Genomic DNA, 57,671 nt, shown 5'->3' on the forward strand with positions numbered 1-57,671 from the left:
CAGGAGGAGGGGCTGACAGCCGTCCAGGAAGCCGTCGGCCACTACCGGGCCCTGGCCGAGGCGAACCCGGACGCCTACCTGCCCGACCTCGCCATGGCCCTCAACAACCTCTCCGTTGATCTTGGTGATGCCGGCCGGCGGGAGGAGGGGCTGACGGCCGTCCAGGAAGCCACCGGCCACTACCGGGCCCTGGCCGAAGCCAACTCCGACGCCCATCTGCCCAATCTCGCTCGCGCCCTCAGCAACCTCTCCGTCCAGCTCGGTGATGCCGGCCGGCGGGAGGAAGGGCTGACAGCCGTCCAGGAAGCCGTCAAAATCCGCCGCACGCTGGCCGAGGCGAACCCGGATGCCTACCTGCCCGACCTCGCCATGGACCTCAACAACCTCTCCGTTGATCTTGGTGATGCCGGTCGGCGGGAGGAGGGGCTGACGGCCGTCCAGGAAGCCGTCAGGATCCGCCGCACGCTGGCCGAGGCGAACCCGGATGCCTACCTGCCCAACCTCGCCTCTTCCCTCAACAACCTGTCCATCCAGCTCTCTGATGCCGGTCGGCGGGAGGAGGGGCTGACAGCCGTCCAGGAAGCCGTCACCATCTGCCGCACGCTGGCCGAGGCGAACCCCAACCTCTTCGGACCAGCCCTGCAAGAGTCCTTGGACACGGCCGCCTGGCTTGAAAGACTTGGACCCTAGCCGAGTGAGACAGAGACCGCCGCACGCTCCGGCCGGGAAGATGACACGTTCGGAATGACGCTCCCTGCCAGTCGGTGGATATGCCTGGAATACCGGACGTCGCGAGGCGTACGCCAATGACCAGGGCAGTCCGTTGACACTGGTCGCGGTGACCGCGAAGTCGAACCGGGCGAAGGCCGACAAGGACCCGACGGATTGGCTTCCGCCGCTGGCCGAGGTCCATTGCCGGTACGCGGCCGAGTGGGTCTCGACCTACTGAGGTTTTCGTTGTGTTGTCGGTGGTGACAGGTAGTGATCCCTGCGGTATGCCGGTGGTATGCGGTACGCGCAGGGTGGGGGCCTGACCGCTGAGCGGCGGGCGTTTCGTGAACAGGTGCGGCTGGAAGCCGGTGCCCGGTTCGAGGCCGGCGAGAGGACTTCGGCGATCGCCCGGGACCTGCGGGTCAGCGAGCGGTCGGTGGAGCGCTGGCGGCGGGCCTGGCGAGAGGGCGGCGAGGAGGCCCTGCGCTCGTCGGGTCCGGCAAGTGTCCCGAAGCTGTCGGATGACCAGTTTGCCGAGCTGGAAGAGGAGCTGGGCAAGGGGCCGGCCGCTCACGGGTTCGAGGACCAGCGGTGGACGTTGGCCCGCGTTCAGACAGTGATAGGCCGTCGGTTCCGGCTGCGGCTGTCGGTCGCGACCGTCTGGCGGCTGCTGAAGCGGCACGGCTGGTCCTGGCAGGCCCCGGCCCGCAGGGCTCTCGAGCGGGACGAGCACGCGGTCGAGCTGTGGAAGCAGGTGGGGGTACCCCCGCTTGCGGGGGAGTGTGGCCCCGGGTAAAAGCACCGCGGCGGCGCTCGGGGCCTGGGTCGTCTTCGAGGACGAGGCCGGGTTCGCGATGACGCCGCCGCGCGCCCGCACCTGGGGCCGACGCGGACACACGCCCGTCGTCCGCGTCCGGGGCCGCTCCCGCCGCCGGATCTCGGTGGCCGCGCTGTGCTGCTACAAATCCGGGCAGAAGAGCAGGATGATCTACCGCCCCCGCTTCCACCTTCTGCTCAAAGGTGCCCGCAAGAGCTTCGCCTGGACCGACTACCGCGACCTCGCCGTCCGGGCACACATCCAGCTCGGCGGCCCGATCGTCCTGGTCTGGGACAATCTGAACACGCACCTGGCTGTCGGCATGAAGCGATACGCGGCCGAACACGACTGGCTCACCGTGTTCCAACTTCCCTCGTACGCGCCGGACCTCAACCCGGTCGAAGGCCTCTGGTCACTTCTGCGACGTGGCCCGATGGCGAACACCGCCTTCACCGACCCCGACCACCTCACCGGCGCCCTTCGCAGAGGCCTTCGACACATCCAACTTCGGTCCGCCCTTATCGACGGATGCCTCGCTGGCACTGGGCTGTCGCTCGGTCCACCGACCCCGCCCTGAAAACCTCAGTAACTGCGCTGGAGCCTGGCCGCCGACTGGGCCGAGGCAGGGGCACTGGCCGGCATCGCCCAGCGGTGCCCGACCACGACCGTGGTGTATGAGCTGGCGGCCTAGTAGTGCTTTGTTAGGTGGTGTCGTAGGGCTGCCATGGGGTGGGTTGTCGGCAGGTGGGGCAGGTGCCGGTCCAGGTGGCGACGAGGTGTTGGAGGAGGTCCAGGGCCTGGCCGAAGGTCAGGCCCTGGCCAGGGCTTTTGGGAGGGCGCGCTGTTCGGTGAGGAACAGGTGGGCGGCGCTGACGAGGGTGACTGAGACCTGTGGTTGCCATGACGGGCTGACCTCCCGGTGTCGTGCTGACGTTTTGCTGACCCGGATGGTCGATCACGTCCCTGAGCTGGGCAGAAACGTGGAATGCGTGATACTTGAAGAAGTACGGCGGTCTGTAGAGGGCCAGGAAGACCTGAGGCGAACAACGCGTCACCCCTCGAGTCCGGTCCGTCACCCCACCGCGTCGACTGACCGCACTCGGAGGCGCATCATTCATCCGGGAAAAGGCATTACATGAGCACAAATCATGCCAGTGAAGAGAAACGGAGAGGAGGCGTCCTGTTTGAGGTCAAGGGCCGCTCGCGGCACCGACAGTCCCGCGAGTGCGGCGGGCGATGGCGTCGATCAGGTGCACGGTCAGGGCGAAGCTTGTGCAGGATCCCGTCGGCCAGGACCTCGACCTCGCCGGTGGCCTGCTGTCACGGCGAGCCGCTGCTCCGTCCGGGGGTTCGGGACCTCGGATCGGGGCGGCCGGGGCCCCGGCTTCCCTAGCATGGCGTCCATGACCACCCAGGCTCCTGCCGTCGCCACCCTCCGCCTGCTGGGCGGGTTCCAGGTTTCGCAGGCTCTCTACGTCGCCGCCCGCGCCGGTGTCGCCGACCGACTTCTCGACGGGCCGGTCGCGTTGGGAGTCCTGGCGGACTCCGTCGGGCTCCGCCCGGATCCGCTCCGTCGGATCCTGCGGGTGCTCGGCTCGGAGGACGTCTTCGCCTTCGACCAGCAGCAGGATGTGGTCGCACTCGGCCCGCTCGGTCACACCCTCGTCACCGGCGGGGCGGACTCGGTGCGCAGCATCGCCCTCGCCTGGATGGAGACCCACTACGCGCCCTTCGCGGAACTCTGGGGAACGGCGACGACGGGAGTACCGGCTGCGGAACTGGCCTTCGGTCGGCCCTTCTTCGACTGGCTCGGCCAGGACTCCGCGCGTACCGCCACGTTCACCGCCGCGATGGCGGACTTCACCCTGGCGGTCCGGCGACATGCCTTCTCCCGGGTCGAGTTGGACGGGGTGGGCACGGTGGTGGACGTCGGCGGTGCCGACGGTACGGTGCTGGCCGGTCTGGCCGAGCGGTACCCGGCGGTGCGCGGGGTCGTCTTCGACCTGCCGCATGTGGTCCGTGGCGCCGAGGCGGTCGTGCGGGCACGGGGGGTCGGGGACCGGATCTCGGTGGTCGGCGGGGACTTCTTCGTCGAGGTGCCGTCCGGTGACTGCTACCTGGCCTGCTTCGTGCTGCACGACTGGTCGGACGAGCAGGCCGCGCGGATCCTCGCCCGGATCCGTGAGGCCGCGGCAGTCGCGGACGCGCGCCTGGTCCTGGTCGAGACGGTGCTCGACGTCGGCCCCGCTCCACAGGTGGCGCAGCTGCTCGACCTGACGATGCTCGGCCTGGTCGCCGGCCGGGAACGCACGACCGGGGACTGGCGCCGTCTGCTGGCAGGATCCGGGTTCCGGCTGGAACGGGTACGGGTCACGGAGGGTCCGATGTGCGTGATCGAGGCACGTCGGCTGCCCTGAGGCCTGCCCTCGTCATCGAGGGAAACCCCGTGGCGGGCCGGGCGGTCCACCCTGCACTGTGTGCCCCTCCGGGGACTCTCGGGATCGGCACGGTACGCCCTCCGCAAACTGGCCCGGAACGCGATTCGCATACGCCGTGGGCACGTTCACGGCAGGATCCCGGTCAAGTCAGTGGTGCACTGTCAGGTGGTGCTCGGAGACGAGCCCGGCGTGCTCGGAGCCGCGTCGACGGTGCGGATCGGTGGCCTGGTTCTGCCGGGCCTCGGGCACGGAGTGTCAGAAGTTCCGGGCCAGCGCGGTGCAGGCGGCGGTCGTGATCAGCCAGAGGAGGACGGGGACGGTCACGAGGACGGCGGAAGGCATCGGCAGGGACACGAAGCAGAGGGAGCCGATGAACGCGAGGACGAGGGTGATGACGGCGACGGTGCCGAACCGGGCGGCGCGCGGGCCCGGGCGTGACCAGGCCAGGCCGTGGGTGGTGACCGCCGAGCCCAGGCCGATCAGGAGGGGGACTCCGAACGAGACGAGGTAGGACACGTCCTGGTTGTCGGTGCGGTGACCCTGGTGGGTGAGCGCGGCCACCCGCCCCCGGTAGACGGTGAGGTCGACCTCCGCGCCGACCCTTACCCGGTCGTAGAAGGCCTCGGGAACCTCGTAGCCCCGTTCGGGGGCCGCCGCGCGCGCCACGGTCACCGTGTGGCCGGCCGACGGGTTCGCCGCGCCGGGGCCGGCGCCGGGGTGGACGTTCTTGGCCGTCACCCTGCCCGTCTCGTGCCGTACGCAGCTCGCACCGGGGCGCTGCTCCGCCGCACTGCACGCCGGGGCGTTGCGGTAGGCGTACACGCGGATGTCGGCCCGGGCGAACCAGAGGAAGCCGGCAACGGCGGCGGCCAGTCCCGCCAGGACGAGCAGAGCCTGGACCAGGGAGCGGTCCGGACCCCTTGTCCTCCTGGTTCGAGCGTTCATGGCCGCCTCCCGGGATCGCCGTGGACGGACGCCTCCCCGACGCCCCACGAAGGATGCTGCCAGGGATGCGGACGACAGGGCAGTGGGGAACACGTCCGGGGTGAAGTCGTGGGAGGCGCCTGCCCGTTCGGGGATCGCCGGCGGTACCGGAAGAGCGGCGGCTATCCCGGAAGGCGGAAGAAGGAGCGGTAGAGCGGCAGTTGCTCGGTGAGCATGTGGATGCCGGGGTGGGTGGTGAGGCCGAGGGCGGCGGCGCCGCGGAGCAAGGGGGTCTCGGCGGGCGTCATGATGATGTCGGCGACCAGTGTGCCGGGCGCGAGTGCTGCCGGGTCGAAGGGGAGCGGGTCGGCCGGGTGCAGGCCCAGTGGGGTGGCGTTGACCGCGAGGTCGATGTCGGTGGGCGGGCGCGGGGCCGCGGCCACGCGGCCGGGCCAGCGGGTGCCGAGCCGCTCCAACAGGGCGTCCACCCGGGCCCGGTCGGGATCGGTGACGGTGAGTGCGGCGGCCCCTTCGGTGAGCAGGGCGGCGGCGATGGCGAGCCCCGCACCTCCGGCGCCGGCCAGCGCCACCCGCAGCCCGGCCGGGGGGTGCCCCGCGGCGGCCAGGCCCCGGACGAACCCCGCGCCGTCGAAGTTGTCGCCGTACCAGCGGCCGTCCGGCTCGCGGCGCAGCGCGTTGGTGCTGCCCAGCAGGGCGGCGGCGTCGCTGAGTTCGTCGGCGTGCCCGCACATCGCCAGCTTGTGGGGGACGGTGACCAGCAGGCCGTCCAGGTTGGCGACGGCCTTCAGTCCTCGCACGACCTCGTCCAGCCGGTCCGCCGGGGCGTGGACGGGGACGAGGACGGCGTCCACGCCGTTAGCTGCGAAGAGTCGGTTGAGCAGCGCGGGCGCCTTGGCCTGGGCGATCGGGTCGCCGAGCACCGCGAACAGCCGGGTGTGCCCGGAGATCGGCACGGAGATCGGCACGGAGGGAGGAAGGGGCACCTCAGGCCTCCCGAGTGGCGCGCGGCATGGCGTCCAGGGCGCGGGCGACCAATGACTCGGGGACGTCGCGGACGAGTTCGGCGCCGCGCGGGCCGTCCAGGACGAAGGAGAGCCCGTCGACGGCCTTCTTGTCCAGCCGCATGAGGGCGATCAGCGCCCCGGTGCCGACCTCCGGCGGCAGCGCGGTCGGCAGCCCGTAGTGGGCCACCACCTCGTGGTGCTCGGCGACCCGCTCGGGGCCGATCCGGCCGAGGGCGCCCGCCAGTCGGCCGGCGAAGACCGTGCCGATGCCGACCGCCTCGCCGTGGCGCAGCCGGAAGTCGGTGGCGCGTTCCAGCGCGTGGCCCAGGGTGTGGCCGTAGTTGAGGATGTGCCGCAGTCCGGTGTCGCGCTCGTCGGCGGCCACCACGGCGGCCTTGCGGGCGACGCTCGCGGCGATCTGCTCGGGCAGCGGCAGGTGGCGGAGGTCCCCGGCGCCGATGAAGTGGCAGCGGGCGATCTCGCCGTAGCCGTTGACGCGTTCGCGCGGCGGGAGGGTGCTGAGGTAGTCGGTGTCGCAGAGAACGGCGGACGGCTGCCAGTACGCGCCCACCAGGTTCTTGCCCTCCGGGAGGTTCACCGCCGTCTTGCCGCCGACGCTCGCGTCGACCTGGGCCAGCAGCGAGGTGGGCAGGTGCACCACCGGCACACCCCGGTGGTACAGGGCGGCGGCGAGCCCGACCGCGTCGGTGGTGGTGCCGCCACCGCAGGAGACCACCGCGTCCGCCCGGCCCAGGCCGAACGCGGTGAAGCGGCTGCACAGTTCGGCCACCCAGGCGAGGGACTTGCCCTCCTCGCCGTCCTTCGCCTCCACCACCAGGGTGTCGAGGCCGGTGTCGGGCAGCCACTCGGCGGGCCGGGCGCTGACCACCGCGACCCGGCGGGCGCCGATCCCCGCGAGTACGCCGGCCAGCCGGTGGCGGGCGCCGGGGCCGATCAGCACCGGGTAGCCGCGCTCACCGAGTTCCACGTCGATGCGGCGCAGCCCGCCGTCCGTGCGGACGGGGGTCGCCGTGCGGACGGCGGGTTCTGTGGTGGTCAACTCGGCTCCCAGGGATGGTCGGTGTGGTGGCGATCGGTGGAGCGGTTTCAGGACGCGGGCTGCAGCCGCGCCAGCGCGAGGGCGCCGTGCAGGGAGGACAACCCGCCGAGCACGGCCGGCCGGATCGCGGGGGCCGGGCCGCCGGGGCGGGCCAGCACGGCGGCGTGCGCCTGCACCCGCGCCGTGAAGCCGGGCAGTCCCTCGGCGAACCCGCCGCCCAGCACGGTCAGTTCGGGGTGGAAGAGCTCGCCGAGCGAGACGGCCGCCGCCGCCAGCGCGGCACAGGTCTCCTCGACGGCCTCCACCGCCCACGGTGCGCCCTCGGCCAGCCCGGTCCGCAGCTCCGCGTACTCGACCGGCGCGCCGCGCAGCAGTTCCGCGCGCCGCAGGGTCGCCGGACCGGAGGCGGTGGCCTGCAGGCAGCCGCACCGCCCGCAGTCGCAGACCGGGCCCCGGCGGTCGACGATCAGGTGCCCCGCTTCGCAGGAGCCGCGCCCCGGGCCCGGCAGCGGCGCGCCATCGTGTACGACACCGCCGCCGACTCCCGTCCCGACACCCAGGTAGACCACGTGCCGGGACCCGGCGTGCTCCGCCTCGGCGAGCGCGGCGAGATCACCGTCGTCCGCCCAGGCCAGTGCGGCGTCGGGGAAGAGCCGCCGCAGCGCCGGGAGGAGGTCGAAGCCGCGCCAGCCGGGGCGGCCCGGCCAGGCGAGCACCCGGCCGTCCGGGCCGACGGTCGCGGGCACGGCCACCCCGACGGCCGCGAAGTCGCCCTCCCAGCGCTCGCGCAGGTCGGCGACGGTGCCGGCCAGCGCCGTCCAGTCGGCGTAGGCGCCGGCCACCCGGGCGCCGGGCCAGCGCAGCACGGCCTCCTCGGTGCGGACCGGCCCGCCGGGCGGGCCGTCCTCGGCGCGCAGCGCCACCTTGGTGCCGCCGATGTCGATGCCGAGCACACCCCGGGAGGCTGCCGGCGACTGGGCCGTGGGGGCCTCGGCCGTCGGGGCCTGGGCTGTCAAGCCCTGGACCGTCGGGCCCTGCGCCGTCGCGGCCTGCGGCGTCGCCGTGGTGTCTCCCGGGGCGGTGCCCGTCGCGAGGCCCATCAGGACGCCGGGACCTTCGCCAGCAGCGCCTGCGCGGCCAAGCGGTAGCCGAGCGCGCCGAGCCCGACGATCACGCCCGAGGCCAGCGGCGCCAGTACCGACTCGTGCCGGAAGGACTCCCGCGCCCAGACGTTGGACAGGTGCACCTCGACGAAGGGCCGCGGATAGGCGGCGAGCGCGTCGCGCAGTCCCCAGCCGGCGATCATCAGCGCGCCCGGGTTCACGATCGCCCCGACGGAGCCGTCCCAGGCGTCCTGCACGGCCTCGATCAGCTGACCCTCCGACTCGCGCTGGACGGAGACCACCTTCCAGCCCCGGCCGGCCACCTCGGCGGCGACCGCGGCCTCGATGTCGGCCAGGGTGTCGGTGCCGTAGACCTCCGGTTCGCGACGGCCGAGAATTCCGAGATTGGGGCCGTTCAGCAATAGCAGTTCGCTCATATTCCGGTTATAGCAGCGAGTTTCCCCGGCGAACCCCTCGGACGGCTGCCGAACTGCAGGACAAGGGCTTTCTAGGGGGGTGGGTAGGGGAGGTGACGGGCCGCATTTCCTGGGTTAGCGTGCCGTTCCAGTTCCACGGTCCCCCTACAGGAAAGGCTGCGCGGAATCATGACTGCCCAAGGACGTCCGGCCCCGGAGTTCCCGGTCTGGCCGCAGTACGACGATGCCGAGCGCGAAGGACTGCTCCGGGCACTGGAGCAGGGCCAGTGGTGGCGGATGGGCGGCAAGGAGGTCGACACCTTCGAGCAGGAGTTCGCCGACTACCACGGCGCCGCGAAGGCGCTCGCCGTCACCAACGGCACCCACGCGCTGGAGATCGCCCTCCAGCTGCTCGGGGTCGGCCCGGGCACCGAGGTCATCGTGCCCGCGTTCACCTTCATCTCCTCCTCCCAGGCCGCCCAGCGGCTCGGCGCCACCGCGGTGCCGGTCGACGTCGACCTCGACACCTACAACCTGAGCCCCGAGGCGGCCGCCGCCGCGATCACCCCGCGGACCCGCGCGATCATGCCCGTCCACATCGCCGGCCAGATCGCCGACCTGGACGCCCTCGACAAGCTCGCCGCCGACTCGGGCGTGTCGATCGTGCAGGACGCCGCGCACGCCCACGGCGCCCGCTGGTGCGGCCGCCGGGTCGGCGAGCTGGGCTCGATCGCCGCGTTCAGCTTCCAGAACGGCAAGCTGATGACCGCCGGCGAGGGCGGCGCCGTCACCTTCCCGGAGAGCGCGCAGTACGACGAGGCGTTCCTGCGGCACAGCTGCGGCCGCCCGCCGACGGACCGGAAGTACTACCACCAGACCTCCGGTTCCAACTTCCGGCTCAACGAGTTCTCCGCGAGCGTCCTGCGCGCCCAGCTCGCCCGCCTGGACAGCCAGATCGACGTCCGCGAGGAGCGTGCCAAGCAGCTCAAGAGCCTGCTGACGGAGATCCCCGGCGTGGTGCCGCAGGGCCACGACGAGCGGGCCGACCGTGTCCCGCACTACATGGCGATGTTCCGGGTGCCCGGCCTCGGCGAGGACCGGCGCAACGCCCTGGTCGACGACCTGATCGCGCGCGGCCTGCCCGCGTTCGTGGTGTTCCGCGCCATCTACCGCTCGGACGGCTTCTGGGAGTCGGCCGCGCCCGACACCACCGTCGACGCCCTGGCCGAGGCCTGCCCCAACAGCGAGGCGCTCACCGCCGACGGCATCTGGCTGCACCACCGCACCCTCCTCGCGAGCGGGCAGGCGATCGAGGACACCGCGCAGATCATCGCCGACGCCCTGGCCGCGGTGTGAACGCGCGGGTGAGCACCGCCGGACCGGGGCCGGCCGCCCCGGTGCGGGTGGCTGTCGTCGGCCTCGGCTGGGCGGGCCGCACCATCTGGCTGCCCCGGCTGACAGCCCACCCGGCCTACCGGGTCACCGCCGTCGTCGAGCCCGGCCCCGGCGGCGCGGAGCACGTGCCGTCCGGCGCCGTCCTCCTCGCCGACGCCGACCTGCTCGGCCCCGACGTCGACCTCGCGGTCGTCGCGGTGCCCAACCACCTGCACACCCCGGTGGCCGAGCGTCTGCTCGCCCGCGGCATCCCGGTGTTCCTGGAGAAGCCGGTCTGCCTCAGCGCCGCCGAGGCGGACCGGCTGGCCGCAGCCGAACGTGCCGGCGGGACCGTTCTGCTGGCGGGCAGTGCCGCCCGCTACCGGCAGGACGTCGCCACTCTGACCGACCTGGCGGCGGACCTCGGCCCGATCCGCCACGTCGACCTCGCCTGGGTCCGTGCCAGCGGTGTCCCCGACGCCGGCGGGTGGTTCACCAGCCGGCGGCTCTCCGGTGGCGGCGCCCTGGTCGATCTGGGCTGGCACCTGCTCGACACGGCCCAGGCCGTGCTCGGCGGCGACGTCCGGTTCCCGTCGGTGCTCGGTTCGCTCTCCGCCGACTTCGTCAACGACGGCAGGCGCGGCGCCGGCTGGCGCGGCACCGACGGGCCGGACGGTGCCGGCGACGTCGAGGACACCGCCCGCGGCTTCCTGCTCACCGACACCGGCGTCTCGGTGGCGGTGCGGGCGAGCTGGGCCTCCCACGAGCCCGTCGACACCACCCGGATCACGGTGGAGGGCGCCACCGGTTCCGCGACCCTGGAGTGCACCTTCGGCTTCAGCCCGAACCGCCGGGTCCCGCGCCTCACCCGGACCCGCGACGGCGTCACCACCGAGGTCCCGCTGCCCGGGGAGGACGTCGGCACCGAGTACGTGCGCCAGCTCGACGAGCTGCCCGCCCTGCTCGCCGACCCGGCCTCGCGCGGCGCGGCCGTGAACCGCGCCCACCACACCATCTCGGTCATCGAGCGGCTCTACGAGGCGGCCCGCGCCCCGCGGCCGCGGCTCGCCGACGAGGCCGCGGCCCTCGCCCTCTGACCGTCGTAGCCGTTCGACTGCCGTCGGTGCCCGACCGCCGTCCCCGCCGTCCCGGCCACTCCTTGTCGAGCCGCGGCTCGAACCGAGCAGCCCCGTGCCCCGGCCCCGGAGGCCGTGCCGATCCCGTCGGCCCCGGGGCGCCAGGCCCGGCCACCCGTCCGGGCAGCCCCTCGTCCCATGGAGATCCCATGCCGATCGACCAGCCCACCGCCACCGCCCCGACCACCGGGCCCGACGGGCACGCACTCGCCTACCGCCTCCCGCTGCGCGCCGTGGTCTTCGACCTCGACGGCGTCATCGTCGACAGCTTCGACGTGATGCGCCGGGCGTTCCTCGCCGCCTACGAGGAGGTGGTCGGCGACGGCAACCCGCCGTTCGAGGAGTACAGCCGCCACCTGGGCCGCTACTTCCCGGACATCATGCGGATCATGGGGCTGCCGCTCGCCCTGGAGGAGCCCTTCGTCCGGGAGAGCTACCGGCTCGCCCCGGAGGTCACCGTGCACGCGGGGGCGCGGGAACTGCTCGTCGAGCTCAACCGGCGCGGCATCCGGCTGGCCGTGGCCACCGGCAAGAGCGGCCCCCGGGCCCGCTCGCTGCTCGACCAGCTCGGCCTGCTGCACCACTTCGACCACGTGCTCGGCTCCGACGAGGTCGCCCGGGCCAAGCCCGCGCCCGACATCGTGCTGCGCGCCCTGGAACTGCTGGACGTGCCGGCCGAACGGACCGTCATGGTCGGTGACGCCGTCACCGACCTGGCGAGCGCCCGGGGCGCCGGGGTCGGCGCGATCGCGGCGCTGTGGGGCGAGACCGACGAGGCGGCGCTGCTCGCCGAACGGCCCGACGCGGTGCTGCGTCGGCCCGCCGACCTGCTCACCCTGCTGCCCGAACCCGCCCCGGCCCACTGACCGGCCTGACCGGCTGCGGGTCCGGACCGTCCAGCCGCCCCACCGGCCGGTCCGCCCGCTCCGCCCCGCCCCGCCCCGCCGTGCCCACGCCCGGCGGGGCGGCGCGGTTCCCGGCCGCGGTGCGGCCGCCGCCCCCGCTCCCCGCTCCCGTGAATAGGGCCCGTATAGGGGGTCGGATAGGGGCGGCCGGGAGCCCCCGCCGTACGAGACTGTGACCGGCGGGAATTCGCGTACGGCGGCCCCGGAAAGGCCGCCCCGAAAAGACTTCCCGGAAAACGCGGCCCGGAAATGCGGCGGCCCCGTACGGGGGAAAGCAGACCGGAAGCGGAATTCCCTGACCGCCGCCGACCCCGGGTGCCGGGCGGAAACCGAATGCCCCGCTCCAGGCCCGAGCCGCCCCGAGCCCGAGCTGCCCCGACGCCGACCCGACCCCGACGCCGACCCGAACCGACCCAAGGAAGTGACGGCATGTTGCGCACCGAGCTGATCCGGCCGCTGCCCGAACTGCTGGCCGAGCACGCCCGCGACAGCTCGGACCGGACCGCGTTCCGCGACGCCGTCCGCGGCGTGACCTACGCCGAGCTCCACACCCGCACCGGCCGGCTCGCCGGCCACCTCGCCGACCTGCGGCTCCAGCCCGGCGACCGGGCCGCGATCCTGCTCGGCAACAGCGTCGAGGTGGTGGAGTCGTACTTCGGCATCCTGCGCGCCGGCGCCATCGGCGTCCCGCTCAATCCGCACGCCACCGAGGCCGAACTCACCCATCTGCTCGACGACAGCGGCGCCCGCGTCGTCATCACCGACGCCGCCCGGGCAGCCGGCCTGGACGCCCTCGCCCGCGCCCGGGCCGACCTGAGGGTGATCGTCACCGGGGAGGGCCCCGTCCCGGCCGGCACCCTCTCCTTCGAGACCCTGGCCACCACCGACCCCGCCACCCCCGCGCGCGACGACCTCGGCCTCGACGACCCCGCCTGGATGCTCTACACCTCCGGCACCACCGGCCGGCCCAAGGGCGTGCTGTCCACCCAGCGCAACTGCCTCTGGTCGGTGGCCGCCTGCTACGTGCCGGTGCCCGGCCTGAGCGCCGAGGACCGGGTGGTCTGGCCGCTGCCGCTGTTCCACAGCCTCTCCCACATCGCCTGCGTGCTGAGCGTCACCGCCGTCGGCGCCACCGCCCGCATCCTCGACGGCTTCGCCGCGCGGGACGTCCTGGACGCCGTCCGCGAGGAGTCCGCGACCTTCCTGGCCGGTGTGCCCACCATGTACCAGCAACTGGTGCGCGCCGCCCGGGAGGACGGCTTCACCGCGCCGGCGCTGCGGATGTGCCTGGTCGGCGGCGCGATGACCACCGCGACGCTGCGGCGCTCCTTCGAGGAGGCGTTCGGCGCGCCGCTCATCGACGCCTACGGCTCCACCGAGACCTGCGGCTCGATCACCGTCAACTGGCCCACCGGCGCCCGCGTCGAGGGCTCCTGCGGCCTGCCCGTCCCGGGCCTGGGCGTGCGCCTGGTCGACGCCGGGACCGGCCTGGACGTCGCGGACGGGGAGGAGGGCGAGGTCTGGGTGCGCGGCCCGAGCGTGATGCTCGGCTACCACAACCAGCCCGAGGCCACCGAGCAGGCGCTGCGCGGCGGCTGGTACCACACCGGCGACCTCGCCCGGCGCGACGGCTCCGGCTACTTCACCATCACCGGCCGGATCAAGGAACTCATCATCCGCGGCGGCGAGAACATCCACCCGGCCGAGGTCGAGGAGGTGCTGCGCGGCGTGCCCGGGGTCGCGGACGTCGCCGTCGTCGGCAAGCCCCACGAGGTGCTCGGCGAGGTGCCGGTGGCCTTCCTGGTGCCCGGCCCCGGCGGCCTCGACCCGGAGGCCCTGCTGGCCGCCTGCCGGGAGCGGCTCTCCTACTTCAAGGTCCCCGAGGAGCTGTACGAGACGGAGCGCATCCCGCGCACCGCCTCCGGCAAGATCACCCGGCATGTGCTGCTCGACGCGCCCGCCCGGCTGCGGGCGGCCGGCGGCAGCCACTACGAGCACCTGTTCCGGGTCGACTGGCTACCGCTCTCCTCCGTCCCCGGCGCCCGCCCCGCCGCCGGCACCTGGGCGGTGCTCGGCGCGGACGGCTTCGGCCTCGCCGACGCCCTCGGCGCCGCCGGCCACCCCGACCCGGCCGCGCTGGCCGCGTCCGGCCCGCTGCCCGATGCCGCCGTGCTCGGTGTCGGCGCCGGCACCGGCCTGCGTACCCCCGGACCGCTCGCCGCCGACGTCGAGGACGCCGTGCGCGCCCTGGACGGACAGCTCACCGCCTGGCTCGCCGAGGAACGGCTCGCGGACACCGTGCTGGCCGTCGTCACCCGGGGCGCCGCCGGACCGGGCGGTGCCACCGACCTCGTCCAGGCCGCGCTGCGCGGTGTGGTCCGGGCCGCCCGGGTGGCCAACCCCGGCCGGTTCCTGCTGGTCGACCTCGACGCGGAGGAGAACGCCGCCGACGCCCTCACCACCGCCGTCGCCTCCGGCGAACCCGAACTCGTCGTCCGCTCCGGCGTGGCGCTGCGCCCGCGTGCCGCCCGGGTGTCCGCCGCGCTCGCCCACGGCGAGCCCGGCGCCCGCTTCGACCCGCGCCGCGCCGTCCTGGTCACCGGCGCCGACGGGCCGGCGGCCGCCGCCGTCGCCCACCACCTGGTGGCCGGCCGGGGCGTGCGCCGGATCCTGCTCACCAGCCCCCACGGCCCCGCCGACCGGGCGGCCGCGGAACTCGCCGCACGGCTCACCGCCGCCGGCGCCGAGACCACCCTCAGCGCCCTCGACCTCGCCGACCGCGACGCCCTCGCGGACTGGCTGGCCGGGCCGGGCGCGCGCTTCAACGCCGTCGTCCACACCCCCGGCGCGGCCTTCCCCGGTCTCGGCGCCGCGCTCGCCGCCGCCGTCAACCTGCACGAACTGACCGCCGGCACCGAGCTGTCCGCCTTCGTCGTGCACACCCCCACGGTCGGACCGCTCGGCACCCCGGGCGCCCCCGGGGAGGCCGCCGCCGCGGCGTTCCTCGACGCCCTCGCCCATCACCGCAGCCGCCACGGCCTGCCCGGCCTCGCCCTCATCACCGGCCCCGCCGACGGGGACGGACGCCCCGTGCCGCCCGGTCTCGGCCGGCTCACCGCGCAGGAGAGCGCCGCCGCGTTCGACGCCGCCCACCTGGCCGACCACACCTCCCTGCTGCTGCTCCGGCTCGACCCCGAAGGGCTGGACGCCCTCGCCCCGCAGGACGTCCCGGCCCTGCTGCGCGACCTCATCGACACCCCGGCCGGCCCGAGCGCCCCGGACACCGCGACCGCCGCCGCACTGCGCCGCCGCCTGGCCGGTCGCCCGGCCGCCGACCGGCAGCGCGAGCTGCTCGACCTCGTCCTCGCGGAGACCGCCGGGCTGGCCGGTGACGGTCCCGACCCGATCCGCCCCGACGGCCCGTTCAAGGACCTCGGCTTCACCTCGGCCACCGCCGTCGAGCTGCGCGGCCGCCTCACCGCCGCCACCGGCCTGCGGTTGCCCGCCACCCTCGCCTTCGACCACCCCAACCCGACGGCCGTCGCGGCCTTCCTGCTGAACGCGCTGACCGGCCGTCCGGCCACCGCGGCCCGGCCCGCGCCCGTGCCGCGCGCCGTGCCGCCCGCCGAGGACCCCGTCGTGATCGTCGGCGCCGCCTGCCGGCTGCCCGGCGGCGTCGCCTCCCCGGCCGACCTGTGGCGGCTGGTCGCCGAGGGCACCGACGCGATCACCCCCTTCCCCGCCGACCGCGGCTGGGACCTCGACGCCCTCTACGACCCGGACCCGGCCGTCCCCGGGACCTCCTACGCCCGTCACGGCGGATTCCTGCACGACGCGGGCGGGTTCGACGCCGCGTTCTTCGGGATCTCGCCGCGTGAGGCGCTGGCGACGGATCCGCAGCAGCGGCTGCTGCTGGAGACCTCCTGGGAACTGCTGGAGCGCGCGGGCATCGACCCGACCTCGCTCAAGGGGCAGCCGGTCGGTGTCTACGCGGGGCTGATGTACCACGACTACGCCACCGACCTCGCCGAGGTCCCGGACGGCCTGGAGGGCTACCTCGGCACCGGCAACGCCGGTTCGGTCGCCTCCGGCCGGATCTCCTACACCCTCGGTCTCGAAGGTCCGTCGGTGACGGTGGACACCGCCTGCTCCTCCTCCCTGGTCGCCCTGCACCTGGCCGCGCAGGCGCTGCGCGACGGCGAGGCCACGCTCGCCCTGGCCGGCGGCGCCGCGATCATGGCCCGGCCGACGTCCTTCGTCGAGTTCTCCCGCCAGCGCGCGCTCTCCGCCGACGGCCGGGCCCGGGCCTACGCGGACGCCGCCGACGGCACGGCCTGGTCCGAGGGCGTGGGCCTGGTGCTGCTGGAGCGGCTGTCGGACGCGCGGCGGCTGGGGCACGAGGTGCTGGCGGTGGTGCGGGGTTCGGCGGTGAACCAGGACGGTGCTTCCAACGGTCTGACGGCTCCGAACGGTCCCTCGCAGGAGCGGGTGATCCGGGCGGCTCTCGCCAGTGCCCGGCTGACGGCGGCGGACGTCGACGTGGTGGAGGGTCACGGGACGGGGACGTCGTTGGGCGACCCGATCGAGGCGCAGGCGGTGCTGGCCACCTACGGGCAGGATCGTCCGGCCGAACAGCCGCTGTGGCTGGGTTCGTTGAAGTCCAACATCGGCCACACCCAGGCCGCCGCCGGTGTCGCCGGTGTGATCAAGATGGTCGAGGCGCTGCGGCACGGTGTGCTGCCCAAGAGCCTGCACATCGACGTGCCCAGCACCAAGGTGGACTGGGAGTCCGGCGCGGTCGCCCTGCTCACCGAGCAGCGGGCCTGGCCGGAGGTCGACCGGCCGCGCCGCGCCGCCGTCTCCTCCTTCGGTGTCAGCGGCACCAACGCCCACGTCATCCTGGAGCAGGCCCCCGCCCAGGAGCCGGCGAACCGGCCGGTGCCCGTCGGACTCGACGGCGAACTCGACGCCGGTTCCGGCACCCCGGTGCCCTGGCTGCTCTCCGCCCGTTCCCCCGAGGCCCTGCGCGAACAGGCCGACCAGCTCGCCGAGTTCGCCGGGGCCAGGCCCGTCGCCGAGGCACCGGCCGTCGCGCGTGCGCTCGCCGGCTCCCGGGCCGCGCTGGAACGGCGGGCCGTCGTGGTCGCCGCCGACCGGACGCGGGCGCTGAGCGGGCTGCGGGCGCTGGCCGGCGGCGAGGCCGCGGCCGGGCTGGTGTCGGGTCGGGCGGAGGTGAGTGGTCGTTCGGTGTTCGTCTTCCCGGGTCAGGGCTCGCAGTGGGTGGGGATGGGTCGGCGGTTGCTGGCCGAGTCGGTGGTGTTCGCGCGGGCCCTGGAGGAGGCCGCGGAGGCGCTGGAGCCCTATACCGACTGGTCGTTGTCGGATGTGGTGAATCAGGTGCCGGGTGCCGCTTCGCTGGAGCGGGTGGATGTGGTGCAGCCGGTGTCGTTCGCGGTGAACGTGGCGCTGGCCCGCCTCTGGGCGTCGCTGGGTGTGGTTCCGGACGCGGTGGTCGGCCATTCGCAGGGGGAGATCGCGGCGGCGCACGTGGCCGGGATCCTTTCCCTGGAGGACGCGGCGGCGGTGGTGGCGTTGCGGTCGCAGGCCATCGCGCGGGGTCTGGCGGGACGCGGTGGCATGGTGTCGATCGGGCTGCCGCTCGCAGAGGTGAGCGGCGCACTGCCCGACGGTGTGGAGATCGCGGCCGTCAACGGGCCGTCCTCAGTGGTTGTCGCCGGTGACCCGGCCGGTCTGGACACCGTGGTGGCCGCCTTCGAGGAGCGCGGCGCCCGGGTGCGCCGGATCCCCGTCGACTACGCCTCGCACACCGCGCACGTGGAGTCCATCGAGGCGGAACTCGCCCAGCTGCTGGGCTCGGTGGAGCCCCGGACCGCCACGATCCCCTTCCTCTCCACCCTGGAGAACCGCTGGTTGGAGGGTCCGGAGCTGGACGCGGGGTACTGGTACCGCAACCTGCGGCAGAGCGTGCGTTTCGCCGAGGCCGTCGGGACCCTGGCGGGCGAGGGCTTCCGGGCGTTCGTCGAGGTGAGCGCGCATCCCGTGCTGGCGCACGCCGTCGTCGAGGTCCTGGAGGAGGCCGTCGAGGCGCCGACGGTCGTCACCGGGACCCTGCGGCGCGAGGACGGCGGCTGGGACCGGGTCCTGCTCGCCGCCGCCGAACTCCACGTCCGCGGCATCCCCGTCGACTGGTCCACGGCCCACACCGGGGCCGGCGCCGTCCGCCCCTCCGAACTGCCCACCTACCCCTTCCAGCACCAGCGCTACTGGCTCCGGCCCGGCCGCGCCGCCGGTGACCTCTCCGCCGTCGGACTGGACAAGGCCGGCCACCCGCTGCTGGAGGCCGAACTGCTGCTCGGCGCCGAGGAGGGCGCCGTCTTCACCGGCCGGATCACCGAACGCACCCTGCCCTGGCTGGCCGACCACCGGGTCGGCGGCGCGCTGCTGCTGCCCGGCACCGCGCTGCTCGACGCCCTCGCCCACGTCGGCCGCCGGCTCGGCGCGCCCACCGTCGAGGAACTGACCGTCTCCGCCCCGCTCGTCGTCCCGGACGGCGGCGGCCTCGACCTCCAGGTCCACGTCGGCGACGCCGAGGACGGCCGCCGCACCGTCCGGCTGCTCACCCGCACCGGCACCGGCCTGCCCTGGCAGGTCAACGCCACCGGAACGCTCGCCCCGGAGGGCCCGGAGCCCGCCACCGCCGACGAACTGACGGTCTGGCCGCCCGCCGGAGCCCGTCCGCTCGACCTCGACGGCCTCTACGACCGGCTCACCGTCGCCTACGGCCCCGCGTTCCGCGCCGTCGAGGCCGCCTGGCTCGCCGACGGCCGGCTCTACGCCCAGCTCCGCCTGCCGGACACCACCTCGGACACCGCCGACTACGGCCTGCACCCCGCCCTGCTGGACGCCGCCCTCCACCCGCTCGGCGAGGCCGGGTTCTTCCCGGGCGCCGACGTGCCCAGGCTCGCCTTCTCCTGGGCCGGCGTCCGCCTGCACGCCGTCGGTGCCGAGGCGCTGCGCGTGGTCGTCACCCCCGCGGGCCCCGACACCCTCACCGTCCGGGCCGCCGACGACACCGGCGCCCCCGTGGTGGACGTCGAGGCCCTCACCGTCCGGCCGGTGGACCCGCGCGCCCTGACCGCCGGTCCGGCGGACGACGCGGCCCTGTTCGAGGTCGACTGGGTCCCGGCACCCGAGGCCGCACCCGGGGCCGCCCTGTCGCCCGCCGACTGGGCCCTCCACGGCGAGCTGCCCGAGGACGGCGCCCTGCCGCCGCTCGTGGTCCTGCCCGTCGGCGTCGGCGCCCCCTCCGACACCGTGCCCGAGCGCGCCCACGCCGTCGGCCACGACGTCCTGCGGGCGCTCCAGACCTGGCTGGCCGACGACCGGACGGCCGACTCCCGGCTCGTCGTCGTCATCCGGCGCGGCGAACTCGTCCAGGAACCCGTCCGGGGCCTGGTGCGCACCGCCCAGTCGGAGAACCCCGGCCGCTTCGTGCTCGTCGAGGCCGACGACCCGGCCGCCGACCCCGCCGGGGCCGCCCGGGCGGTGGCCGCCGTACCGGGCGACGAACCGCAGCTGGCGCTGCGCGACGGGCGACGGCTGGTCGCCCGCCTGCGCCGCCCGGCCGCCCGGCCCGCCCCCGCGGACGGCACGCCGTCCCCCCTGGCCGGCGGCACCGTCCTGGTCACCGGCGCCAATGGCGGCCTCGGCCGCCTGGTGGCCCACCACCTGGCGGCGGTCCACCACGTCGCGGAGCTCGTGCTCCTCTCCCGCTCCGCCGTGCCCGCCGACCTGCTCGAAGAACTCGCCGCGCACGGCACCCTGGTCCGCGCCGAGGCCGTCGACACCGCCGACCGCACCGCGCTGGCCGCCGTCGTCGACACCCTCGCCGACCGGCTGACCGGTGTCGTCCACGTCGCCGGGATCGTCGACGACGGCGTGATCGAGGCCCTGGACGCCGCCAAGTGGCACAGTGTGCTGCGCCCGAAGGTCGACGCCGCCTGGCACCTGCACGAACTCACCGCCGGCCTCGACCTGGCCGCCTTCGCGCTCTACTCCTCCGCCTCCGGCGTGCTCGGCGGCTCCGGCCAGGGCAACTACGCGGCCGGAAACGCCTTCCTCGACGGCCTGGCCGCCCACCGGCGCTCGCTCGGACTGCCCGCCGTGTCGCTCGCCTGGGGCCTGTGGGCCGAGGCCGCCGGCATGGGCGGCCGGCTGAGCGACACCGACCTCGCCCGGATGGCCCGGGTCGGCACCCGCCCCCTCGCCGCCGCGCAGGGCCTCGCCCTGCTGGACGCCGCACTCACCGGCGGGCCCGCGGCCGTGGTGCCGATCAGGCTCGACGTCACCGGCGTCCGGACCGAGGACCTCCCGCCGCTGCTGCGCGACCTGGCACCCGCCGCCCGCGCACCCCGCGCCCTGCGACGGGCCGCCGCCCGCACCGCCGCGGACGGCGCCGGGACCCTCGCCCGACGGCTCGCCGGACTCTCCGCCGCCGACCGCGACGAGCTGCTGACCGCCCTGGTCCGCGACACCGCCGCCGCCGTCCTCGGCCACGGCTCCGCCGCGGCGCTGGACGTCGACAAGGCGTTCAAGGAACTCGGCATCGACTCGCTCACCGCCGTCGAACTCCGCAACGCCCTCGGCGCCGTCACCGGCCTGCGCCTGCCCGCCACCCTGGTGTTCAACTACCCGACACCCAAGGCCCTCGCCGCCCACCTCGCGACCGAACTCGTCGGCGAGGAACCGGCCCCCGCCGCCCCCGCCGCCCCTGCGGCACAGGCCGCCGGGACCGAGGACGAGCCGATCGCGATCGTCGCCGTCGGCTGCCGCTTCCCCGGCGGCCTCGACTCCGGCGAGGACCTCTGGCGCTTCGTCGCCGGTGGCGGCGACGCCGTCACCGGCCTGCCCACCGACCGGGGCTGGGACCTCGACGGCAGCTACGACCCCGACCCCGACGCCCCCGGCCGCACCTATGTGCGCGGCGGCGGATTCCTGCCCGGCATCGCCGACTTCGACGCCGCCTTCTTCGGCATCAACCCGCGCGAGGCCCTGGCGATGGACCCGCAGCAGCGGCTGCTGCTCGAAGTCGCCTGGGAGACCCTGGAGCGTGCCGGACTCGACCCCACCGCCCTGCGCGCCACCCCGACCGGCGTCTTCATCGGCACCCACGGCCAGGACTACGGCACCCAGGGCACCGGCGGCGCCGCCGACGAGGGCTACCTGGTCACCGGCAACGCGGGCAGCGTGCTCTCCGGCCGCCTCTCCTACGCCCTCGGCCTGGAGGGGCCCGCGATCACCGTCGACACCGCCTGCTCCTCCTCCCTCGTCGCCCTGCACCTGGCCGCGCAGGCGCTGCGCGCCGGGGAGTGCACGCTCGCCCTGGCCGGCGGCGCCTCGGTGATGTCCACGCTCGAAGGCCTGGTCGGCTTCTCCCGGCAGCGCGGCCTCGCCGCCGACGGCCGGAGCAAGGCCTTCGCCGACGCCGCCGACGGGTTCGGGATGTCCGAGGGCGTGGGCCTGCTGCTGCTGGAGCGGCTGTCGGACGCGCGGCGGCTGGGGCACGAGGTGCTGGCGGTGGTGCGGGGTTCGGCAGTGAACCAGGACGGTGCTTCCAACGGCCTCACCGCCCCGAACGGTCCCTCGCAGGAGCGGGTGATCCGGGCCGCGCTCGCCAACGCCCGACTGACGGCGGCGGACGTCGACGCCGTCGAGGCGCACGGCACCGGCACCCCGCTCGGCGACCCGATCGAGGCACACGCCCTGCTCGCCACCTACGGCAAGGACCGCCCGGCCGAACAGCCGCTCTGGCTCGGGTCGGTGAAGTCCAACATCGGCCACACCCAGGCCGCCGCCGGCGCCGCCGGTGTGATCAAGATGATCGAGGCGCTGCGCCACGGAGTGCTGCCGCAGACCCTCCACGTGGACGCGCCCAGCTCGCACATCGACTGGTCCTCGGGCGGCATCGCCCTGCTCACCGAGCAGCGGCCCTGGCCGGAGGTCGACCGCCCGCGCCGGGTCGGGGTCTCGGCGTTCGGCGTGAGCGGGACGAACGCCCACGTGATCCTCGAGCAGGCCGAGCCGGTGGATCCGCCGGCCGCGACCCTCGTCGCCGACGGGGACGGTCCGGTGGCCTGGGTGGTCTCCGGCACCTCGGAGGCTGCTCTGCGGGAGCAGGCCGCGCGGCTCGCGACGTACGCGCAGCGGCAGCCGGAGCCGGACCTCGCGGCCACCGCCCGCGCCCTCGTCACCGCGCGCACCCGGTTCCCCGAGCGGGCCGTCGCTGTCGGAGCCGACCGGGCCGCGCTCGTCGACACCCTGAGAGCCCTGGCCGAGGGCGAGGGCGCGCCCGGGCTGGTGTCCGGTCGGGCGGAGGTGGGTGGTCGGTCGGTGTTCGTGTTCCCGGGTCAGGGTTCGCAGTGGGCGGGGATGGGGCGGCGGTTGCTGGCCGAGTCGGTGGTGTTCGCCGAGGCTCTCGGTGAGGTCGACAAAGCCTTGGAGCCTTATGTCGACTGGTCGTTGCTGGATGTGGTGAACCAGGTGCCGGGGTCCGCTTCGTTGGAGCGGGTGGACGTGGTGCAGCCGGTGTCGTTCGCGGTGAACGTGGCGCTGGCGAGGTTGTGGGCGTCGTTGGGTGTGGTACCGGATGCGGTGGTGGGCCATTCGCAGGGGGAGATCGCGGCGGCTCATGTCGCGGGGATCCTCTCGCTGGAGGACGCGGCGGTGGTGGTGGCGTTGCGGTCGCAGGTCATCGCGCGGGGTCTGGCCGGACGCGGCGGCATGGTGTCGGTGGCTCGGCCGTTCGCAGAGGTGAGCCGTGCACTGCCCGAGGGCGTGGAGGTCGCGGCCGTGAACGGTCCGTCCTCGGTCGTCGTCGCCGGTGACCCGGCCGGCCTGGACACCCTGGTGACTGCGTACGAGGAGCAGGGCGTGAGGGTACGGCGCATCGCCGTCGACTACGCCTCGCACACCTCTCATGTCGAGTCGATAGAGGCCGAACTCGCCCATCTGCTGAGGCCGGTGAAGCCGCAGCCCGCTACAGTGCCCTTCCTCTCCACGGTCGAGAACCGTTGGCTGGAGGGTCCGGAGCTGGACGCGGGCTACTGGTACCGCAACCTGCGGCAGACCGTGCGCTTCGCCGAGGCCGTCGGGACGCTGGCGGGCGAGGGCTTCCGGGCCTTCGTGGAGATCAGCGCGCACCCCGTGCTCGCGAACGCCGTCATTGAGGCGCTGGAGGAGGCCGTCGAGGCGCCGACGGTCGTCACCGGGACCCTGCGGCGCGAGGACGGCGGCTGGGACCGGGTCCTGCTCGCCGCAGCCGAACTCCACGTCCGCGGCATCCCCGTCGACTGGTCCTCCGCCTACGCCGAGGCCGGCGCCGTCCGCCCCTCCGAACTGCCCACCTACGCCTTCCAGCATCAGCGCTTCTGGCTGGAGCCCGTCGCCTCCACCGGTGACGCGACCGCCTTCGGGCTCGCCGCCGCCGAGCACCCGCTGCTCGGAACCCTGGTCGAACTGCCCGACGGGGGAGCGGTGTTCACCGGACGGCTGTCGATCCGCTCGCACCCGTGGCTGGCCGGCCACGCCGTCTCCGGGACGGTCCTGCTGCCCGGGGCGGCGTTCCTCGAACTCGCTTTGCGCGCAGGGGAGCAGACCGGTCTCGGCCGCCTGGAGGAACTGGTCGTCGAAGCCCCCGGGATCCTGCCCGGACGCGGCGGTCTGCAGGTCCGCGTCACGGTCGATCCGGCCGCTGCCGACGACGACCGCCGGGCCGTGCACGTGCACTCGCGTCCCGAGGATGCCGAGGGCGGCGCCTGGACCAGGCACGCCACCGGCTTCCTGGCGGCCGAGGCCGCACCGGGGTTCGGCTACGAGCAATGGCCGCCGGCCGGCGCGGAGCCGGTCGCGGTGGACGGCTTCTACGAGCGGCTGGCGGAGGCCGGCTACGAGTACGGCGACGCTTTCCGCGGTCTGCGGGCCGCCTGGCGCTCCGGCGAGGAGGTCTTCGCCGAGGTCGCGCTGCCGGAGGAACTGGCCGACTCCGCCGGGCGGTTCGGACTGCACCCGGCCCTGCTGGACGCCGCCCTGCAGTCCGCCAACCTGGGCGCGGCGCCGGTGGCCGGACCGGGGGAGGTGCTGCTGCCGTTCGCCTGGAACGACGTGGCCCTGTACGCGTCCGGGGCCACCGCGCTGCGGGTGCACTCCCGCCGGGAGGGCCCGGACAGTGTCTCCTTCGCGCTGACCGACCCGGTCGGCCGGCCCGTCGGCGCCGTCGGGGCGCTGGTCCTGCGGCCGGTGGCGCCCGAGCGGCTGTCCACCGCCCGTGCCGCCGCCGCCGAGCACCTGTACCGCCTCGACTGGGCGCCGGCCGACCTCCCCAGGGCGGCGGGCCCGGTCGCCGAGGTGGACGTGCTCGACCTGACCCGCGCGCCCGAGGGGCTGTCGGCACCGCAGGCGGCCCGCACGCTGGCCGGTGCCGCGCTCGGCGGGATCCAGGAGCACCTGGCCGGTGACTCCGCCCGCCCGCTCGCCGTCCTGACCGCGAACGCGGCCGCGGATCCGGCGGCCTCCGCCGTCCGGGGTCTGGTCCGCACCGCGCAGCTCGAACACCCGGGCCGGATCGTCCTGGTGGACACCGACGGCTCGGCGGCGCCCGCCTCGCTGCTGGCCGACGCCCTCGCGTCCGGCGAACCCCAGGTGGCGTGGCGCGACGGGGGAGCTGTGGTGCCGCGCCTGGTACGCGTCGAGCTGCCGTCCGGGGCCGGTCCGGTGCTGGATCCGGCGGGGACGGTGCTGGTGACCGGTGGCACGGGGACGCTGGGCGGTCTGGTGGCCCGGCGCCTGGTGGAGTCGCACGGGGTGCGCCACTTGCTCCTGGTGAGCCGTCGCGGCGCGCAGGCGCCGGGTGCGGCGGAGTCGGTCGAGGGGCTCCGGGCACTCGGGGCGTCGGTGGAGGTGCTGGCGGCCGACGTGTCGGACCGCGCCGTGGTGGACGCGCTGGTGGCCGGTGTGCCGACGGACCGTCCGCTGACGGCCGTGGTGCACACCGCCGGGGCGCTGGCCGATGGTGTGTTCGAGGCGCAGTCCGCCGAGCGGTTGGACGAGGTGTTCGCGCCGAAGGCGGACGCGGCCTGGCACCTGCACGAGGCGACGAAGGACCTCGGCCTCACCGCCTTCGTCCTCTTCTCCTCCGGCGCCGGCGTGTTCGGCAGCGCCGGGCAGAGCCTGTACGGGTCGGCGAACGGCTTCCTGGACGGGTTGGCCGGGTGGCGTCGTGAGCGGGGCCTGCCGGCGGTCTCGCTGGCCTGGGGCCTGTGGGCCGAGGCCAGCGGCCTGACCGGCCACCTGGGCGAGGCCGACCGGGCCCGGCTGGCCCGCGGCGGCCTGGCGGCCATGCCCACGGAGGAGGCGCTGGCGCTGTTCGACGCCGCGCTGCGTTCTCCGGAGGCGCTGTTGGTGCCGACCCGGCTGGACCGGGAGACCCTGCGCAAGCAGGCGGCGGGCGGTGAGCTGGACCCGCTGCTGCGCGGTCTGGTCCGCACTCCCCGCCGCACCGCCGCCACCGGCGCGCCCGCCGGGGACGGCCGCGAGGTCCTGCTCCGCCGGCTCTCCGCGGTGGGCGAGGCGGAACAGCTGCGGCTGCTCCTGGACCTGGTCCGGGCCGGCGCGGCCAAGGTGCTCGGCCAGAGCATCGACGAGACGGTGAAGCCCGCGCAGGCGTTCAAGGACGTCGGTTTCGACTCGCTGACCTCGCTGCGGATCCGCAACAGCCTCACCGAAGCCACCGGGGTCCGGCTCCCGGCCACCCTGGTCTTCGACCACCCGACTCCGGCCGCCGTCGCCGAGTACCTGCGCGACCGGCTGGGCCTGGCGGGCTCGGTGGCCGTGCCGCCGGTCCTGCTCGAACTCGACCGACTGGAGCAGGCGTTGACGGCCACGGCCGGGACGGCCGGCGCGCCCGGGGCACCCGACGGACTGCGCGCCCAGGTGGCCGCCCGCCTGGAGGCCCTCACCGCCCGCTGGGCGGAGTCGGGCGAGCAGCCCGAGGCGGAGGGCGTCGACCTGGGCGCGGCCTCGGACGACGAGCTCTTCGACCTGATCGACAACGAACTCGGCCTTTCCTGATGACGGACACGAGGAAGAACCCCATGTCGAACGACGACAAGCTGCGCGACTACCTCAAGCGCGTCACGGCCGACCTCCAGCAGACCAAGCGCCGCCTGCGCGACGCCGAGGCCCGGCGCAGCGAGCCGATCGCCATCGTCGGCATGGCCTGCCGGCTGCCCGGCGGCGTCGCCTCCCCGGCCGACCTGTGGCGGCTGGTCCACGACGGCGCCGACGCCATGGCCCCGTTCCCCCGCGACCGGGGGTGGGACGTGGACGGCCTGTACGACCCCGACCCGGACGCCGCCGGTAGGACCTACGCCGAGGAAGGCGGTTTCCTCGCCGACCCGGGCGGGTTCGACGCCGCGCTGTTCGGGATCTCGCCGCGCGAGGCGCTGGCGACGGACCCGCAGCAGCGGCTGCTGCTGGAGACCTCCTGGGAGGCCCTGGAGCGGGCCGGCATCGACCCGACCTCGCTCAAGGGGCAGCCGGTCGGCGTCTACGCGGGGCTGATGTACCACGACTACGCGCACCACGTGCTCAACCTCCCGGAGGGTCTGGAGGGCTACTTCGGGATCGGCAACTCGGGCTCGGTCGCCTCCGGCCGGATCTCCTACGCCCTCGGTCTCGAAGGCCCGTCGGTGACGGTGGACACCGCCTGCTCCTCCTCCCTGGTCGCCCTGCACCTGGCCGCGCAGGCGCTGCGCGACGGCGAGGCCACGCTCGCCCTGGCCGGCGGGGTCGCCGTGATGGCCACACCGGAGGTCTTCGTCGACTTCGCCACCCAGCGCGGTCTGGCACGCGACAGCCGCTGCAAGGCGTACGCGGACGCCGCCGACGGCACTGGTCTGGCGGAGGGCGTGGCCGTCCTCCTGCTGGAGCGGCTGTCGGACGCGCGGCGGCTGGGGCACGAGGTGCTGGCGGTGGTGCGGGGTTCGGCGGTGAACCAGGACGGTGCTTCCAACGGTCTGACGGCTCCGAACGGTCCCTCGCAGGAGCGGGTGATCCGGGCGGCTCTCGCCAGTGCCCGGCTGACGGCGGCGGACGTCGACGTGGTGGAGGGTCACGGGACGGGGACGTCGTTGGGCGACCCGATCGAGGCGCAGGCGGTGCTGGCCACCTACGGGCAGGATCGTCCGGCCGAACAGCCGCTGTGGCTGGGTTCGTTGAAGTCCAACATCGGCCACACCCAGGCCGCCGCCGGTGCGGCCGGTGTGATCAAGATGGTGGAGGCGCTCCGGCACGGCGTACTGCCGAAGAGCCTGCACATCGACACACCCACCTCGAAGGTCGACTGGGACTCGGGCGCGGTCGCGCTGCTCACGGAACGCCGCGACTGGCCCGAGGTCGACCGGCCGCGTCGAGCGGCCGTCTCCTCCTTCGGCGTCAGCGGCACCAACGCCCACGTCATCCTGGAGCAGGCCCCGGTCTGGGACGACGCACCGCAGCCGGGCGCCGAACCCGCTTCCACCGCAACGCCGTTGGTGCTCTCGGCCGCCTCCGAGGACGCCCTGCGCGCCCAGGCCGGTGCCTGGGGCCGGCTCCTGGCCGAGCAGCCGGACACCGCCCTGTCCCGTGCCGCCCGCACCCTCGTCACCGCGAGGGCCGCACTGGAGCAGCGCGCCGTGGTGGTGGCCGCCGACCGCGCGGACTCGGCGGCGGCGCTGGACGCGGTGGCCCGGGGGGAGGAGGCGGCGGGTGTCGTCTCCGGTCGGGCGGAGGTGGGTGGTCGGTCGGTGTTCGTGTTCCCGGGTCAGGGTTCGCAGTGGGCGGGGATGGGTCGGCGGTTGCTGGCCGAGTCGGTGGTGTTCGCTCGGGCTCTGGAGGAGGCCGCGGAGGCACTGGAGCCTTATGTCGACTGGTCGTTGCTGGATGTGGTGAACCAGGTGCCGGGGTCCGCTTCGTTGGAGCGGGTGGATGTGGTGCAGCCGGTGTCGTTCGCGGTGAACGTGGCGCTGGCGCGGTTGTGGGCGTCGTTGGGTGTGGTGCCGGATGCGGTGGTGGGTCATTCGCAGGGGGAGATCGCGGCGGCGCACGTGGCCGGGATCCTTTCGTTGGAGGACGCGGCGGCGGTGGTGGCGTTGCGCTCGCAGGCCATCGCCCGCGGTCTGGCCGGACGGGGCGGCATGGTGTCGATCGGGCTGCCGCTCGCCGAGGTGACCGGCACGCTGCCGGACGGCGTGGAGGTCGCGGCCGTGAACGGTCCGTCCTCGGTCGTCGTCGCCGGTGATCCGGCCGGTCTGGACACCGTGGTGGCCGGCTTCGAGGAGCAGGGCGTGCGGGTGCGCCGGGTCCCGGTGGACTACGCCTCGCACACCGCGCACGTGGAGTCGATCGAGGCCGAACTCGCCGGGCTGCTGCAGTCGGTGAGGCCCCGGACCGCCGCTGTTCCTTTCCTCTCCACGGTCGAGAACCGTTGGCTGGAGGGTCCGGAGCTGGACGCGGGCTACTGGTACCGCAACCTGCGGCAGACCGTGCGCTTCGCCGAGGTGGTCGGGACGCTGGCGGGCGAGGGCTTCCGGGCGTTCGTGGAGGTGAGTGCGCACCCGGTGCTCGCGCACGCCGTGGTCGAGGCCCTGGAGGAGGCGATCGAGGCGCCGACGGTCGTCACCGGGACCCTGCGGCGCGAGGACGGCGGCTGGGACCGCGTCCTGCTCGCCGCCGCCGAACTCCACGTCCACGGCATCCCCGTCGACTGGTCCCCGGCCTTCGCGGACGCCGTCCTCCTCCCCGCCTCCGACCTGCCCACCTACCCCTTCCAGCACCGGCGCTACTGGCTGGAGACCCGCCCCGCCACCGACGTGGGCGCCGCCGGACTGGCGCCCGCCGGGCACCCGCTGCTGGGCGCGGTGGTGCAACTGCCCGAGGGCGGGGCGCTCCTCACCGGACGGCTCGACCCGAAGGACCACCCGTGGCTCGCGGACCACGCCGTCGGCGGCACCGTCCTCGCCCCGGGGGCGGCGCTGCTGGAGCTGGCCGCGCAGGCCGGCGACGAGGCGGGCACGCCCACCGTCGAGGAGCTGGTGATCGAGGCCCCGCTGCTCGTTCCCGGGCGCGGCGCCCTGCAACTGCACCTGCGGGTGGACGCGCCGGAGGACGAAGCCCCCGGCGGCCGGCGGCCGTTCGCCCTGTACTCGCGCCCCGAGGACGGCGAGGGCGGTGCCTGGACCAGGCACGCCACCGGCTTCCTCGGCGGCGAGCAGGTGCCGCACACCGTCGCCCCCGGGGCGTGGCCGCCGGCCGGCGCGGAGCCGGTCGACCTGGACGGCTTCTACGAGCGGCTGGCCGACCGCGGCTTCGGCTACGGTCCGGCGTTCCAGGGGCTGCGGGCCGTCCGGCGGCTCGACGGCGAGGTGTACGCCGAGGTGTCCCTGCCCGCCGGACGGGCCGCCGAGGACTTCGGCATCCACCCGGTGCTGTTGGACGCCGCTCTGCAGGCCACCAACTTCCTGGGCATCGCCGAGCCGGAGCCGGGTCACGTCCTGCTGCCGTTCGCCTGGAACGACGTGGCGCTCTTCGCCACGCGTCCCACCGCCCTGCGGGTGCACGCGCGGCAGACCGGCCCGCACGCGTTCTCGCTCGTCCTCACCGACCCGACCGGCGGACCGGTGGCCTCGGTCGGATCACTGTCGCTGCGGCAGGTACCGGTCGACCGGCTGGCCGGCCTCGGCGGGGCCGGGGCCGACCACCTCTACCAGGTGGGCTGGACGCCTCTCGCCCTGCGCGCCGACGCCGCCGGTGTCGTCGCTCCGGCGGTGCTCGACCTGACCGCGGGCACGGCCGAGGGCCCCGAGGGCCCCGAGGGCCCCGAGGGTCCCGAGGGCGCCCGGGCGCTGGTCGGGCGGGTCTCGGAGTTCCTGCACCGGGGACTCACCGATCCCGCCCGGAACGGGGAGGCACTGGCCGTCGTGACCGGGCCCCCGGACGCGGACCCGGCGGTCAACGCGGTGTGGGGGCTGGTCCGTTCGGTCCAGCACGAGCAGCCCGGCCGGGTCGTGCTGCTCGGTGGCGAAGGGGCGGGCTTCCCCACCGCGGCGGTCGACCCGTCGGTGGTGGGCGGTCTGCTGGCGTCCGGCGAGACCCAGGCGCTCTGGCGCGACGGGACCGTGGTGGTGCCGCGTCTGCTGCGTGCCGAAGTGTCCGCCGAGGTCCCGTCCGGGGCCGGTCCGGTGCTGGATCCGGCGGGGACGGTGCTGGTGACCGGTGGCACGGGGACGCTGGGCGGTCTGGTGGCCCGGCGTCTGGTGGAGTCGCACGGGGTGCGTCACCTGCTTCTGGTGAGCCGTCGCGGCGCCGGGTCGCCCGGTGCGGCGGAGCTCGTCGAGCAGTTGTCGGCGCTGGGTGCGTCGGTGGAGGTGGTGGCGGCCGATGTGTCGGACCGCTCGGTGGTGGAGGCGCTGGTGCGGCGGGTTCCGGTGGAGCGTCCGTTGACGGCGGTGGTGCACACCGCCGGGGCGCTGGCCGACGGTGTGTTCGAGGCGCAGTCCGCCGAGCGGTTGGACGAGGTGTTCGCGCCGAAGGCGGACGCGGCCTGGCACCTGCACGAGGCGACGAAGGACCTCGGCCTCACCGCCTTCGTCCTCTTCTCCTCCGGCGCCAGCGTGTTCGGCAGCGCCGGGCAGAGCCTGTACGGGTCGGCGAACGGTTTCCTGGACGGGTTGGCGGGGTGGCGCAGGGCACACGGCCTGCCGGCGGTCTCGCTGGCCTGGGGCCTGTGGGCGCAGGCCAGTGGCCTGACCGGCCACCTGGGTGAGGCCGACCGGGCCCGGCTGGCCCGCGGCGGACTGGCGGCCATGCCCACGGAGGAGGCGCTCGCGCTGTTCGACGCCGCGCTGCGTTCTCCGGAGGCGCTGCTGGTGCCGACCCGGCTGGACCGCGAGGCCCTGCGCAAGCAGGCGGCGGGCGGCGAACTGAACCCGCTGCTGCGCGGCCTGGTCCGCACCCCCCGCCGCACCGCCGCCACCGGCGCGCCCGCCGACGACGCGGCGGACTTCGTCGCCCGGCTGGCCGCGCTGCCGGAGCGCGAGCAGCACCGCGAGGTCCTCGACCTGGTGCGCTCCGCCGCCGCCGCCGTCCTCGGGCACCCGTCCAAGAACGCCGTCGCCGCCGCCCAGGCCTTCAAGGAGACCGGGTTCGACTCGCTCGGCGCGGTGCAGCTGCGCAACCGGCTGGCCCGGGCGACGGGCGTCCGGCTCCCGGCGACCCTGGTCTTCGACCACCCGACTCCGCTCGCCCTCGCCCGCCACCTGCGGTCCGAGCTGCTGCCGGAACCGGCGGCGGACCCGGCGGTCGTGAGCCCCGCGCCGCGTGCCGCCGGACCGGACGCGGGACCCGGGCCCGTGGACGGACCTGCCATCGCGGACCTGGACATCGACGGCCTCGTCGCCCGCGCCCTTCGTGGCCGCGGCTGAACCGCCCCTCCAACCGCACTGACCCACCGAGCCGACGCACCGCGCTCACCGACCCGCGCCGGCGCACCCTTGGAAAGGCTGAAATGACCACCACCAACGACGGCGCGGCCGCCGCCGACCAGACGGCGAGACTGGTCGCGGCACTGCGGGCCGCGCTCCAGGACAATGAACAACTCGCAGCTGAGAAAGCCGCGTTGGAGGCGGCAGTCGGCGAGCCGATCGCCATCGTCGGGACGGCCTGCCGGCTGCCGGGTGACGTCGCCTCCCCGGCCGACCTGTGGCGGCTGGTCGCCGACGGACTCGACGGCGTGGGCGAGTTCCCCGAGGACCGCGGCTGGGACCTCGACGGACTCTTCGACCCCGACCCGGACCGGGCCGGCCGCTCCTACGTCCGCGAGGGCGGATTCCTGCACGGCGCCGCCGACTTCGACGCCGCCTTCTTCGGGATCTCGCCGCGCGAGGCGCTCGCCATGGACCCGCAGCAGCGGCTGCTGCTGGAGACCTCCTGGGAAGCCCTGGAACGGGCCGGCCTGGACCCGGCGGGCCTGCGCGGCACAGCAGTCGGCGTGTTCTCCGGCGTCATGTACCACGACTACGCCACCGGTCTGCGCAGTGTGCCCGCCGGGCTCGAGGGCTTCCTCGCCACCGGCACCTCCGGCTCCGTCGCCTCGGGCCGGGTCGCCTACACGCTCGGCCTGGAGGGGCCCGCGATCACCGTCGACACCGCCTGCTCCTCCTCGCTGGTCGCCGTCCACCTGGCAGCCCAGTCGCTGCGCAGCGGCGAGTCGACGCTGGCGCTGGCCGGCGGGGTCGCGGTGATGTCCCAGCCCTCGCCGTTCGTGGAGTTCTCCCGGCAGCGCGGTCTGGCGACCGACGGGCGATGCAAGGCCTTCGCGGACGCGGCCGACGGCACCGGCTGGGCGGAGGGCGTGGCCGTCCTCGTCCTTGAGCGGCTGTCGGACGCGCGGCGGCTGGGGCACGAGGTGCTGGCGGTGGTCCGGGGTTCGGCCGTCAACCAGGACGGCGCCTCCAACGGCCTCACCGCGCCCAACGGGCCCGCCCAGCAGCGGGTGATCCGGGCCGCGCTCGCCAACGCCCGGCTGACGGCCGCCGACGTCGACGCCGTCGAGGCGCACGGCACCGGCACCCCGCTCGGCGACCCGATCGAGGCGCAGGCGGTGCTGGCCACCTACGGACGGGGGAGGTCCGCCGAACAGCCGTTGTGGCTGGGGTCGTTGAAGTCCAACATCGGTCACACCCAGGCCGCCGCCGGTGTCGCCGGTGTGATCAAGATGGTGGAGGCGCTGCGGCACGGCGTGCTGCCGAAGACCCTCCACGTGGACGCGCCGACGACCCAGGTCGACTGGTCGGCGGGGGAGGTGCGGCTGCTGACGGAGGCCCGGCCGTGGCCGGCGGCCGACCGACCGCGTCGGGCGGCGGTGTCGGCCTTCGGGGTGAGCGGCACCAACGCCCACGTCATCCTCGAGGAGGCGCCCGCCGCGGAGCCGCAGACACCTGCGGCCGAGCCCGGTGCCGAGGCCGGTGCCCCCGAGGCCGGTGCCGTTCCCTGGCTGGTGTCCGCCGCTTCCGTCGGCGCCCTGCGCGCCCAGGCGGAGCGGCTGCTCGACTACACCGAGGCGCGCGGCCCGGCACCCGCCGACGCGGCCCGCGCGCTGGCCGAGGCCCGGACCCTGCTGGCGCACCGCGCCGTCGTTGTGGCGGACACGCTCGACGGTCACCGCACCGGCCTGGCCGCGCTCGCGGGCGACGCCGCCTCGCCCGCCCTGGTCACGGGCACGGCGGACGTCACCGGCCAGACCGTGCTGGTCTTCCCGGGTCAGGGTTCGCAGTGGGTGGGGATGGGTCGGCGGTTGCTGGCGGAGTCGGTGGTGTTCGCGGAGGCGCTCGGTGAGGTCGGCAAGGCGTTGGAGCCTTATGTCGACTGGTCGTTGCTGGATGTGGTGAATCAGGTGCCGGGGTCCGCTTCGTTGGAGCGGGTGGATGTGGTGCAGCCGGTGTCGTTCGCGGTGAACGTGGCGCTGGCGCGGTTGTGGGAGTCGCTGGGTGTGGTGCCGGACGCGGTGGTCGGTCATTCGCAGGGGGAGATCGCGGCGGCGCACGTCGCGGGGATCCTGTCGCTGGAGGACGCGGCGGCGGTGGTGGCGTTGCGGTCGCAGGCCATCGCGCGGGGTCTGGCCGGACGCGGAGGCATGGTGTCGGTGGGGCTGCCGCTCGCCCGGGTGGCCGACCGGCTTCCGGCCGGGGTGGAGGTCGCGGCCGTGAACGGTCCGTCCTCGGTGGTGGTGGCCGGTGACCCGGCGGGCCTGGACACTCTGGTGGCCGCCTTCGAGGAGCAGGGTGTGCGGGTGCGGCGGATCCCGGTGGACTACGCCTCGCACACCGCGCACGTGGAGTCGATCGAGGCCGAACTCGCCGAGCTGCTGGGTTCGGTGAGGCCGCAGCCGGCTGTCGTCCCGTTCCTGTCGACGGTCGAGAACCGTTGGCTGGAGGGTCCGGAGCTGGACGCGGGGTACTGGTACCGCAACCTGCGGCGGACCGTGCGCTTCGCCGACGCCGTCGACACCCTCGCCGCCGCCGAGTACCGGGCGTTCGTCGAGGTCAGCGCGCACCCCGTGCTCGCGCACGGCGTCGTCGAGGCCCTGGAGGCGGCCTCCGTGCGCGACGCGGTCGTCACCGGCACCCTGCGGCGCGACGAGGGCGGCTGGGACCGCGTCCTGCTCTCGGCCGCCGCACTTCACGTCCGTGGCGTGGAGGTCGACTGGTCGGCCTCCTACGCGGGCGCCGGCCCCCTCCCTGCCTCCGACCTGCCCACCTACCCCTTCCAGCACCGGCACTACTGGCTGGAGTCGGTGCCCGTGACGACCACCCCCGCAGGAGATTCCCCGATGGCCATCGAGACCGAGCCCGACACCATCGTCGAGGAGGCGCCCGGCGCCGTCCTCGCCCGCCGACTGGCGGACGCCGAGCCGGGGGAGCGCCCGGCCGTGCTGGTCGACGTCGTCCGCACGGAGGTCGCGGCCGTTCTCGGGCACGAGGACACCGGAGAGATCGGGGCGGACGCCGTCTTCTTCGACATCGGCTTCGTGTCGCTGACCGCCGTCGAACTGCGCAACCGCCTCCAGACCGTCACCGGGCTCGAACTGCCCGCCCTGCTCGCCTTCGACCAGCCCACCCCGGAGCGGCTCGCCGGTTACCTCCTCTCCCTGCTCGACGAGACCGGGGACCACGTTGCGGGGGACGGCGACACCGGAACCGCCGAGACCGTGCCCGCGCCGACCGGAGCCGCCGAGCAGCGGACCGAAGGGAAGTGACCGCAGTGTTCGACACCACCGCCTACCTCGAGGCCCTCGGCTACGACGGCCCGCTCGACCCCAACGCCGACACCCTGCGCGAGCTGCACCGGCGCCACCTGATCGCCGTCCCCTACGACTCGTCGCTCAACACCGCCCGCGGCGAGTCCCTGTGGGCGGGCGTCGACATCGACGTCGACGCCGTGTTCGACGCCGTCGTGCTCGGCGGCCGGGGCGGTGTCTGCTACGAACTGAACGGGCTCTTCCTCGCGCTGCTGCGCGAACTCGGTTACGAGACCGGGCTGTTCTCGGCCGGGATCCGCCAGGTCGACGACAGCTTCGGGCCGGACCTGGAGCACGTCCTCGGCTTCGTCCGGCTGGACGGTGACCTCTGGCTGGTCGACGTCGGCTTCGTCGGCCCGTCCTACCTGGAGCCGCTGCGGGTGGTGGCCGACGAGGTGCAGCCGCAGTTCGGCACCGACTTCCGGGTCGTGCGCGCGGACACCGGCCACCACGTGGTGGAGCGCCGGGGCCGGGTCGGCGACTGGCGCGCCGTCTACCGGTTCCACTCGCGGCCGCGCGCCTTCGCGGACTGGCTGGTCCCCTCGCCGGAGCTGGACCGGTTCGCCCGGGCCCTGGCCGGCTCCGGCATCGTGGTGCGCGGCCGGGCCTTCGAGGGCGGCCAGCGGATCCTGATCGGCACCCGTCTGGTCGTCGTCGAGGACGGTACCGAGCGGCTGCGCGGCCTGGCCGACCCGGAGGAGCACGCCCGGGTGCTCGCCGAGATCCTGCGGAAGGACGGGGCCACCGCATGAGCACCGACTCCGAGAACGCGACCGAGAACGCGACCGAGAACGCGACCGAGAGCGCGACCGACACCGACACCGACATCGCGATCGTCGGCTACGGGCCGGTCGGCCAGACCGCCGCCCTGCTGCTGGCCTCCCGCGGCCACCGGGTCACCGTCCTGGAGCGCTTCCCCCGGCCCTACCCGATGCCGCGAGCGGTCTCCTTCGACGGCGAGTCCGCCCGCATCCTCGCCGCCACCGGCGTGGGCGCGGCCCTGGACGAGCACGTCGAGTCCTCCCGGGACTACGTCTGGCACAACGCCGACGGCCGGACCCTCTTCCGGGTCGACGTCGAGGACGCCGGCCGCTCCGGCTGGCCCGACTCCAGCGCCGTCTACCAGCCGGGCCTGGAGGCCGCGCTGTCCGCCCACGGCGAGCGGTACCCCACGCTGCGCGTCCTGCGCGGTCACCGGGTGACGGCGCTCGCCGACCGGGGCGACGCCGTCACGCTCACGGTGGAGGGACCGGAGACCGGCCCGTCGGGCGGCCCGCTCACCGCCCGCTGGGTGATCGGCTGCGACGGCGCCAACAGCGTGGTGCGCGAGGAGGCCGGGCTGACCGCCACCGACTTCGCGTTCTTCAACGACTGGCTGACCTGCGACGTCGTCCCGCACGACGGCCGGGAGTTCGTCCCCAACAACCTCCAGGTCTGCGACCCGGCGCGGCCGCGCACCGCGGTCTCCGCCGGGCCGGGCCACCGGCGCTGGGAGTTCATGCGGCTCGACCACGAGTCGCCCGAGGAGTTCGGCGGTGAGGCCAACGTCTGGAAGCTGCTCTCGCTGTTCGACATCGACCCCGGCAACGCCACCCTGCTGCGGCACGCCGTCTACACCTTCCAGGCGCGCTACGCGGACCGGTGGCGGCGCGGCCGGGTGCTGATCGCCGGGGACGCCGCCCACCTGATGCCGCCGTTCGCCGGGCAGGGCATGTGCTCCGGCTTCCGCGACGCCGCCAACCTCGCCTGGAAGCTGGACCTGGTGCTCACCGGCCGGGCCGCCGAGGGGCTGCTCGACAGCTACACCGCCGAGCGGCGCGAGCACGTGCGCCACGCGCTCACCATGTCGATGGACCTGGGCCGGGTCATCTGCCAGGCCGACCCGGCCGCGGCCCGCGACCGGGACACCGTCATGCTGGCCGCCCAGGAGCGCGCCCGGCGCGGCGCGGAGGTCGGCGCGGCCCGGCCGCGCACGCCGGTCCAGCCGCTCACGGCGGGCCTGCGGCACGGTGGCGGGCCGGCCGGCGACCTGGTCGTCCAGGGACGCGTGACGGCGGCAGGCCGGCCCGCCGGGCTCTTCGACGACGTGGTGGGGCGCGGCTTCGTGCTGCTCACCACCGAGCCGCCGGAGAGTCTGCTCACCGCCGCGGACCGCGCCTGGCTGGACGCCCTCGGCGGCCACGCGGTGAGGGTGCTCGCGGCCACCGACGAGGAGCCCCCGGCGGGCTCGGTCGGTGACACCGACGGGGTGTACCTGCCGTACCTGGCCGAGAGCGGGGCGGTCGCGGTGCTGGTCCGGCCGGACTTCTACGTCTACGGCGCGGCTAAGGACCGGACGGGGCTGGCCGCGCTCCTCGGAGCGCTCCGCACCGACCTGGCCGCCTGACGGCCCGACCGACGCCCCGCCCCCGTCCCCTCCCGCGCACGTGCTGACGGCCCGCTCCCCTCCGCGAAGAGGGAGCGGGCCGTCGGTCCGGGGGGCGGTCCTCAGACCGCCGCGTGCGCCCGCCGGGCGGAGTGCTCCAGCAGGATCTCCGCCACGACGCGTGCCAGGTCGAGGGTCTGACGGCCGTTCAGCCGCGGGTCGCAGCCGGTCAGGTAGCGCTCGGGCAGCTGCTCCTCACGCAGGTCCTCGCGACCGCCGAGGCACTCGGTCACGTCGTCGCCGGTCAGTTCCAGGTGCAGGCCGCCGGGGTGGCTGCCGAGCGCCCGGTGCACGGCGAAGTAGCCGCTCACCTCGGCGGCGATCCGGTCGAAGCGGCGGGTCTTCAGCCCGCCGGCCGCCGTCTCGGTGTTGCCGTGCATCGGGTCGCAGAGCCAGACCACCGGGTGCCCCGCGTCCGCCACCGCCTCCACCAGCGGCGGCAGCACGTCGGACACCCGGTCCGCGCCCATCCTGCTGATCAGCGTCAGCCGGCCGGGGACGCGGTCCGGGTCCAGCGCGCCGGCGTAGGCGACGGCCTGCTCCGGGGTGGTGGACGGGCCCAGCTTGAGGCCCAGCGGGTTGGCGATCCGGCGGGCCAGCGCGACGTGCGCGCCGTCGAGCTCGCGGGTCCGCTCGCCGATCCACAGGAAGTGGCCGGACAGCGCGTACCCGTCGCGCACCAGCGGCACCTCGTAGTCGAGCAGCAGGGCCTCGTGACCGGCGAACAGTTCGCTGCGGGTCGCCGCGGCCACCGAGTCCAGCACGTCGAGCGCGGCACCGGCGCCGTCGTACGCGGTGAGCATCCGCCGCGGGTCCGGCGTGCGGGCCTCGGCCGTCGCCGCGAGGCCGTTGACGATGTCGCCCCGGTAGGAGGGCAGCCCGTCCGGGCCCGTCGGGCTGGAGCGCGGCTTGGCGTACTGCCCGGCGACGCGCCCGACCGGAACCACCGGAAGGCCGGAGGCGACCTCGAACAGGGTGGCGCAGTGCAGCAGGGCGTGCAGGTTGGCGCGCACGTGCTCGGGGGTGTTGCCGGCGAAGGTCTCGGCGCAGTCCCCGCCCTGGACGACCAGGGCCCGGCCGAGCGCGGCCTCGGCCAGGCGCTCCCGGAGCCGGTCCACGGCGGCGGGCTCCACCAGGGGCGGCAGGGCACCGAGTGCGGCGCGCACCTCGCGCACCCGGTCCTGATCGGGCCACTGCGGCTGCTGGCCGGCGGTCAGGCCCGCCAGGGCCCGCACGAGTTCGGGCTCGGTGCCGTCGTGCACCGTCGGGGTCGTGGCGGTCGGCGTGGTCATCGGAGTGGTCATCCCGTCTTCCTCAGGCCGGCCCGCAGATCGGCCGGCAGATCCTTGCGTCGGCGTACCCCGAGCTTGCGGTAGACCCGGGTGAGGTGCTGTTCCACGGTGCTCGCCGTGACGTACAGGCGTCCGGCGATCTCGCGGTTGGTGTAGCCGAGGACGGCGAGCGAGGCGACCCGTCGCTCGGACTCGGTGAGCGCGCCGACCCCGCCCGGCTCCGGTGCCTCGTCGGCGGCCGGGCCGCTCTCACCGAGGTCCGCCGAGACCGACAGCAGCTCCTGCGCGAGCGGTCCCAGGGCGCACATGTTCGCCATGTGCAGGGCCTGGCGCAGCAGCAGCCGGGCCCTGCGCTTGTTTCCGGCGCCCTGGTGCAGCCGGCTCAGGTCGGTGAGCACCCGCACCTGCTCGTAGCGGTCGCCGGAGGCCTCGGTGAGGTCGACGGCCTCGGTGAGCAGGGGGCCGCGTCGGCCGGCCGGCCCGGCCGCGGCCAGCAGCCGCAGCGCCGGGCCGCGGTTGTGCGGCAGGTCGGCGTCGGCCCGGCTGAGCTGCTCGTGGATCAGCCGCCAGGCGCGGTCCCGGTTGTCCAGCCGCAGCCAGGCGTCGGCGGCCTGGGTGCGCCAGGGCACCACTCCCGCGCCGTCCAGGCCCCAGGTGCGCAGCAGTTCGCCGCAGGACAGGAAGTCGGCGAGGGCCGCGTGGCCGTGCCGGGTCGCCAGGTAGTGCTCGCCGCGGGCGAACAGGTAGTGCAGCCCGTACAGGCTCTGGAACATCGCCTCGCCGACGGCGTGGGTGAGGTGCTTGGCCGCCGAGCGGTGCTCGCCCGTGCGGCTCTCGGCGACGATCAGCGTGCCCAGCGGCAGGCCCACCGCGATGCCCCAGGCGGTGGGGCTGAGGTGGGTCAGCGCGGCCCGGCTGTGCTCGGCCGCCGTGGTCGGCTCGCCGAGCCGCAGGGCCGCCTCGGCGTGCGCCGCCGAGTACAGGGCCGTCGCGGTCGGGATCCCGCGGCGCGCGGCGGTGCCGAGCAGCCGTTGGCTCCAGACCGCCGCGGTGTCGGCACGCCCGGCCTCGAGCAGCACCCGCAGCGCCAGCAGCGCGGCCTCCTCGGCCCACGGGGTGCGGCCGTGCAGGTGGGCGTCGTTCAACACCTGCTGGGCGCGGTCGACGGCGTCCGCGGCCCGTCCCCGGGTGAGCGCCCCGGCGAGCGCCGCGGCGGCCCGCAGGTGCGGGTCGACGTCCGGGGCGACCGCGTGCCGCAGATCGGCGGGCAGAGCCGGGACGCGGCGGCCCCGGGCGAGGCCTGGGTGGGTGTAGGCGAGCCAGGTCTCGACGTCGCGCAGCGCGCCGGTCCCGGCGGGGGAGGCGGTTCCGGTCCGGGCGCGCAGCAGGTCCAGCACACCCAGCGCCTCCTCGCCCCGGCCGTGCCACAGCAGGTACCGGACGAGGACGAGCGCCTCGGCGAGCCCGAGGTGCCCGGCCCGGACCGCGGCGGTGAGCGGCACCAGGTGCCGGGCCGCCGCCGAGGGGTTGAGCTGCCACTCGGCCTGCGCCAGCCGGTGCCGGAGCACCGCCCGCTCGTTCTCCTCGGCGGCCTCCTGACGGGCCAGTCGCAGGCAGGCGACGGCGGTGCCGTGACGGTGGTCGAGCAGGGCGTGCTCGGCCGCCCCGGCCAGCGCCGCGACCGCCCACGGTGCGGGTGCCCGCCCGGCCTCGACCAGGTGCCGGGCCACCTCGGCGGCGGGGCTGCCGCTCTCGTGGGCCAGCTGGGCGGCCCGCAGGCGCAGGTCGGTGCGCTCGTGCGGGGCCAGATCCTCCAGGACGTCGGCGCCGGCGGCCGCGGTGCGCAGCCGTCCCTCGCCGTCCAGCAGTCCGGCGGCGGTGAGCGCGGCGCGGACCCGGGCGACCGCTTCGGCGCTCTCCCGCTCTCCGAGCAGCCTGGCGACGTCCTCGTCCGGGGCCTCCTCGCCGAGCACGGCCCGGGCCTGGACGACCCGCAGCACGCCGGGGCCGGCCCGGTGGAGGCAGCTCAGCAGGGCCGGGCCGTAACGCGGTTCGGGCTCGTCGGCGCGGTCGAGGTGCTCGTCGACGAGGGCGTGCAGCAGCAGCGGGTTGCCGCCGGCGACGTCCACCAGGCCGGGGCCGCGGTGCCGGGCGTCCTCCTCGCCCAGGCCCTCGGCGACCAGGCGCAGCGCGCCGGCCCGGGACAGCGGGGTCAGCGTGAGGCGGTGCGCGTGCGGGTGGCGCAGCAGTTCCGCGTGCAACCGGCGCCGCGCGGGCCACGGGGTGCTGCCGTCGGTGAGGACCAGCAGCACCCGGCTCTGCGGCAGGTGGCGGACGAGGTGGCGCAGGAAGTGCAGGGACGCCTCGTCGGCGTGGCCGATGTCCTCGACGCAGAGCAGCACCGGGGTGTCGGCCGCGGCCGCGAGCAGGGCGGTGGTCAGGTCCCGGCAGGCGCGCAGCAGCGGGGGCGACGGGGGGCCGGTCGGGTCGGCGGTCGCGCCGGTGCCGTCGAGGGCGGTGCCGGCGGCGCTGCCGGACGGGTGGGCGAGGACGGCCGGGTCGGCCAGGGCGGCCAGCCGCTCGGCGTGCCGGGCGGGCCAGCCGGGGGAGTGGGCGATCCGGTCGGCGATGCCGAAGGGCAGGTCCCGCTCCTGCGCGGAACAGCTCGCGCCCACGACCAGGACTCCGCGTTCGGCGGCCCGGGCGGCGAACACCCGCAGCAGCTCGCTCTTGCCGCTGCCGAGGGGTCCGTCGACCAGTGCCACCCGGCCCGCGCGGCCGAGACACTCGGCGAGCAGGTGGTCGAGTCTGTCGATGTGCGCGTCACGTTCCAGCAGGGAAGGCACCGGGTACCCCCGACCTCGTCTCTTGTAGGCGTTCGGCCGCCGGTCCCCGGCGGCTCCCCGGGGCGGTGGCGACGGCCGCCCGCTCCCGGTGGGACCCATCATGGGGAAACCCCGCCCATCGCCCGGGAACTGACCGCCCATGCGCGGACCACTGCCGCCCCTGCCGCCGGGCAGTGGCGGCGCAATGCCGCGGGGATAACCGCCGGGGGATTGCCGCTGGTATCGCGGGTCAGAATTGATGGACAGTCAATGGAAGGGCCGGGGGGACCTGATGTACCATCGGGCACAATCGGAATGGCATCTTCTGGAATCGCAGGTAATCGAGGGGGTAGGGGTGCGATTCAACGTTCTGGGGCCGCTCGAAGTGCTCTCGGACGGCATCGACGTGCCCATTCGCGGCCTGCAGCAGAGGGCCCTTCTCGGCGTTCTCCTGCTCCGCGCGAATAGCGTGGTGAGTATCAACGAGATAGTCGCCGCGCTCTGGGGCGACGACCGTCCGACCACGGCACGGAAAATGGTGCAGAACTCGGTGGCCGGGCTGCGCCGCGCATTCGAGGCGGTCGGGGAGCCGGCGGACGGGAAGGCCACGCTGAATACCACTGTGCCCGGATACATGCTCAGAATCGAGCCGGAACAGCTCGATCTCACGGAATTTCATGAGCTTGTCACATTGGGCCGGTCCCGACTGGCGGCCGGCGACTGGACGCAGGCCTCGGAACTGCTGCGCCGCGCCCTCGGCCTGTGGCGCGGACCGGTGCTCGCCGACGTGAGCGACGCCGGGCTCACCTGGCCCGAGCTGGCCGCCCTCCAGGGCATCCGGCTCGCCGTCCACGAGGACTGCATCCAGGCCGAGCTGGCGATGGGGCGGGACCGTGAGCTGATCGGCGAACTGGAGTCCCTGCTGGAGGCCGAGCCGACCCGGGAACGCCTGGTCGCCCAGCTGATGGTCGTCCTCTACAACTGCGGGCGCCAGTCCGAGGCGCTGGACCGCTACCGGCGCACCCGGGACCTCCTCGCCGACCGCTTCGGCCTCGAGCCGGGCCGCGACCTGCGCCGCCTCCAGCGCGCGATCCTCAGCCACGACCCGGCCCTGGCGCTGCGGCTCACCGCGGCCCCGGGCGGCGCGGCGGACTTCCCGTCCCCGGCCGGACCCGGGCCCGCCGCCCCGCGGTCGCCGCGCCCCCGGCCGGCACCCGCCGTGCCCGCGCGCGCCGACGACCGCGCAGGGACCCCCGGCGTCCCGGCCGCCGCGCAGGCTCCCCGTGCGCCCTGGGAACGGGTCGAGCGGCGCTCGGCCAGCGTCGTCATGGTCCGCGCCCGGTGGACGGCCGGCGGCGGCGCCCTCGCCCCCGAGCGCGTCGACCACGCCATCAAGGAGCTGACCGCCGACATCCGACGCGAGACGGCGCCCTTCGGCGGACACGTGCGCCGCGCCTTCGGCTCGGTGTGGCTGGTCGTCTTCGGCGTCCCCCGGGCCCACGAGGACGACGCCGAGCGGGCCCTGCGCGCCGCCCTCGCCCTGCGTCGCCACTTCGCGGTGCCCGGACCGGGGCCGGCCGCCGAGGCGAGCGCCACCCGGCCGGTCACCCACCTCGTGGTCGGCACCGGCGAGGTGATGGTCACCTACGACGACAGCGCGCCCGAGCCCGTGGAGGTCACCGGCCAGGTGCTGGACGCCTGCCACTACCTGCTGCTGCAGGTCCCCCGCGGGGAACTGTGGGCCGCCGACGCCACCGTGGAAGCGGGCGGCGGCGGACTCGGCTTCGCCCCGGTCCCCGGCGTCCCCGGCGTCCACCGCCCCGGGCGCTCGGGCCCGGACGGCCGCGCGCCGTCCGGGCATCCCGCCGAACCGCCGTTCCTGGAGCGCACCCACGAGCTGAACCTGCTGCACGGCGCCTACCGGGACACCGTTCGCCACCAGTTGCCGCACCTGGTCTCGGTGCTCGGCGAGCCCGGCATCGGCAAGACCCGGCTGATCGGGGAGTTCGCCGCCTCGCTGCGCGACGGCGCCGGACCGCCGACGCCCCGGGTGCTCCACGCGGGCACCCCCGCCTTCGACACCCACACCCCCTACGAGCCGCTGGCCGGCGTGGTCCGCGCCTACGCGGGCATCCGCGCCGGCGCGCCGGCGGCCGTCGTCCTTCCCGCACTGACCGGCGTCGTGCGCCGGCTCCTCCCGCACGGCGCCACCGGGCCGATCGTCACGGCGCTCGCGGCCTGCCTCGGCCTGCCCGCCCCGGCCGCCGCCGCCCAGGAGCCGGACGGCGGCGTCGTCCCGCGGGAGGAAGTCCTCGGCGCGCTGCGGCAGTTCCTGGAGGAGGCGGCCGCCGAACGCCCGCTGGTGGTCGTCCTGGACGACCTCCACCGCGCCGCCGACTTCGTCCGCTCCTTCGTCGAGGACCTCACCGTCCGGCTCGGCCCGGTCGCCCTGCTGCTGATCGCCGGCGCCCGCTCCGAACTGCTCCACACCAGACCCTCCTGGGGGTGCGGCAAGCGCCGCTCGGTCCTCCTGCACGTGGCGCCGCTGTCCGCCGCGGCCACCGCCACCGTGATCGGCGCCGCCGCCGGCCGCCGCCACCCGACACCCGGCGACGACCTCCGCGCGGCCCTCGCCGACGGCAACCCGCTGTTCGCCCAGGCCTACGCGCGGGTGGCGGACGTCGGCGCCGACCCGGCCGCCGCCCACCCGCCGGCCGTCCTCGCCGTCGTGACCGCCCAGCTCGACGGCCTCGACCGCGCCGCCCGCTCGGTGCTGCGCGACGCCGCCGTCGTCGGCGGCACGCTGTGGCGCGGCGCGGTCGCCGCGGTCGGCCGGCGCGACCCCGAGGAGGTCGGCCGCGGCCTGGAACTCCTGGAGTCGCGCGAACTGCTGCGCCGGGTGCGCCGCAGCAGCGTGCCCGGAGACGTCGAGTACGTCTTCCGGTACGCCGTCAGCCGCGATGTCGCGCTCGCCCAGCTGCCCGGCCGCGTCCTGGTCGAACGGCATCTGCGGGCGGCCGACTGGGCGGCCCTGCTGGACGTGCCCCGCCCCGGGCTGCTGGCCTTCCACTACGACCGCGCCATCGCGCTCGCCGAGGCCGACGGCACACCGGTGGAGGCGATGGAACGGCGTGCGTGGGAGGCGCTGGTCGGGGCGTCCGCCCGGGCCGCCGCCGCGGGCGACGACGTGCTCGCGGTCAGCTGCCTCGACCACGCCCTGGACCGCTGCCCGCCGGGGGAGCCCGAGCGGGTCTGGCTGGTCACCCACCACCGCCGCATCCTCGACAGCCTCGGCACCCGCGACCGTCGCCGCCCGGCCGTTACCGGCTGACCCCGGCGGGAACGGGCAGCGCCGGAGCGAGTTCCCGCACGCGTTCCAGCGAGCGGATCTTCTCCTCGACGTCGGTGACGTTGTTGGTCACCATCAGCTCGTCCGCGCCGGTGCGCTCCAGCAGGTCCGCCAGCGCCCGGCGGACCTCCTCGGCGTCACCGACCGCCTGGGTGCTGAGCAGCGCGTCGGCGGCGGCCCGCTCGGCCTCCGTCCACAGGTACGCCGCCGCCTCCTCGACGGTGGGCAGCGGCGCGACCGGCGAGGCGCCGTTCAGCCGCAGCACCGGGAACAGCGCCGGCGCCGCCAACCGGCGGGCCTGCTCCGAGGTCTCCCCGCACACCGTGTAGGCGGTGACGATCGTGTGCGGCCGCTCGGCCCGGGCCGAGGGCCGGAAGTTCTCCCGGTACGCCCGCAGCGCCTCCTCGGTGCCGCGGGAGTTGAAGAAGTGGTGGGCGAACGCGTACGGCAGCCCGCGCCGGCCCGCGTCCACGGCGCTGCGCACACTGGCGCCCAGCAGCCACGGCCGGGGCGGCCGCGGCGGCTCCGGCAGGGCCTCCAGCCGCTGGTACACGTGCCCGTCCGGGAAGGCGCCGTCGACGAAGGCGAGCAGTTCCTCCAGCGCCGCCGGGAAGTCCTCGTCGGGCGCCCGGCGCAGCGCGTGGGAGAGCACCGGGTCCGCGCCCGAGCGGCCGATGCCCAGGTCGACCCGGCCGGGGAACAGCGTGGCCAGCGTCCGGAAGGACTCCGCGACGGCGTACGGCGGGTGGTTGGGCAGGATCACCCCGCCCGCGCCGATCCGGATCCGGCTGGTCCGCTCGCCGAGCGCGGCCAGCAGGACGGCCGGTACGGAGCCGGCGATCCCGCGCGAGTTGTGGTGCTCGGCCACCCAGAACCGGGTGAAGCCCAGCTCGTCGGCGGCCGCCACCAGTCGGCGGGTGCCGACCAGGGTGTCGGCGGGGCGGCCGGCGGAGTCGACGGACGAGATGTCGAGGACGGACAGCGGGACGGTCGGGGAACTGCTGGTCATGCGGGGGTGCTCCTTACTCGGGGTGTCACGCGTACCAGGTGGGGCGGGGGACTTCGCCGTGCAGGAGGTGGCGCCCGACCACCCGGGCCCGCCCCGGATCGTCCTCGTGCACCCGCCGCGCCCGGGTGTCCCGCCAGTAGCGGTCCAGCCCGGCCGCGGCCTCGGCGCCGCCGGGGCCGGCCGCGCCGGGCGCGCCCGCGGTGACCGCGTCGGCGGCCGCGCCGGCCTGCGCGGCCAGCGCCGCGACCCGGACGGCGTGCCGGCCGCGCTCCTCCTCGGTCACCGTGCGGCGCCGGGCGTGCAGGGCGTCCGCCTCGGCGCCGACGGCGTCGGCGAAGGCCTCCACCGCCCACAGTGCGGAGGCCAGGGCGCCGTAGTGCCCCGCCGCGTCCGCGGCGGCGGCCTCGGTCAGCGGCGCCCGCGACCACTGCTCGCGGGCGTGCCGGGCGGCGGCCTCCAGCGCGCCCCGGGCCGCGCCGATCAGCGCGTTGACCTGGGCGAGCTGGAAGGCCGGGGTGAGGAAGGTGTTGTAGACCCGGGGCACGAAGGTCCTGTTGACGTGGCCGAGCGCCCCGGTCCACGGGATGTTCGCGCCGTCGGCGACCACGGTCCCGGCAGCAAGCGACCGGAGCCCGATCTCCTCGGCGCCCGGTTCGAAGGACAGCCCCACGTGCTCGCTCATCGCGAGCGCGCTGATCGGGGTGTCGCCGTCCTCCAGGAAACCCTCCAGGATGGTGATGTCCGACACCGGGTGGCCCAGGGCACGCTCCAGCCGCCCGTGGAACAGCATCTCGAGGCCGGTGTCCTGGACCACCAGGGGCGCCGAGCGGGGCTTCGAGGACCCGCTGAAGAACCACCGGGCCCGGGCCGACACCTCGCCGATGTGCTGGATCTTCTCCTCGGTGCCGATGAACTCGGCGATCGACACCCACACGTAGTGGTGGGCCAGCAGTTCGCCGACCGAGGCGTCGGCCGCCGCGACGGTGCGCACCACCCGGAACGCGGTGGACCAGTTCTGGCCGGCCCCGCCGTGCTCGACCGGCCCCAGCAGGGTGACCAGGCCGGTCTCCTTCAGCAACTGGATCTCCCGCACCGGCGGGGCGCCCTCGCGGTCGCGGCGCGCGGCGCCGGGCGCGAGCCGCGCCGCGACCTCCTCGGCCCGCCGCAGCCACACCTCGGCGGTCCCGGGGGCGGTGTCCGTCGTCGTGTCAGTCATGTCTCCCACTTCGTGACGTGCTCGCCGTCCTGCCCGGCGACGTGTTCGATGTCCTGCTCCGGGCCGTCACGGCCGGTGGCGTCCCCGCCAGGTGCCCGGTCCGCGCTCTCCGTACCGGCGGCGCCGTCCTCACCGCCCTCACCGTCCTCACCGTCCTCACCGCCCGTGCCGTCCGCGCCGTCCGCGCCGCCCCCGCCGGGCAGCCGCAGGACGGCGTCCAGCAGGGCCCGGGTGTACGGGTGGGCGGGGGCCTCGAAGATCCGCTCGGTCCCGCCCTCCTCGACGACCGACCCGCCGCGCATGATCAGCACCCGGTCGGCGACCTGCCGCACCACGGCCAGGTCGTGGGTGATGAACAGCAGGGCGATGCCCCGCTCGCGCCGCAGCCGGTCCAACAGCTCCAGCACCTGTGCCTGGACCGAGACGTCCAGGGCCGACACCGGCTCGTCGCAGACCAGCACCTGCGGACCGCCCGCCAACGCCCGGGCGATGGCCACCCGCTGGCGCTGGCCGCCGGACAGCTGGTGCGGCCGGCGGGAGAGCAGTTCGGGCGGCAGGCCGACCTGGTCGAGGAGCTCCGCGCACCGCCGGGCCCGTTCGGCGCGCCGCAGTCCCGGCAGCGCCTCGCCGATGATCCGCGCAACGGTGAACCGGGGGTCCGCCGAGGCGTACGGATCCTGCTGGACGAACTGGATCGCCGAGCGCCCGGCCCGGCGCCGCCGCTCCGGCAGCGCCGACCAGGGCCGACCGTGCAGCAGCACCTCCCCGGCGTCCGGACGGGACAGTCCCATCGCGACCCGCGCCAGCGTGGTCTTGCCCGAGCCGGACTCGCCGACCACGCCCAGCGCCTCGCCCGCCCGCAGGGTGAACCCGACCTCGTCGAGGGCCCTCGGCCCGCCCGGGGCGAAGGACTTGACCAGCCCGCGCCCGGTCAGTACCGGGACGGCCTCTCCGGCGTCCGGTGCCCCGGGCGGGGCCTGCACGGGACGGGCCCGCGGGCGGCCCGAGGGCACCGCGTCCAGCAGCATCCGGGTGTACGGGTGCTCCGGGGCGGACAGCACCCGGCCGGCCGGCCCGCTCTCCACCACCTCGCCCCGCCGCAGCACCAGCACCCGGTCCGCCAACTGCGCCACCACCGCCAGGTCGTGACTGACCAGCAGCAGTCCCCGGCCCTCGTCCTTGAGCCGGCCGAGCAGCGTCAGGATCTGCGCCTGGACGATCGCGTCCAGCGCGGTGGTCGGCTCGTCGGCGATCAGCAGCGGGGCGTCGGCGGCCAGCGCCGAGGCGATCAGCGCGCGCTGGCGCAGCCCGCCGGAGAGCTGGTGCGGGTACTGGGTGCGCCGGGCCTCCGGCTCCGGCACGCCCACCGCCGTGAGCAGTTCCACCACCCGGGCAGCGCTGTCCGGGCCGGCGGTGCCGCCGAGGCGGGCCGCCTCGGCGATCTCGGCGCCGACGGTGCGCAGCGGGTCCAGCGCGGTCAGCGCGTCCTGGAGGACCACGGCGATCCGTCGGCCGCGCACCGTGCGCCACTGCCGTTCGCCGAAGCCCGCGGTGTCCGCCCCGGCCACCTCCAGGGTCCGGGCGGAGACCCGGGCCCCGGCGCCCGCCAGTCCGATCAGGGAACGGGCGGTGACGGACTTGCCCGAGCCGGACTCGCCGACCAGCGCCACGCACTCCCCGGCGCCGACGGCCAGCGACACGCCGTCCACGGCGGGCCGCGGCGCGCCGGGGAACGACACCCGCAGCCCCTCGGCCCGCACGAGCGGCACCGACGCACCGGTGTCCCCGGCCGCCGCCTCCGCCGCGGACGCTTCCGTCGTCGTCGTCATCGTCATCGCACCGCCCTCGACTGAAGCGAACGGCCGATCAGTGTGGTGCAGACCACCACGACCGAGACGGCCAGGCCGGGCGAGATCGAGATCCACCAGGCCGTCTGGAGGAAGTCCTTGCCGTCGGCGACCATCGAGCCCCAGTCCGCGTCCGGCGGGACCGGGCCCAGGCCGAGCACGCTGAGTCCGGAACCCGAGATGATGGCCGAGCCCACCCCGATGGAGGCCAGCACCACCAGCGGGCCGCCGACGTTCGGCAGCACGTGCCGCAGCACCGAACGCCAGGCCGGCACCCCCAGCACCCGTGCCGCCTCCACGTACTCCGAGCGCAGCACCAGCCGTGCCTGGCCGCGCACCAGTCGGGCGTAGTGGGGCACCCCGGCGACACCGATGGCGATCGCCACGTTGAGCGTGCCGCCGCCCAGCAGCGCCACCACCACCAGCGCGAGCAGCAGTTCGGGGAAGCCCAGCAGTACGTCCACCACCCGCATCAGGGCGAAGTCGACCTGCCGTCCGCCGCAGCCGGCGACCAGGCCGAGCAGCGCGCCGCCGCCCACCCCGATCAGCGTCGCGCCGACCGCGATCAGCAGCGACAGCCGGGTGCCGTGCACGAGCCGTGACCAGACGTCCCGGCCGAGCTGGTCGGTGCCGAGCCAGTGCCCGGCACCGGGCGGGCGCAGTGCCGCCGCGACGTCCGTCGCCTCGGGGGCGTGGGTGGCGAACACCCCGGGGAAGGCCAGCACGAGCGCGACCGCGGCCAGCAGGACCAGGGGTGCCAGGCGGGCCGGCGAGCGCAGCAGCGCGCCCCGGCGGGCGCCTGCCGCGGCCGGCCGGTCGAGGAGGGCGGTCACGGTGCTCATGCCGGGCCTCCCTCGCGCAGCCGGGGGTCGATCAGCGGGTGGAGCACGTCCACCAGCGTGTTGATGACCACGAACGCCGCGCTGGAGATGACCACCAGGGCGCTCACCACCGGCAGGTCGCGCGAGCCGACCGCGTTGGCCAGCACCCGGCCCAGGCCCGGCCGGGTGAAGATGTTCTCCACCAGCACCGCGCCGCCGAACAGGCTGCCCAGCACGAAACCGGACAGCGTGGTCAGCGGCAGCAGCGCGTGCCGCAGGGTGTGCCGCAGCAGCACCGCCGTCGCGCCCAGGCCGCGCGAGCGCGCGGTCAGCACGAACGGGCGGCCGTCGGTGGTCTCCAGCTCCTGGCGGATCACCTGGGCGAGCACTCCGGCCAGCGGCAGCGCCAGTGCCAGCGTCGGCAGCACCAGTGCCGCCGGCCCGTCCGCCCCGATCGAGGGCAGCGCGTGCAGCCGGTAGGAGAACACCGTCAGCAGGATGATGCCCAGCCAGAACGAGGGCATCGACACCATCAGCAGCTCGGCCAGACCGGCGGCGCCGCGCACCGCCCGGCCTCGGCCGACCGTCACGGTGGCCGCCAGCACCGCCAGGACCAGCGCGGCGACCAGCGCGGACACCGCCAGCTCGACGGTCGGACCGAGCTGGCTGCCGAGCAGCCGCTCGATCGGCTCGTTGAGCTGGTACGACCAGCCGAGGCCGCCGCTCGCCAACCGGGCGAGCTGGCGGCCGTACTGGAGGAGCAGCGGGTCGTCCAGGCCGTTCTCGGCGATCACCTGGCCACGCAGGGCCGGGGTCGCGGCGGCGCCCGGCCCGATCAGTCCGTCCACGATGTCGCCGGGGGCGAGGTGGAGGGCGACGAACGTCACCGTGAGCGTCCCCCACACCACCACCAGCCCCGCCGCGAGCCTCCGGACGACGAACCTGGCCCAGGGCGGCACGTGGCGCAGCGGCGCGAGCCGGGCGCGCCCGGACACCTCAGGCCACCCCGATGCCGTAGAAGTCGGTGTTGGCGTCGACGTCCAGGACCAGCCCGTTCACCTTGCCGTGCCGGGCGACGTCCATGGTGGCGATGTAGGCCGGGAAGGAGTACGCCTGCTCGACGACCTTCCGCTGGACCTTGCGGTACAGCTCGAAGCGCTGCGCGGCGTCCACGGTCGCCTCGGCCTGGTCCAGCCAGCCGTCGATCTCGGCGTCCTTGACCCGGCTGCCGTTCGCCCCGCCGCCCCCGAACTGGGACTTTGAGTGGTAGAGGTTGCCCAGCAGGCTCGGGTCGGAGCCCTGCCAGGCGAAGGCGAACACGTCGTAGTCGCCCTTGCCGGTGCGCCCGATGGAGCCGGCCGAGTCCAGCGGCACCAGCTTCAGTTCGATGCCGACCTGCTTCAGCGCGTCCTGCACGCCCACGTCGAAGGTGTGGTTCTGGGCCGAGACGAAGGTCTGCACGTACGGCTGCTCCGCGGTGAGGCGCTTGCCGTCCTTGGTGCGGTAGCCCTCGGCGTCCCGACCGGTCCAGCCGGCCTCGTCCAGCAGCTTCTCCGCCTTCTCCTTGCTGTACTCCCAGGCCGGCTTGGCGAACGAGGGCTCGGCGCCGGGGGTGGAGGGCGCCAGCGGCCCCCAGGCCTGCTCGTACTCGCCCTGGAAGATGCCCTTGACGATTCCGGCGAAGTCGATGGCGTGCCGGACGGCCTGCCGGGCGCGCGGGTCGTCGAAGGGCGCCCGGGCGGTGTTGAGGTAGTAGGTGTAGGGGACGCCGGGGACCGCCTTGCGGACCACCTGGACGCCGTTCTGGCCGCGCAGTCCGGCCAGCCGGTTCGCGGGTATCAGCTCGGCGGCGTCGACCTGGCCGGAGGTCAGGGCGCCGACCCGGGAGGCGTCCTCCTTCAGCAGCAGCACGACGATGCTCTCGAGCTTCGCCTGCCCCTGGTGGGCGGCGGTCGGCGGGGCCCAGTTGTAGTCGGACCGGCGCTTGAACACCGCCTGCTGGCCGGGCGTCACCGACTCGAAGGTGAACGGGCCGGTGCCGACGACGAACGCACCGCCGGAGGAGAGGTCGCCGGCGTGGTCGCGCAGTGCGACGGGGGAGTGGAAGCCGAGGAAGGTGCTCCCCGCCGCGCCGAGGAAGGAGGAGTGAGGAGCCGTCAGGTGGACGGCCACCGTGCGCGGGTCGACCACCTCGGTCTCCTTGTAGGGGCCGAGCAGGCCGGCCGCCCGCTTGGAGGCCGTCTTCGCCGCCGTGACGTGGTCGAAGTTCGCCTTCACGGCCGCCGCGTCGAACGGGGTGCCGTCGCTGAAGGTCACACCGGCGCGCAGGGTGAAGGTGTAGGTGAGGCCGTCGGGCGAGACCGTCCACGAATCGGCCAGCCACGGCTTGACGGTCCCGTCCGGCGCGACCGCGACCAGCGACTCCAGCACCGGGCGCAGCAGTCGCCCGGTGACGGCGGTGGACGCGGCGTGCGGGTCCCAGCTGTCGGGTTCGACGGCGGCGCCGTAGCGCAGGGTGCCGCCGCCGCTCTTCGCGGAGGGCGGGGTGGAGGAGTCGGAGCAGGCCGTGAGGACGGCGGGGCCGATGACAGCGGCGGCGGTCAGGGTGACCGGGAAACGGAGGAAACGGCGTCTGGTGTACATGGGTTCTTTCTCGATCCTGCGCGAGGGGGGACCGGTGGGCGGCGCAGGGGCCCGCCCACCCCGAGGGGGAGGCGCTGACGGCCCCGGCCACGGACGATGCGACGAGTCTGCTGGCTCCGTCCGGATCCGACCCCCCTGACCGTCCCCCTATGCGGGCCCTCTTCCGGGACCCGCGGGTTTGGCGGCGGGACGCTCGCGGGTGTGCTCGCGGGTGTGTTCGGCCGGTGGGCTCCGACGTGGTGCGGAGTGCGGTGCGGGGTGCGGGGTGGTGCGGAGTGGGGTGCGGGGTGCGGGGCCGACGTGCGGTGCGAGGTGCGGCCCCGGCGGCGCGACGCGCCGTCAGGGTGGTGCGGCCGTTCCGGGGGGAGCCCTCCGGAACGGCCGCACGGGGACCGTCAGGTCTGCGGCACGGGGGAATCCGCAGACTCGAGGTCCGGCTCGGGGACGCTCTCGGCAGTGACGGCGGGGCTGCGCAGGACGAAGGCGGCCACCAGGACGCCGACCGCCACGAACACGGCGCTGAGCCCGTAGGAGAGGTGGAAGCCGCCGGTGAGCGCCGCGACCTTGCTGTCGCCCTCGCCGAGCAGCGTCGCGGTGCGGGAGGCGGCCACCGTGGCGAGTACTGCGGTGCCGATCGAGGCGCCGACCTGCTGGGTGGTGTTCACCAGGCCGGACGCGATGCCGGCGTCGTTGGGCGAGGTGACCGACATGGCCTGGCCGATCAGGGCCGGCATGGCCGCGCCGAAGCCGAGGCCGAGCAGGACGAACGCCGGCACGATGTCGACGAGGAAGCTTCCGTCGCTCGGCACCCGGGCCAGCAGCGCGAGCGCGGCGGCCACCAGCAGCAGGCCGGCGACCAGCACCCGGCGGGGCCCGAACCGCTGGTTCAGCTTGACCGCGAAGCCCAGCGAGACGATCGCGATGGTGACCGGCGCGGGCAGGAAGGCGAGCCCGGTCTTCAGCGCGTCGTAGCCGAGGACGTTCTGGAAGTACAGCGCGGTGCAGAACTGGTAGCCGAAGAGGCCGGCGACCATCAGGACCATGATGCCGTTGGCTCCGGAGACCGCCCGGGAGCGGAAGATGTGCAGCGGCAGCAGGGGCTTGGCCGCGTACGCCTGGCGGACCACGAACCCGGCCAGCAGCACCAGCGAGCCGGCCAGCAGGCCCAGCGTCCGGCCGTCGGCCCAGGTGTACTCCTCGGCCTTGATGATCGTGTAGACCAGCAGCATCAGACCGCCGGTGGCGAGCACCGAACCGACCAGGTCGGCGCCCTCGCGCAGCCCCGCTCCCTTCCCGCCGGGCACCACGCTCTGCGTCAGCACGAGCGCCACCAGGCCGATCGGCACGTTGACGTAGAACACCCACGGCCAGCTGAAGCTCTGCGTCAGCACGCCGCCCAGGATCAGGCCCAGCGAGGCGCCGGCCGCGGAGACGAACGCGTACGCCGCCAGTGCCTTGGCGCGCTCGCCGGCGTCGGGGAACAGGGTGATGATCATGCCGAGGACGACGGCCGAGGCGAGCGCCCCGCCGACTCCCTGGACGAACCGGAACACCACCAGCGCCGTCGAGGAGGAGGACAGGCCGCAGGCCAGCGAGGCCACCGTGAACAGGCCGAGGCCCGCGCTGAAGACGCGGCGGCCGCCGAGCAGGTCACCCAGTCGGCCGGAGAGCAGCAGCAGTCCGGCGAACGCGATGAGATAGGCGTTGACCACCCAGGCCAGGCCGGACTGGGTGAAGCCGAGGTCGGTCTGGATGGTCGGCAGGGCGACGGTCACGATCGAACCGTCGAGGATGATCATCAGGTTGCCGGTGCAGAGGACCCCCAGTGCCAACCAGCGTGACCTGGAAGGCTGGAGGGACGGCGGGGCTTGCGTGGTCATCGGAGGAGTCCTTCGGGGGAATGGCCGGGGAGGGGCGCCCGGTGGCGCCCGCGCTCCCTGAGGGCACTTCTTGTTACAGCGACCATCCTGTGTGACCATCAAGTCCCACCGTAAGGAGGCACTTTCATGTTCCTGGGGAACAACGATGTGATCGAGGACATCGAGGGGGCCGACATCGACGACCCGGCCCCCGTCCGCGAGGCGTGCACCGTCCTGGAGGCGCTCAACCGGATCAGTGGCAAGTGGGCGATCGGGATCCTGCTCAACCTCAGCCACGGTCCGGTCCGCTTCACCGAACTCGAACGGTCCGTACCCGGAATCAGCCGCCGTATGCTCACCCTGACGCTGCGGAACCTCGAACGGGACGGACTGATCGAGCGCACCGTCTACGCGACCGTGCCGCCCAAGGTGGAGTACCGCGGCACCGAGATGGCCGACGAGCTCTACGCCTCGCTCAAGGGACTCACCGCCTGGGCGGAGCGCCACCGCGACGCCATCGCCCGCTCGCGCGACTCCTACGACCAGGAGCAGGCGGCCGCCGTCGAACAGGGCTGACGGCGGCCGTACGGGGCGTCCGTGCCGCTGCGCCCCGTTCGGTACGTTGGTACGCCGGACCGGTGGAACCGGGTAACGTTCTTGTGGTGTTCCTCCAGACGCCGATCCACGGGTGAACGCGTGACGGGCCCCCGCCGGCGTCCTTCGACGTCGCCGCCCGTCCCCCACCGACGAATCCGCAGCAGTACTTCACATCATTGACCGGAGACCGTGACCGTGAGCAAGAACATCAACAACCCCGTGGGCATGGGCGGCGGCCAGCGCAAGCGGCTCTCCCGTACCGAACGGCAGAACAACGGTCCGCACCGCAACCTCGACCGTCGGGGCGCGGCCGACCAGAAGGCGGAGCTGGTGCGCAAGATGCGCGAGAAGGCGGGCGCCGCCGAGGGCGACGCCGAGCAGACGGGCGAGGACACCGGGAAGAGCTGAAGCGCCGCCGCAGGGTGGCACGGCGCGGGGCCCGACCGCACAGCGCGGTCAGGGCCCCGCTGCCGTACCGGGGCACGGCCGGTCCGGTCCGGCTCGCCCCGCCGGACCGGCCTTCCGGGGCCGGCGGTCCCCGGCCCCTTACACTGGCGGCCCGCCCCGCCAGCCCCCGTCCCGAGGAGCCCGCCGGTGCACTCCTGGCTCTCCGAACGCCGCCGCTCGGCCGCGAGCCTCTTGGTCGCCGTCGTCGCGGCGGCCGTGCTCGTGCTGCTGCTCGCGTTCCACGAGGGGGCGGCTCCGCTGTCCGGGGCGGACGTTGCCGTGCTGGTGCTGTTCGCCTATCTGTCGGCCTACCTGACCGTCACCCTGGTGGCCTTCGCGGGCGCCTCCCCGGAGCGGATCCGGGACTGGGCGCGGCGCTCCGAGCGCGGCACCGTCGTGCAGCGCTACCTGCTCGGCAGCGCCCCGGGACCGGGGGTGTCGGTCTTCGTCGCGGCGGCCGCGCTGGTGGTGTCCCTGGTCTGGCGCCCCGGCCATCTGGGGTCGGCGCTCCCGGTCGGCGTCCGGGTGGCGATCGCGCTCGCGCTGGTCGTCGAGGCGTGGGTGTGCGTGCTCGTCTCCTTCGCGGTCGCCTTCCACGCCGACAACCTGGTGGAGGACGAGCGGGCCCTGGAGTTCCCCGGCACCGGCACCGGCACAGGCACCGGGGCCGAGTCCGCCGTCTGGGCCGACTACATGTACTTCGCCGTCTCCGTGATGACGACCTTCGGTACCACCGACGTCAATGTGACCTCCCGGGAGATGCGGCGCACGGTGGCGGCCAACGCCGTCATCGCCTTCGTCTTCAACACGGTGACGGTGGCGAGCCTGGTGTCGGCCCTGGACCGCGGCTGAGAGCCGCACCCCGTCGGCCGATGACCGGTCACCTGGCCTCGGCGAGCCGGTGCGCGTCGGGCCCGGCCGGGAAGCGGAGCTGCCCGGTGGTGTCGTGCACCGCTCGCCACACCGCCTCGGCCACGTCCTCCTCGGTGGTGAAAAGCTCCTGCGCGGTGAAGCCGGCCATCGCCCGGTCGGCCCACTCGGCGTAGGGTGCCGGGACCGCCGCGCCGGCCGCCCCGTCGCCGGCCGCCCCGTCGGCGGTCGCCCGGCGCGCGAAGTTCGTCGTGAGGCAGGCGCCCGGCTGGACCGTCGCCGCCCGCACCCCGAACGGCGCGAGTTCGAGCGCGAGCGACGCCGTGAACCCCTCGACGGCGGATTTGCTGGCCTTGTACAGGGCGGAGAGCGGCATGTGGCCGAGCACCACGCTGGAGGTCACATTGACCACGACGCCGCTGCCGCGCTCACGGAACCCGGGCAGTACCGCCTGCGTGGTGGCCATGACACCGAAGGTGTTGGTCTCGAACACCTCCCGCACCCGGGCCATCGGCGTCCCCTCGAACACCCCGATCGCCGGGATGCCCGCGTTGTTGACCAGGACGTCGACGGGCCCCGCGGCCTCGAAGCCGGCGGCGATGCTCTCGGGCCGGGTCACGTCGAGCTCGACGACGCGCAGGCGCTCGGAGACCGGGAGCGTGTCCGGGCGCGGCGTGCGCACGGCCGCGACGACCTGCCAGCCCCGGGCGTGGAAGTGCAGGGCGGTCCGCCGGCCGTACCCGGACGACGCGCCGGTGATCAGGATGGTGTTCATCGGAAATCCTCTGCTCGGAAGGGCCCGTGTGCGCGGAACTCCGCTGCACGGGGAGAGCGACTGGTTCCAGTGAACCGCCCTGACCTGCGGCGTCGGGGCCACGATCCTGCCCTTCCTTTGCCCGATCCTCCCGCCGCCGCTCACGGGAGCACGGCGGTCGGGGCGCCCCCGTCCTCCCGCAGTCGGGCCGCGTCCCGGCTCGGCGCCTCGCCGAACTGCCGCCGGTACTCGCGGCTGAACTGCGAGGCGCTGTCGTACCCCACCCGTCGCCCCACGCCGGTCACGTCCCCGGGGTGGGTGGCGAGCAGCAGCCGGGCCTCCTGGAGCCGGATCTGCTTCTGGAACTGGATCGGGCTCATCGCCGTCACCGCCTGGAAGTTGCGGTAGAACGCGGAGGCGCTCAGACCGGACAGCCTGGCCACGTCCTCGACCCGGAACGGTTCGGCGTAGTGTTCGCGGATCCAGCGCACGGCGCGCGAGACGTGACTCAGCCCGGAGTCGGCAAGGCCGAGCTGACGGACCGTCGCGCCCTGTTCCCCGGTGATCAGCCGCCACAGGATCTCCCGCTTCAGCAGCGGGGCGAGCACGGCCCGGTCGCGGGGTTCGTCCAGCAGACGCAGCAGTCGGACCACCGCGTCGAGCAGGGCCCCGGTGGCGTCGCCGACGGCGATGCCCGACGGTGCGCCCGTGTCGCGGGGGACCTCCCCGGGCCCGGCCCGGAGCAGCAGTTCGGCGATCACCGACGGTTCCAGCAGCAGGCCGACGCCCAGCGCCGGCCGGCCGGGGCCGATCTCGGTGAACTGCCCGGTGACCGGGAGGTCGACGGAGGTGACCAGGTACTGCCCGGCGCCGTAGGTGTAGAGGCGGTCGCCGAGCGC

At 75.0% G+C, this 57,671-nt stretch carries 30 protein-coding genes and 3 pseudogenes (1 of these 33 only partly in view); 17 read left to right on the forward strand and 16 right to left on the reverse strand.

Going from position 1 to position 57,671, the window contains the following annotated elements; all coding sequences use genetic code 11:
* The 5 genes and pseudogenes from ACIPYS_RS07895 to ACIPYS_RS07915 form a co-directional block, all read left to right on the forward strand.
* On the forward strand, nt 1-690 hold a 690-nt coding region (locus ACIPYS_RS07895), incomplete at its 5' end, for a tetratricopeptide repeat protein (protein ID WP_400744597.1).
* Between the two features lie 73 nt (nt 691-763).
* A pseudogene (locus tag ACIPYS_RS07900) lies at nt 764-943 on the forward strand (HNH endonuclease); the annotation flags it as partial.
* Between the two features lie 63 nt (nt 944-1,006).
* Nucleotides 1,007-1,569: pseudogene (locus tag ACIPYS_RS07905) on the forward strand (winged helix-turn-helix domain-containing protein).
* Nucleotides 1,566-2,105 carry a transposase gene (locus ACIPYS_RS07910; RefSeq protein ID WP_400744724.1) on the forward strand — a complete coding sequence of 180 codons (540 nt, stop codon included), beginning with the start codon at nt 1,566-1,568 and terminating at the stop codon, nt 2,103-2,105. Before ACIPYS_RS07905 ends, ACIPYS_RS07910 begins: the two are co-directional and overlap by 4 nt.
* Nucleotides 2,106-2,931: 826 nt before the next feature.
* A complete protein-coding gene (locus ACIPYS_RS07915) occupies nt 2,932-3,945 on the forward strand; it encodes a methyltransferase (protein WP_400744600.1) in 1,014 nt (337 codons plus the stop codon).
* Between the two features lie 276 nt (nt 3,946-4,221).
* On the opposite strand, the gene ACIPYS_RS07920 is transcribed toward ACIPYS_RS07915, so the two are convergent.
* The 5 genes from ACIPYS_RS07920 to ACIPYS_RS07940 form a co-directional block, all read right to left on the reverse strand.
* Nucleotides 4,222-4,911 (reverse strand): hypothetical protein, encoded by a 690-nt coding sequence (locus tag ACIPYS_RS07920; RefSeq protein WP_400744602.1) that lies wholly within the window; start codon nt 4,909-4,911, stop codon nt 4,222-4,224.
* Between the two features lie 161 nt (nt 4,912-5,072).
* Nucleotides 5,073-5,876: a shikimate dehydrogenase family protein gene (locus ACIPYS_RS07925; protein ID WP_400744605.1), complete on the reverse strand. Its 804-nt coding sequence runs from the start codon at nt 5,874-5,876 to the stop codon at nt 5,073-5,075.
* A 19-nt stretch (nt 5,877-5,895) separates the two neighbouring features.
* A complete protein-coding gene (locus ACIPYS_RS07930; RefSeq protein WP_400744608.1) occupies nt 5,896-6,975 on the reverse strand; it encodes a 3-dehydroquinate synthase family protein in 1,080 nt (359 codons plus the stop codon).
* A gap of 47 nt (nt 6,976-7,022) precedes the next feature.
* On the reverse strand, nt 7,023-7,991 hold the full coding sequence (locus ACIPYS_RS07935) for an ROK family protein (protein WP_400744611.1): 969 nt from the start codon (nt 7,989-7,991) through the stop codon (nt 7,023-7,025).
* An 83-nt stretch (nt 7,992-8,074) separates the two neighbouring features.
* Nucleotides 8,075-8,515 (reverse strand): type II 3-dehydroquinate dehydratase, encoded by a 441-nt coding sequence (locus ACIPYS_RS07940; RefSeq protein WP_030397945.1) that lies wholly within the window; start codon nt 8,513-8,515, stop codon nt 8,075-8,077.
* A 168-nt stretch (nt 8,516-8,683) separates the two neighbouring features.
* Here ACIPYS_RS07940 and ACIPYS_RS07945 point away from each other — a divergent pair, with 168 nt between their 5' ends.
* The 8 genes and pseudogenes from ACIPYS_RS07945 to ACIPYS_RS07980 all read left to right on the forward strand — a co-directional run bounded on the left by ACIPYS_RS07945 (nt 8,684) and on the right by ACIPYS_RS07980 (nt 37,204).
* The gene (locus ACIPYS_RS07945; protein ID WP_400744614.1) at nt 8,684-9,850 is read left to right on the forward strand and encodes a DegT/DnrJ/EryC1/StrS family aminotransferase; all 1,167 of its coding nucleotides are present in this window, start codon (nt 8,684-8,686) and stop codon (nt 9,848-9,850) included.
* A gap of 8 nt (nt 9,851-9,858) precedes the next feature.
* Nucleotides 9,859-10,965 carry a Gfo/Idh/MocA family protein gene (locus ACIPYS_RS07950; protein ID WP_400744617.1) on the forward strand — a complete coding sequence of 369 codons (1,107 nt, stop codon included), beginning with the start codon at nt 9,859-9,861 and terminating at the stop codon, nt 10,963-10,965.
* Nucleotides 10,966-11,153: 188 nt separating this feature from the next.
* Nucleotides 11,154-11,870 (forward strand): HAD-IA family hydrolase, encoded by a 717-nt coding sequence (locus ACIPYS_RS07955; protein WP_400744620.1) that lies wholly within the window; start codon nt 11,154-11,156, stop codon nt 11,868-11,870.
* A gap of 468 nt (nt 11,871-12,338) precedes the next feature.
* Nucleotides 12,339-26,054, forward strand: coding sequence for an SDR family NAD(P)-dependent oxidoreductase (locus ACIPYS_RS07960; RefSeq protein WP_400744623.1), 13,716 nt, complete (start codon nt 12,339-12,341; stop codon nt 26,052-26,054).
* A 41-nt stretch (nt 26,055-26,095) separates the two neighbouring features.
* On the forward strand, nt 26,096-31,444 hold the full coding sequence (locus tag ACIPYS_RS07965; RefSeq protein WP_400744726.1) for an SDR family NAD(P)-dependent oxidoreductase: 5,349 nt from the start codon (nt 26,096-26,098) through the stop codon (nt 31,442-31,444).
* A 194-nt stretch (nt 31,445-31,638) separates the two neighbouring features.
* Nucleotides 31,639-34,776, forward strand: a pseudogene (locus tag ACIPYS_RS07970) (type I polyketide synthase); the annotation flags it as partial.
* On the forward strand, nt 34,773-35,570 hold the full coding sequence (locus ACIPYS_RS07975; protein ID WP_231978089.1) for an arylamine N-acetyltransferase: 798 nt from the start codon (nt 34,773-34,775) through the stop codon (nt 35,568-35,570). The pseudogene ACIPYS_RS07970 and the gene ACIPYS_RS07975, both read left to right, overlap by 4 nt.
* Nucleotides 35,567-37,204, forward strand: coding sequence for a bifunctional 3-(3-hydroxy-phenyl)propionate/3-hydroxycinnamic acid hydroxylase (locus ACIPYS_RS07980; protein WP_400744627.1), 1,638 nt, complete (start codon nt 35,567-35,569; stop codon nt 37,202-37,204). Before ACIPYS_RS07975 ends, ACIPYS_RS07980 begins: the two co-directional genes overlap by 4 nt.
* 101 nt (nt 37,205-37,305) lie before the next feature.
* Here the strand turns inward: ACIPYS_RS07980 and ACIPYS_RS07985 are convergent, their stop codons facing one another.
* Nucleotides 37,306-38,547, reverse strand: coding sequence for a 3-deoxy-7-phosphoheptulonate synthase (locus ACIPYS_RS07985; protein WP_400744629.1), 1,242 nt, complete (start codon nt 38,545-38,547; stop codon nt 37,306-37,308).
* Entirely contained in the window at nt 38,544-41,381 is a 2,838-nt protein-coding gene (locus tag ACIPYS_RS07990) for an AAA family ATPase (RefSeq protein WP_400744632.1), read from the reverse strand. The genes ACIPYS_RS07985 and ACIPYS_RS07990 overlap by 4 nt, the downstream gene beginning before the upstream one ends.
* A gap of 334 nt (nt 41,382-41,715) precedes the next feature.
* On the opposite strand from ACIPYS_RS07990, the gene ACIPYS_RS07995 reads away from it, so the two are divergent.
* Nucleotides 41,716-44,691 (forward strand): BTAD domain-containing putative transcriptional regulator, encoded by a 2,976-nt coding sequence (locus ACIPYS_RS07995; RefSeq protein ID WP_400744634.1) that lies wholly within the window; start codon nt 41,716-41,718, stop codon nt 44,689-44,691.
* Here the strand turns inward: ACIPYS_RS07995 and ACIPYS_RS08000 are convergent.
* The 7 genes from ACIPYS_RS08000 to ACIPYS_RS08030 form a co-directional block, all read right to left on the reverse strand.
* Nucleotides 44,681-45,718 (reverse strand): LLM class flavin-dependent oxidoreductase, encoded by a 1,038-nt coding sequence (locus ACIPYS_RS08000; RefSeq protein ID WP_400744637.1) that lies wholly within the window; start codon nt 45,716-45,718, stop codon nt 44,681-44,683. The two genes, ACIPYS_RS07995 and ACIPYS_RS08000, sit on opposite strands and share 11 nt — an antisense overlap.
* 25 nt (nt 45,719-45,743) lie before the next feature.
* Nucleotides 45,744-46,934, reverse strand: coding sequence for an acyl-CoA dehydrogenase family protein (locus ACIPYS_RS08005; protein ID WP_400744640.1), 1,191 nt, complete (start codon nt 46,932-46,934; stop codon nt 45,744-45,746).
* On the reverse strand, nt 46,931-48,763 hold the full coding sequence (locus tag ACIPYS_RS08010) for a dipeptide ABC transporter ATP-binding protein (RefSeq protein ID WP_400744643.1): 1,833 nt from the start codon (nt 48,761-48,763) through the stop codon (nt 46,931-46,933). Before ACIPYS_RS08010 ends, ACIPYS_RS08005 begins: the two co-directional genes overlap by 4 nt.
* 2 nt (nt 48,764-48,765) lie before the next feature.
* Nucleotides 48,766-49,623, reverse strand: a complete 858-nt coding sequence (locus ACIPYS_RS08015) for an ABC transporter permease (RefSeq protein WP_093863918.1) — start codon at nt 49,621-49,623, stop codon at nt 48,766-48,768.
* Entirely contained in the window at nt 49,620-50,597 is a 978-nt protein-coding gene (locus ACIPYS_RS08020; protein WP_400744647.1) for an ABC transporter permease, read from the reverse strand. The genes ACIPYS_RS08015 and ACIPYS_RS08020 overlap by 4 nt, the downstream gene beginning before the upstream one ends.
* 1 nt (nt 50,598) lies before the next feature.
* Nucleotides 50,599-52,245, reverse strand: a complete 1,647-nt coding sequence (locus ACIPYS_RS08025) for an ABC transporter substrate-binding protein (protein WP_093863919.1) — start codon at nt 52,243-52,245, stop codon at nt 50,599-50,601.
* A 395-nt stretch (nt 52,246-52,640) separates the two neighbouring features.
* Complete coding sequence (locus tag ACIPYS_RS08030; RefSeq protein ID WP_400744651.1) at nt 52,641-54,125, reverse strand: MFS transporter; 1,485 nt, start codon at nt 54,123-54,125, stop codon at nt 52,641-52,643.
* A 126-nt stretch (nt 54,126-54,251) separates the two neighbouring features.
* Here ACIPYS_RS08030 and ACIPYS_RS08035 point away from each other — a divergent pair, with 126 nt between their 5' ends.
* The 3 genes from ACIPYS_RS08035 to ACIPYS_RS08045 all read left to right on the forward strand — a co-directional run bounded on the left by ACIPYS_RS08035 (nt 54,252) and on the right by ACIPYS_RS08045 (nt 56,000).
* On the forward strand, nt 54,252-54,680 hold the full coding sequence (locus tag ACIPYS_RS08035) for a helix-turn-helix domain-containing protein (protein ID WP_093863921.1): 429 nt from the start codon (nt 54,252-54,254) through the stop codon (nt 54,678-54,680).
* A gap of 210 nt (nt 54,681-54,890) precedes the next feature.
* Complete coding sequence (locus ACIPYS_RS08040) at nt 54,891-55,109, forward strand: DUF6243 family protein (RefSeq protein ID WP_400744653.1); 219 nt, start codon at nt 54,891-54,893, stop codon at nt 55,107-55,109.
* A gap of 186 nt (nt 55,110-55,295) precedes the next feature.
* Nucleotides 55,296-56,000 carry a DUF1345 domain-containing protein gene (locus tag ACIPYS_RS08045; RefSeq protein WP_400744655.1) on the forward strand — a complete coding sequence of 235 codons (705 nt, stop codon included), beginning with the start codon at nt 55,296-55,298 and terminating at the stop codon, nt 55,998-56,000.
* Between the two features lie 28 nt (nt 56,001-56,028).
* Here ACIPYS_RS08045 and ACIPYS_RS08050 read toward each other — a convergent pair whose 3' ends face one another.
* Complete coding sequence (locus ACIPYS_RS08050; RefSeq protein WP_093863923.1) at nt 56,029-56,793, reverse strand: SDR family oxidoreductase; 765 nt, start codon at nt 56,791-56,793, stop codon at nt 56,029-56,031.
* A 140-nt stretch (nt 56,794-56,933) separates the two neighbouring features.
* Nucleotides 56,934-57,671, reverse strand: the 3' portion of a protein-coding gene (locus ACIPYS_RS08055) for an AraC family transcriptional regulator N-terminal domain-containing protein (RefSeq protein WP_400744657.1). Its footprint extends 165 nt past the window's final position; 738 of the gene's 903 nt are visible here — the last part of the coding sequence; the start codon falls outside the window, past its right edge; its stop codon occupies nt 56,934-56,936.

It is taken from the genome of Kitasatospora sp. NPDC089913 (assembly GCF_044748625.1).
In the GTDB taxonomy this organism is placed as follows: domain Bacteria; phylum Actinomycetota; class Actinomycetes; order Streptomycetales; family Streptomycetaceae; genus Kitasatospora.

What these genes read in the sequence shown, in the direction of transcription:
- ACIPYS_RS07960 (WP_400744623.1), top strand. Translation starts at nt 12,339, where the DNA reads ATGTTGCGCACCGAGCTGATCCGGCCGCTGCCCGAACTGCTGGCCGAG.
- ACIPYS_RS07980 (WP_400744627.1), top strand. Translation starts at nt 35,567, where the DNA reads ATGAGCACCGACTCCGAGAACGCGACCGAGAACGCGACCGAGAACGCG.
- ACIPYS_RS08030 (WP_400744651.1), bottom strand. Translation starts at nt 54,125, where the DNA reads ATGACCACGCAAGCCCCGCCGTCCCTCCAGCCTTCCAGGTCACGCTGG.
- ACIPYS_RS08010 (WP_400744643.1), bottom strand. Translation starts at nt 48,763, where the DNA reads ATGACGACGACGACGGAAGCGTCCGCGGCGGAGGCGGCGGCCGGGGAC.
- ACIPYS_RS07945 (WP_400744614.1), top strand. Translation starts at nt 8,684, where the DNA reads ATGACTGCCCAAGGACGTCCGGCCCCGGAGTTCCCGGTCTGGCCGCAG.
- ACIPYS_RS08025 (WP_093863919.1), bottom strand. Translation starts at nt 52,245, where the DNA reads ATGTACACCAGACGCCGTTTCCTCCGTTTCCCGGTCACCCTGACCGCC.
- ACIPYS_RS07910 (WP_400744724.1), top strand. Translation starts at nt 1,566, where the DNA reads ATGACGCCGCCGCGCGCCCGCACCTGGGGCCGACGCGGACACACGCCC.
- ACIPYS_RS07985 (WP_400744629.1), bottom strand. Translation starts at nt 38,547, where the DNA reads ATGACCACTCCGATGACCACGCCGACCGCCACGACCCCGACGGTGCAC.
- ACIPYS_RS08035 (WP_093863921.1), top strand. Translation starts at nt 54,252, where the DNA reads ATGTTCCTGGGGAACAACGATGTGATCGAGGACATCGAGGGGGCCGAC.
- ACIPYS_RS08050 (WP_093863923.1), bottom strand. Translation starts at nt 56,793, where the DNA reads ATGAACACCATCCTGATCACCGGCGCGTCGTCCGGGTACGGCCGGCGG.
- ACIPYS_RS08000 (WP_400744637.1), bottom strand. Translation starts at nt 45,718, where the DNA reads ATGACCAGCAGTTCCCCGACCGTCCCGCTGTCCGTCCTCGACATCTCG.
- ACIPYS_RS08015 (WP_093863918.1), bottom strand. Translation starts at nt 49,623, where the DNA reads ATGAGCACCGTGACCGCCCTCCTCGACCGGCCGGCCGCGGCAGGCGCC.
- ACIPYS_RS07920 (WP_400744602.1), bottom strand. Translation starts at nt 4,911, where the DNA reads ATGAACGCTCGAACCAGGAGGACAAGGGGTCCGGACCGCTCCCTGGTC.
- ACIPYS_RS07955 (WP_400744620.1), top strand. Translation starts at nt 11,154, where the DNA reads ATGCCGATCGACCAGCCCACCGCCACCGCCCCGACCACCGGGCCCGAC.
- ACIPYS_RS07940 (WP_030397945.1), bottom strand. Translation starts at nt 8,515, where the DNA reads ATGAGCGAACTGCTATTGCTGAACGGCCCCAATCTCGGAATTCTCGGC.
- ACIPYS_RS08005 (WP_400744640.1), bottom strand. Translation starts at nt 46,934, where the DNA reads ATGACTGACACGACGACGGACACCGCCCCCGGGACCGCCGAGGTGTGG.
- ACIPYS_RS07915 (WP_400744600.1), top strand. Translation starts at nt 2,932, where the DNA reads ATGACCACCCAGGCTCCTGCCGTCGCCACCCTCCGCCTGCTGGGCGGG.